The sequence below is a fragment of the Streptomyces sp. WMMC1477 genome, assembly GCF_027460245.1.
Taxonomy (GTDB): Bacteria; Actinomycetota; Actinomycetes; order Streptomycetales; family Streptomycetaceae; genus Streptomyces.
On the sequence record NZ_JAPZBD010000003.1, the window covers coordinates 5,298,660 to 5,354,668 of the forward strand.

The window sequence follows — 56,009 nt, forward strand, 5'->3', positions numbered from 1 at the left end:
CGTGTGCGACGACGTGCCCCGAGTTGCCCTCGTCGTGGTCATGATTCGCAGCGAACTCGACGAGCGCGGCTACCCTCCGCAGGCCGAGGCCTTCCGCAGCTACGTCTCCGAGCGGCTGGTGCGCAACGGCCCCGATGGCAGAGTCGCGGTCACCGAGTCCCACGACTTCACCGCCATCATCCGGCGCCGCCTGTTCGAATCGGCCGATGTGAGCGCCGCGGCCGCGCAGACGGCCCAGCAATACGCCGCAGCGCATCAGGAGGGCTGGCAGGAGAAGGTCCTCGACAGGATCGGCCCGGGGCGCGGGACGGCCGGGTTCGCCGAGCGGGTTGCGGTCAGCTATCCCTTCCACCCTGAGCTGATGCGGTTGGTACGCGAGGAGTGGTCGCGGGTCCAAAACTTTCAGCGAGTGCGCTCCACGGTCGCCATTTTCGCCCGGACCGCGCTGTACTGGGTCACCGAGCACCAGGCCGGACGCTGGGCCCCGGCCCTCATCGGCGTCGGTGATATCCCGCTGACCACCGCCCTGGAGCAGCTGCTGTCCTCTGGCCTCTTCATGAACAACGACCGGGCCGTCCAGGGCTACCGCTCGGTAGCCACCACCGACATCACCAGCAGCGACGGCTCCGCTGGGCGCGCGGTCACCATCGATCGCCGACTGCGCGCCGAAGGCGTCACCGCAGGCCAGCAGCACCCCGCCGTACGTATGGCCACCGCCCTGTTCTGCTACTCCATGGTCGCCCGCCCCCGCACCGGCCGGGGCGCGGTCAAGGCCGAACTTCTCGCCGCCATCCTGGAACCGGCCCCGGCCCTCGGCACCCCTTACACCGAGGCTGAGGAGATCTTCAACGCCCTCACCGGCGAGGATGGCCTCGGTGCACTGGAGATCACCCAACCCGCCAACGCACCCGCCCGCTACTACCTGTCCATCAAACAGACGCTGCGGATGTACTACACCGCCTGCCACGCCCTAGTGGACCAGCAGGCCTGCGAGAAGCTGCTCTGGGACAAGGCGCAGAAACTCGCACACAAGGGGACCTTCGACGAGATCCACTTCATCGATGCCCCGGCCGCCACCGGCACCATCGACCTGGCGCGGACCTTTGAGGGCGTGGACTCGGCCACCACCCGCCTGGTAGTGCTCGACCTGCGCCGTTGGACGCTGCTAAACGGCAAGGACACCCGCAGCCGCGCCGAGATCACCGCGCTGTTCGGCCTTGGTCCTGACGCCCTCCGTGTGGACAACGCCGCCAGCTGCACCGTGGCCTGCGTGAACACTCAGCGGCGGGACGTAGCGCGCAAGCGTGCCAAGGAGGTCCTCGCCTGGCGCAATGTCCTCAAGCAGATCGACCCAGAGGATGTCGACGAGTACCGCGAGGCCACTGCCAAGACCGCCGAGGCAGAAGACAAGCTCAAGAAGGATATAGAGAAGGCCTTCCAGCACTACGCTTACTTGGTGCGCGCCGCCGACGGGCTCCATGTGGAGTTCAAACGGTTCGACGGGGACGGCGCATCTTCGCTGCGCGAGGACCAAGTGTGGTCCGCGCTGGTGGAGGCCGGTCGTGCCACGACCAGTGGCGGTCTCTCGGCCGAGTACCTCGCCACCCTGCTCGACACCTTTGAACGTACCCTGACCCCTCGTGAGGTCGTTCAGTTCTTCTACAAGAACCCCTCCTTCCCCCTGGTCCCGTCTACCGATGACATACGCAGGGCAGTCTTCGCCCTACTCCACGAGGGGTGGGAGCTGGTCGACTCCGACGGAAATCCGCTCGCCATCGCTTCCGATGGCCAGATATCCATCAATTCCATCAGTCAGAGCCTTCGCCGCGCAGTCGAGGCCCCCGAGGCTGTGTCCGCCGCCGCAGCGGCCAGGAGCTTCACGACGGCCACACTGCCCCAGCAGCGAGACGTTCCCGTTGGCTGGCAGGAGGGCGCGCTGCCCGCCGACAGCGATGACCAGCAGTACCGGTCCACGGCGGGACAAACCGGTGGGATCGACGCAGCCGGTGCTGCTAGCGGTGCACCGAGTGCCGCCTCAGAGCCGGTTGCCTTCAAGCGGTACATCATTGAGCTCACCAACCGCAGCATTACTGCATCCGATGCGCGCAGCCAAGCGTGGGAACTCCTCAAAGAGCTGAGCAAGGTCATCGACTCAGACGCCGACCATCAGCTCCTCACTTTGAACGTCACACTGGTCACTGCAGAGGGGGCGCAGGGTTCGATTCAGCAGAAAGCGGAGCAGGCCGGTGCACGCTTCCGGATCGAGGACGACGACTTCTGACCTGGTCGGAAAATGAGATAGCTAGATGCGCGGCCGGTGGACGCTGGAGTGAAGCGAGACGGCAACAGGGGCGCAGGCCCGGCGCGAAGCCGGGCCTGCGCATGGCGAGTAGAGCGAGCAATACTTGAGCCCGTATGAAAAATTTGTTACTCAACATCTCATAAGGTGCTTCATGGTGCTGTGGAGATGACCGGCCGCACTGGTGCGGCCGACCGTAACGTGACTCGTTGGTCGCTTCCCTTTTCTGTTCGTTGACGGCCCAGAAGTCCGGACTCTTCATGCATGTCTGCTCGGCATTTTGATCAGCTTTGAGTCACGCTGTCTGGCACGATCCGGCTTGTGAAGCCCGCGCCTCGCAGCCGCTGGTATGCCGCGGCCACGCCGTCAGGGATGTGCTGTTCGACCATGAATCCCTGCCGAGGGTAGATCATGAGCCGTTGCTGAGCGCCGACCAGCATGTCGATTACCAAGCGTGCGTCCTGGATGGAGTCGACGTACTCGGTCAGAGACATGGGGGCGGATGTGCTCACCCACTCGACTTCGGGCCACAGCTTGCAGGCCGTCGCGTAGGCCCGCCGTTCCTCGTACGGCTTGCTGACCAGCAGGACGGACGAAACGGGGATGCGGTGCTCTTCGAGCAGTGCGCGTGAGAAGTGGATGTTCTCTCCGGTATTCCGGGCGTGCGGCTCAACGAGGATCGCTTCCGCCGGCACGCCCAGCTCTACCGCTCGCTCGCGGTAGTGCTCGGCTTCGCCCCGCGGCATGCGGTCGCGCGTTGTGGGGCTGGTCGCGCCCGTGAAGACGATGAGCGGCGCCATGCCGCGGTGGTAGAGCTCTGCGGTGGTGTCCGCCACGCCGAGATCGTGGCTGCCGAGGCCGATGGCGACAGAGCAGGGGCGCACCTGGTGTCCCATCTGCTGGAAGTCCCAGAGACATTGAGCGTCCGCCCGCTCCTGATCCGAGATCACTTGGACTCTCCTCCGTCGTTTGCCGAGTCGGGCACCTTGAAGTCGTATGTCCACGAGAAGCGCGTTGCTGCGTGGACACCGATCGCGAACTCCACCACGGTCCCGTCTGCGGTGAAGGTGGTGCGGTGGAGCTCCACCACCCACTCGCCCGGTGAGAGCTGGAGGAGCTGCGCTTCCTCCGCCGTGGGGACACGTGCGAACAGCGTTTCCTGCATGTGGTCGATCTCGTATCCGGCGTCGTAGAGGACGCGGAAACCGCCGCCGCGGCCGGCGGGGCCCGGGGTCGGGTCGACGATGCGTGTTCCCTCGACGTGTTCGGGGCGGTAGTAGCTGGTCAGCGTGTGCGTGGGCTGGGAGCCTTCCTTGACCACACGTGCACGGGCGTACACCTCCGCGCCTTCCGGCAAGCCGTGCGCCTCAGCAACGATCACCGGCGCTTTCACCCGGCTGACGGTCTGCGTCTGCTCGTTTCGGCGGTACGCGCGCCCGGAAGCCACTCGGTCCGCGATGAACGCCACCTCGTCGCCGTCGCGCCATTTGGCCTTGTCGTACCGCGCGATGCCGAGCCGCTTGAGCGGTGCCCGCTGGCGCACCACGGTGCCGTGGCCGCGCGACGAGGTGACCAGTCCCTCGGCCTCCAGGGCCTTGTAGGCCGCGTGGACCGTGGACTTCGAGCCTTCGCCCGCTTCGACCAGCTCCCTGATCTGGGGTAGCTGATCTCCCGGGGCGTACTCACCGGCCCTGATCTTTTCGGCCAGTCGGTCAGCGAGTTCTCGCCACTTAGGCGCCATGTAGCACTCCTCTCAACACCGCCAGTGAAACACAGTCCCAGGACTGTTGACAGTCCTGGGACTGTGCGTCATCGTCTTGCTCAGCGGATCGCAGTCCTAGGACAGCGAGCTTCGGGGGGCCTTCTTTGTGCTGCTCCGAAACGCAGGGCGGACACGCTGCAGGACCGCCCGACAAGGCCAGAGGACAGGGCTTCGGCCCGACTGGTGAGGTGGCCCGGTGACCGCGAGCAACGGCCGGAGGGTGGGGACACGGTCCCCCTTGCAGCACATCACCTTCCCTGCGACCGACAGGAGCTCTGATGTTCCGACGAAAGCGATGGACACCGCCGTGACGGACCGGTCGACGGTGTCTGTGCGGTACCCCGGTCCGCCCTCTACCTGGCACCGCAGCGGCTGACGCTGCGGCCGGTTGCCTCCCCCGCCCGTCTGGTCCCGCGCTCTGCGCGGCGCCGTACGGGCGGGGCGTGGGGAGCCGGATGTTCCTGCTCTACGGCCGCGGCCCCGGTGGTGCAACACCGGGGCCGCTCTGCTGGGCCGTTCCACTGTAGATAGGGATCCACGACCCATGAAGCACAGCATGACACTCCAGGCGGTTGCCGCTGACCCGGCCGGCGGAGAGCCGTCGGCTGCCGAGCTGGACGCGATCGACGCCGAGATGCCGCTCATCACGGCCGAGGTCGAGCTGCTGGACGCGCAGATCACGGTGCTGGACCGGGTGCCGTCCGAGCTGGACGCCCGCCGTCTGCGCCGTGCCCGCCGTCGGGTGCTGGCCGCCCGTCGGGTGCTGGCCAACCAGGGCATCGCCGGTTCGCCGGAGGTGGCCTGATGGCCGACACGTTCACCGCGCAGTTGGCCACCCGCGGCGGCCGGTGGCACCTGTACGTCGCCCTGCTCAACACCGGGGAGCCCTGGCCCGACCACGACTTCGGCACCCGGACCACGGCGCCCACCCGGGCGGAGCGTTCACGCGCTTTGAACGCGCTGGGCTACACGCTCACCGACGACGCCGAATGGACGTGGGTGGAAGACAGCGAAATCCACGATGACCCCGCCTCGCCGGTGCTGCTGATCGCCGCGACCAGGGTGCGGGAGGCGGCCGGATGAGCAGCGTTCAGATCCGTTCAGCCGAGCGCGCCCTGTCGGTGGGGACGTGGCTGATCGTGGCCGGAGCGATGCTCTACTCCATCCTCACCGTCACCCCGCTCATGGCCAAGCACACCCCGCCCGGGTGGGGCTGGACCGCGCCGATCCTGCCGCTGGTGGTGGACGCCGCGGTCGTCATCGTGGTCCGCCTGGACGCCGTACTGGCCGGCCTCGGCGGGCACGGCGGGCGGTGGCCGGTGGTGCTGCGGTGGATGACCGGCGCCATGACCCTGGCGCTGAACGTGGCCGACTCCGCGCTGAAGAAGGATCTGGTGGGCGTGGCGGTGCACGCGGTGGCGCCGCTGCTGCTGATCGTCACCGCCGAGACCGGGCTGGCCTACCGCCGCGCCATCGCCGCCGCCCAGGAAGCACAGGAGGCCCGGCAGCGCGCCGAACGGGAGCGGGCCGAGCAGGCGGCCCGCGAGCGTGAGGAGGCGGCCGAGCGGCGGGCCCGGGAGGAGCGCGAGCACGCCGCCCAGTTGGCGCGTGAACAGCGTGAACACGAGGCCCGTCTCGCCCGCGAGCAGGCCGAGCGAGAGGAGCGGGCCCGGCGGGAGGAACGGGAGCGGGCCGAGGCCCGCGAACGGGCAGAGCGGGAGGCTCGTGAACGCGCGCAGCGTGAACGTGAACAGGCCCAGCGGGAGCGTGAACGCCGCGAGCGGGAGGAGGCCGAGCGCCGCGAAGCCGAGCGGCGGGAGCGGGAAGCCGCCGCCCGCCGGGAACAGGCCGAGCGGGCCGAGCGGGAGCGCCGTGAACGCGCCGCGCTGCTGGCCGGCGGGCCCGTGAACGAGAAGCTGCCCGAGGACCGGTCCCGCCGGATCGTGCACGCCGCGTTCGTCGAGGGGCTGCCGGTGCGGGCCGCGGCCGAGCTGTGCGGCTGGTCGATCGGCTGGGTCTCCGCCCGCTACCAGGAGCTGCGCGACCAGGCCGCCCCGGCTGGCGGTGCGCGGCCGGTCAACGGCACCGCGCTGGCCGGTAGGCCCTGATACGGCTCAGCGCCCCCACCCACTCGCGCATGCGTGACCTTAGCGACCCGTTTTCACCTGCTCTATCGCACGGGCCCGGCCGTCCACCTTCCACAGCTTCGGCCGGGCCCGCAACTCCCTGCAAAGGAGCGCACTCAGCATGACCGACACCACTCTCACACCGGTAGCGGGCCCCGAGGCCCCGCCGGACGCACCGCCGCCGCAGCAGGCACCCGAGCAGTCGGCGCCCGCGTCGGCCGCCGAGGTGGAGCACACGCCCGGCGGTTGGCCGGTCGTTCCGCTCGCGGTGACCGGCACGAACACCACTGTCACCCTACTCGGGGCCGCCGCGCTGGTCGGCGGACCGGCGGCGCTGGCCGTTGCCGCCACGGGCGCGGTCGTCGTTGGCACGGCCGCCGCCGCGCGTACCCGGCGCGGGCAGCGCGGTACGGCGCGGACCGCCCGCACTGGCACCGCCCGCACGGCGAGCGGAGCGGCACCGGGGCCGCGCGGTGCCCGCAGGGGCGGGACCGGCCGGGTACCGCTGCAAAAGCAGCCGACCAGCCTGAGCAAGAGGAACGGCGCGGGGCACGGAGCCAGTACGGCGGGCACGACCAGTGCTCGCGGCAAGGCCGTCCACCGGGCTGCCGGTTCGGGCCGGGTCGGATCGCTGCCCAAGGCCCGCACGGCGTCCGCCGGTGCCGGCATCCGGCCGGGCCGCGTCGGCGGACGGATGGCCCAGGCGCGGGCGGCCCGTGGGGCGGCCCCGACATGGGCCGCGCGGCGGGCTGAGACGACCGGGGCGCGCCGTGCGGTGGCCGATGCCCGCCGCGCTGCGAAGCACCGGGCCCGTACCACCTCCCTGGCCGGTAAGGGACCGGTCGGACGGGCCGCGGCCAGGGCGCTGGGCGCAACGAGCGCGGCCCGCCGCAAGGCGGTGGACCGGGCCCGTGCGGCGCGGGACCGCGCGGCGGCCCGGCACCTGGACGGGCAGCGTGAGGCGGTGCGCACGGCACCGGCCCGCAAGCGGGCGCGGAAGGCGCTGTGGCGGTCGGCGGCCCGGTTCCAGGGCCGCCGTCTGCTGGCGGTGCTCCTGGCGGGAGCGCTCGGGTTGATCGGGCTGGTCACCACCCCGCTTGGCCGCCGTCTGGGCTGGGCGTGGCTGATGTACCCGGGCCGCCGCTTGTACGCCCGCCTGACGCGCACCGCCGCCGAGCAGCGCGCCGCCCGCGATGCGGCGATCCGCGAGCGGCAGACGGAGGAGACCGCGGCGGAGGCGGACGACGGCGAGCAGATCGGGGACACCGCCGAGCGCCCGGTCGGCACCGTCCCTGCCGCACCCGGCACGACAACCAGTGAGGGAGAGAGCATGTCCGGTTTCCGGTTCGAGGAGGCCGCAGCCGAGATGGAGGCCGCGGCGCAGAGCTACGAGCCCGAGAACGCCATGGAGATCCTCGCCATGGTCGAAGGGCTTCCCGCCGCGCTGACGAGCGTGGCGAACGTGATGCGGATTCTGGCCGAGCGCGCCGATGGCGAGTTTCCGCTGGAGAAGGAGGTGGCGGACGGCTTCAACGACATGTTCGGCGCGCTGATGAGCGCGGTTGCTGTGGCCGAGGACATGGGCCCGCTGTTCCGCCAGGTCCACGAACAGGACATCGCCCGCCACGAGGACCCGCGCAACGGGCCCCAGGCCGAGAAGGGATGGAACGTCTGACCATGGCTACCAACACCGCCTCAACGGGGCCGGTGTGGGACTGGGCGGCCGGTCACGGACCCGTGACCGGCGCCCTGTCCGCCACCACCGGATGCCTCGCCGTCGCCACCACTGGTACAGCCGCCGGCATGCCGCCTGGCTGGGCGCTCGCCATCGGTGTGGCCGGAGCGATCGGCCACACCGTCACCAGCCTCCGCGACCGCCTGGCGGCCCGCACCATCGGCATGCGGGCTGCCTCCTGGCTTCTCGGCGCCGGATGGACCACCTGGGCCATGGCATCCGGCCCGCTGTCCTGGACGGCGCTGGGCTCGCTGGCCACCCTCGGGGTCGGCGTCGGCGCCGCGGCCCGCGCCACCCTGCTGCACGAGGAGGCCCGGGAGCTGGAGGCCATCGCCGCCGCCGAACGGCAGGTGGCCGCCGACCTGTCCGCCGAACGCCGGGCCATCGCCGCCGAATGGGTGGACCGGATCCAGCGGGTGTGCGGGATCATCGTGCGGGTGCGGGCGGTGGAGATGTGGCCCACCGGCACCGGCTTCACCCTGGACGCCGACCTGCCGCCCGGCGGGGCCACCTACGACCGCATCGCGCGGGAGGCCCCCAAGCTGTCGGCGGACGCCCGGCTGCCGCACGGCTGCACCGCCACCGCCTCCCCCGGCATCGACCAGGGCCGCGTCCTAGTCGACGTGACCACCGTCAACGTGCTCGCCCAGGAGGTCACCTACCCCACCGACTACGGCCCCCTGTCGGTCCTGACCGGCATCCCCTGGGGACTGCGGACCAACGCCGAGGAGATCCGCGCCTATCTGCGCGAGCAGTGCGCGCTGGTCGTCGGCCCCACCGGCTCGGGCAAGACCAACATGGTCCACACGATCCTGGCCGGGTTCGCCCGCGCAGAGGACGTGCTCACCTGGGTCATCGACCTCAACGCCGGATCGGCCGGCCTGCCCTGGGTGCGCCCCGCCCTCGACCGCGACGGGCGACCGGTCGACGGGATGCGGCCCGGAGTGGACTGGCTGGCCGCCTCCCCCGAGGAGGCGGCGCTGATGCTGGACACTGCGGTGCGGGTCGCCAAGCACCGCAAGACCGTCTACCAGGACCTGATGGCCCGCGCGAACACCGACCTGCTGCCCATCAGCCCGCGGATTCCGCAGATCATGCTGGTCATCGATGAGGGTGCGGAGATCCTGGCCGGCACCGACCGCGCCTCGCGCACCCTGGCGGCCAAGATCCTGGAAGTGATCCGGATCGCCCGCGCCATGGGCATCCGCACCGTCCTGACCGCGCTCGGGGCCACCGGCGCGGTGCTGGGCAACCTGATGATCCGCCGGGAGGCCAAGGTCCGGGTCGCGCTCACCGGCGGAGAGACCGAGGGCATGGACCTGTCTAAGCAGTTCCCCGGCTCCCGCGGGCTGCGGGTCGACCAGGCTCCCTACAAGGGCGCCGGGTTCATGGGCACCCCCGAGTCCCCGGCCGCGCTGTTCAAGTCCTGGCGGATCCTGCCCAACCAGATCCGCGACATCACCGCCGCCACCGCCGACCGCCGCCCCACCCTCGACGCCCCGTCCGCCCAGGCCGCCGGAGACGCCTACGCCCGGCGCTGGGACGCGGACCGCACCGCCTGGATGCGCGACCAGCCCAGCACTCCCGCCGCCACCGGCCACGGGCAGCGGACCGACCAGCCGAGCGGGCTGAACCTCTCCGCCCTCCGCGGCGAGCAGCTGCCCACCGCGGAACCGGACGAGGAGGAACTCGCCCGGCGCTTCCGTGAGCAGATCGACGCCCAGTTCGCCACCGCCCCCGAAGCAGGCGCGACCGAACCGGACGAGCCGCAGCTGCCCGCACCGGGCGGGCTGAACCTGTCCGCCCTCAAGGCCGGGGACAACCCGGCCCGCGATGCGGCACTGGCGCTCCTGCTCGCCGCCGGCCCCGAGGGCACCGGAGCCTCCGCCATCGCCCGCGCACTGGCCGACGAGCACGGCACCACCCGGCAAACCGTCGTCGGCTGGCTCAAGAGCTGGACCGAGGACGGCACCGCCGTACGCGTCGGCACCGGCACCAAGGCCCGCTACGTCCACCACCGCCACGCACCCGACAACCCCACCGGGCAGTGACCGCCTGTCGCCTGTCGCCCCACCCGCACGCAGCCTCCCAGACGACTCGGTGAGGGTCGAAAACGGCTTGTGACCTGCGACGCGACAAGCGACAAGACAAGACAAGCGACACCCCGCACGACAAGCCGGATGACAAGACGCACGACAAGCAGAGCCCCGCCCCGCCACCCGCCGGGCGGGGTTCTGCGTTTCCGCACACCCACCACTCAAGGAGGCCGTCATGGACCACCGTGAGCCGCCGGGGCACCTCGCCCCGCACCTGCCCGCCGACCTCTACCACCGCTTAGACGACCGCACCATCGTCATCGTCCACACCCCGCCCCCGCGGCGCCGGGCCACCGCCTACGCGGTGCCGCTCGCCGTCGGGTTGGCCGTCGCGTTCGGGTTCATCGGCCTGGCCGCCGCCGCCCTGGCGCTGTTCGAGTTCGCCGTCCGCACCGCCGCTCTGCTGGGCACCCTGGCGGGCCCGGTCGGCATCGGCACCTTCCTCCAACTCGCCCGCCCCAAGGGCAAGTGACGCCCGGAGCGGGCCGCCCACGTCTCGCCAAAGATCGCGCGGCCCGCTCCGGCACTCCCAGTCCTCAACAGACCTCAGGAGGTCTCCAGCATGACCCATGACGCACGCTCCGCGCTGCTGTCCGCCGCCCTGTCCGCCGCCGAGCGCGGCTGGCACGTCTTCCCCCTCCGCCCCGGCAGCAAGGTCCCCGCCGGGCACGCCGAGGCCCGCTGCCCGCGCACCGACCGCTGCACCGGCGGCCACCGCAAGCCCGAGCAGCGCGCCACCACCGATCCCGACCACATCCGGCAGGCGTGGGCGCAGCGGCCCTACGGCATCGGGGTGGCCACCGGCCCCTCCGGGCTGGTCGTGGTCGACCTCGACCGACCCAAGCCCCAAGAGCCGGACGGAACGCCTGACGGCGTGGCCAACTTTCAGGCGCTCTGCGAGCGCGCCGGGCACGCCGTCCCCGCCACCCTGACGGTGCGGACCGCAAGCGGCGGGGCGCACCTGTATTTCACCGCCCCGGCCGGGGTGCGGCTGCCCAGCAGCAAGGGCAGGCTCGCGCGCAAGATCGACACCCGGGCCTGGGGCGGGTACATCGTCGCCCCCGGCAGCACGGTCGACGGCCACGGCTACACAGTGACCGAGGACCGCCCGGTGGCGCCGCTGCCTACCTGGCTGCTGGCCGCCCTGCGTCCCGCGCCCCGGCCCGCACGAACGGTGGTGCCGGTGGCGGCCACCACCCGGGCGTCCCGGTACGCGGATGCGGCGCTGCGCAACGAGACGACGGCCGTCGCCACGGCGGCCGAGGGCGGGCGGAACGCCGCGCTGCTGCGGGCCGCCCGTGCCCTGGGGCGCTTCGTCGCATCCGGCGACCTTCTCCGGTCCGTGGTGGAGGAGGCTCTTCAGGGAGCGGGGCAGGCGGCCGGTCTGCCGCCGGCCGAGTGCCGCGCCACCCTCCGCTCCGGGCTGGACTGGTCCATCGCCCACAACCCGCAGCGGAGGACCGCATGAGCCGCCCCGCCGCTGCCCGCCTGAAGAGCCTCCCCGCCCCCGACCGGCCGACTGCCGCCACACCGCCCGCACCCCGGCAGGCCGGAGGCGACCGAAAGGGCGTCGCCCGCCAGGGCATCCGCTCTGGTCCTGGCCCGCGCCGTGGCGACGGCCGTTGCATCGTGGCGTGGCTGCACCTCACCGCCCCCGGCCGCGGCGTGGTGCCCACCGCCCACTCGTGGTGCGCGTGCGGCCACGACCGCAGCGCCGTCGGCCACCGCCAGGTCCTCGCCCTGATCGACGCCCACGCCACCCACCGCGAGAACTGCCCCCTGCGCCACCGCACCGAAAGCAGGCCCGCTGCATGACCACACCCCAGACCACCAGCGCACCCGCCCTCGACGGCGCCGAGCTGCTGGACGCCGTCGAGCGCTTCCACCGGCGCTTCAACGTCTTCCCCACCGAGGCCGCCTACGTCGCCGTCACCCTGTGGGACGCCCACGCGCACCTGCTGGACGCCTTCGACTCCACCCCGCGACTGGCCTTCCTCTCCCCGGAGCCAGGGTCGGGGAAGTCCCGGGCGCTGGAGGTAGTGGAAACCCTGGTGCCGCGCTCCATGGCCGCCGTGGACGCCTCCGCCGCCGCGCTGTTCCGGTCGGTGGCCGGACTCGACGGCGGTCGGCCCACCATCCTCTTCGACGAGATCGACACCGTCTTCGGCCCCAAGGCCGGGGACAACGAGCAGCTTCGTGGCTTCCTCAACGCCGGGCACACCCGGGGCCGGGTGATGTACCGGTGCGTGGGGGACGGTGCCAACCAGCAGGTGCAGGGCTTCCCGTCGTTCTGCGCGGTGGCCGTCGCCGGACTCGGCTCGCTGCCGGACACGATCCTGACCCGCTCAGTCATCATCCGCATGCGCCGCCGGGCCCGCAACGAGAAGGTGGAGCCCTTCCGCACCCGCATCCACGTCGCCGAGGGCAACGTGCTGCGCGACCGGCTCGCTGCCTGGGCCGAGACGATCCAGGAGCAGGTGGCCGGCGCTTACCCCGAACTGCCCGAGGGGGTGGCCGACCGGCCCGCCGACGTGTGGGAACCGCTGATCGCAGTGGCGGACGCGGCCGGGAGCGACTGGCCGCGTCGGGCGCGGGAAGCCTGCCTGACGCTGGTCAAGGCATCCCAGGTCAACGACAAGGCCAGCCTCGGCATTCGTCTGCTGACCGATCTGCGTGACCACGTGCTGATCGGAGTGGACAAGCTGCCCACCGTCGCCATCCTGGATCGGCTCAACGCGCTGGACGATGCCCCCTGGGCCGACCTGGACGGCCGCCCGCTGGACTCCCGGCGGCTGTCGCGGATGCTCAGCCAGTACGTCACCGCCGACGGTGACCCGATCGCCTCCCGCAACATCCGCACCGCCGGGGGAGTCCTCAAGGGCTACCACGCCGAGGACCTGCACGACGCCTGGACCCGCTACTGCCCGCCCCCTCCGGAAAGCGCGCTACATCCGCTCCAGCCGCTACACCCCAGCTCACAGCCCGTGTCCGTGTAGCGCACCCCGCCCGATGTAGCGGCTACACCCGGCTGCCCCGAGCCCACCGCCCGGGGCAGCCGGACCGCTTCTAAGAGGGAACGTAGCCGCTACACGCACCCTTCCTGCTACACCGAACCCGCCGCTGAGCTGCGATGTAGCGGCGTGGCGGATGTAGCGGACCTCAGAGGAGAGGGCAACGCCCTGCTCCGTCGTTCGCTGCTGAGGAGAGACGCCCGCATGAGCTCAGCTCTGCCCGACACCTACGAAGTTCTCACCGTCCCCGAGGTCATGGCTGCGCTGCGGATGAGCCGGAGCAAGGTCTACGACCTGATCCGCTCCGGCACCCTGCCCAGCTACACCGAAGGCCGTTCCCGGCGGGTCCCCGCCGACTCGCTCCGTACATACATCCGCTCCAAGCTTCAGGAGGCCGCCTGATGGCCAAGCGCCGCGCCAACGGCGAGGGCACCATCACCAAACGCAAGGACGGCCGCTACCAGGCAGCCGCGTACGTCTACCGCCCGGATGGCACCCGCGTTCGCAAATTCGTCTACGGCAAGACCCGCGCCGAGGTAGCTGAGAAACTCACCGAGATCCAGGAGAAGACCCGGCAGGGAATTCCCGCCGCCACCTCCGCGATGCCGTTCGGGGACTACCTCGCCTACTGGCTTGCAGCCGTGGCTGCCGAGCGACTCAAGCCCTCCACCTTCATGAGCTACGAGGTGATGGCCCGCCTGTACATCGCTCCCTCACTCGGCAGGAAGAAACTCAACCGGCTCGGCCCCGCCGACGTACGACGCTTCCTCGCGGAGTTCCGCGACGGTTGCCTGTGCTGTCTGCGGGGCCTGGACGCGAACCGCGCCGAGGACGAGCGGAGATGCTGCGCCAAGGGGCGGTGCTGCCGCCGCCGGCCGTCCGCGCGCACAGTGCAGTACGTCCACGCCGTGCTGCGGTCGGCTCTGCAACAGGCGGTCCGGGAAGAACTCGTCGGCCGCAACGTGGCGCGCATCGTGGAGACACCTCCGGTCGCTCGGCAGGAAGTGCGGCCGCTGGACCGGACCGAGGTGCGGACGCTGCTCAAGGCGGCCCGGCTCCATCGGCTGTACGCCCTGTGGCTGTTGCTCGTCTCCACCGGCCTGCGTCGTGGGGAAGTGCTCGCTCTCACCTGGGACGATATCGACCTCGACAGGCGACAGCTCCGAGTGCGCCGCAACCTCCAGCGCATCAAGAAAGAGCTGGTCTTCGGCACTCCGAAAACCGCTCGCTCCCAACGCACCATCTCGCTGCCCCGGCGGTGCGTGGACGCCCTCAGGGAGCACCAGGCGGCCCAGCGAACCGAGAGGGCCGCCGCTGGGCTGAAGTGGGACCCGCTGCCGCACCAGCCGAGCGGGCTGGTCTTCACGACGCCCACCGGCCGGCCGACCGATCCGCGGAGCCTGAACCGGATGCTCACCGTGCTCTGCCGTAACGCGAACGTGCGCAGGGTGCGGGTGCACGATCTCCGGCACACCTGCGCCTCGCTCCTGCTGGCTCAGGGGGTGGACGCCCGGACCATCATGGAGACGCTGGGACACAGCACGATCACCATGACGCTGGACACCTACGCGCACGTGATGGACACGACGCTCAGAGCAGCCGCCGAGCGCATGGAGGAAGCGTTGGGTTCGGAGGACGGCAGCGCCCAGCCGCCCGAGTGACCCCGGTTGATGTCAGCCGCTGATGTCAGAAGCCCCCTGGGATGATCCCAGGGGGCTTCTGACCAGTGTCGGGACGACAGGATTTGAACCTGCGACCCCTTGACCCCCAGTCAAGTGCGCTACCAAGCTGCGCCACGTCCCGGTGCCTTCGCGGCCTGGGCTTTTCGGCCCCGGCCGTTCGTGCAGGAAAACTGTACCTCACTCGGTGCGGTGCTCGCGCACCCCTTCTGACGCGCGGGTTTCGGGGGCCGGGGGCCGGGATACCCGTTGCCGTTGATGTCCGTGATCGCGAATGGTGGGAGTGCAATGTGAGGCGACCCCGGATTGTCATTGTGGGGGCTGGTTTCGCCGGGTATCAGGCGGCTCGGGAGTTGTCGCGCAAGGCGCGGGGGGCGGCCGAGGTGGTGCTGGTCAACCCGAACGACTACTTCCTCTACCTCCCGCTGCTGCCCGAGGTGGCCGCGGGGACGCTGGAGCCGCGGCGGGTGACGGTGTCGCTGGCGGGGACGCTGCGCGGGGTGCGGGTGGTGCTGGGTGAGGTCCACGGGGTGGACCTGGCCGGACGGCGGGTGTCCTACGCGGACCCGGAGGGCCGCGCCGGCTGGCTGGGCTACGACCGGTTGCTGATCACCGTGGGCAGCGTGAACAAGCTGCTGCCCATTCCGGGGGTGGCCGAGCACGCGCACGGGTTCCGGGGCATGCCGGAGGCGCTGTTCCTGCGGGATCACGTCAACCGGCAGATCGCGCTCGCGGCGGAGACGGACGATCCGCTGGAGCGGGCGGCCCGGTGCACCTTCGTCGTCGTCGGCGCGGGGTACACGGGGACCGAGGTGGCGGCGCAGGGGGTGCGGTACACGGATGTGCTGGCCCGGCAGTACGGGGTGGCCCGGCCGAGGTGGCTGCTGCTCGACGTCGCGTCGAGGGTGCTGCCGACGCTCGACGAGCGGCTGTCGGCGACCGCCGACCGGGTGCTGCGGGGGCGGGGCGTGGACGTGCGCCCGGGGACGTCGGTGCGTGAGGCGACGGCGGACGGCGTCCTGCTGGACGACGGCTCCTTCGTGGGCACCCGCTCGCTGGTGTGGTGCGTCGGGGTGCGGCCGGACCCGCTGGTGGACGATCTGGGCATGCCCACGGAGCAGGGGAGGGTCCTCGTGGACGAGTACCTGACGGTTCCGGGGCATCCGGAGGTCTTCGCGTGCGGGGACGCGGCAGCCGTCCCGGACCTGACGCGGCCGGGGGAGACGACGCCGATGACGGCCCAGCACGCGGTGCGGCAGGGCCGGGTGGCCGCGCACAACATCGCTGCATCCTGCGGGGTGGGCGCGCGGCGGGAGTACCGGCACCACGACCTGGGTTTCGCGGTGGACCTGGGCGGGCTGCAGGCGGCGGCGAACCCCTTGCGGGTGCCGTTGGCGGGGCCCGCGGCCGGGGTGCTCACGCGGGGTCACCACCTGGCCTCGCTGCCGGGGAACAGGGCGCGGGTCCTGACCGACTGGATGCTGAACGCGGTGCTGCCCCGGCAGTCGGTGCAGCTCGGGCTGGTGCCGGAGTTCGCGGTGCCGCTGGACACGGCGTCCCCGGAGACGGCACGCCTTCCCGGGTGAGGCCCGGAGCACGCCTTTCGGGGCGGGCTCAGCGCCGGGAGAGGGCCGGGGCGTAGGGGCCGACGAGTTCGCGGTGCCACCAGGCCCCCGTGGCGCGACGCTCGCGCGCCGTGGTGAAGCGGTACCGGTAGAGCCGGGCACGCACGTGTGTGGGCGGGGCGTCCGGGAAGGGGTTGTGGCGCAGGAGCCGCAGCGTCGCGGGATCGCCCGCGAGCAGTCGTTCGAGCAGTTTGGTGAACCAGGGGCGGGCGTAGCCGGGGGAGAGGGCGGCGAACCACATGAGCCAGTCCAGCCGCAGGTGCCAGGGCGCGTACTGGCGGGGGAGCCGGCGGGCGTCGCCGGGCTTGCCGCGGAAGCCGTACTCCCGCCACACGGTGGCCTCGGTGAGGCGGTCGGCGTCGGTGCCCTCGATGACGACCTCGTGCCGCAGCCGGGTGACGGTGCCGAACGCGCCGTAGGTGTTGACCAGGTGGTAGGCGTTGAAGGAGCGGTTCATCTCCTGCCGGGAGGAGACGAGGTTGCGCACGGGCCAGTAGCTGAGGACGGCCACCAGCGCTGTCACGGCGAGGGTGGTGGCGGTGAACCATCCGGGGGTCTCCCCGTGGGCGGGCGTGCTGAACAGGCCGGAGGCGTTCACGGCGGTCACGGCGAGCAGGATGGTCAGCCAGTTGAGCCAGGCGAAGTTGCCCGAGACGACCAGCCAGAGCTGGGTGAGGACGATGCCCGCCGCGGCCCAGGTGGCGATCGGCTGCGGCGCGAACAGCAGGACCGGGAGCCCGAGCTGGGCTACGTGGTTGGCCGCGGTCTCCACTCGGTGCACGGGCCTGGGCAGGTGGTGGAAGAACCAGCTCAGCGGGCCGGGCATGGGCTGCGTCTCGTGGTGGTAGTAGAGGCAGGTCAGATCGCGCCAGCACCGGTCTCCGCGCCATTTGATCAGCCCGGCGCCGAACTCGACGCGGAAGAGCAGCCACCGCAGGAGCAGCAGGGTGAGCAGGGGAGGGGCCACCTCGTCGTTCCCGAGGAAGGCCGCCAGGAAACCGGCCTCCAGCAGCAGCGACTCCCACCCGAACGCGTACCAGGTCTGCCCGACGTTGACGATGGACAAGTAGAGAGCCCAGGGCAGGAGCCACAGGGGGATCGTCACCCAGAGCGGGACGAGGTCTCCCAGGCCGGCCAGGAGGGCGGCGGCGAGGGCCGCGCCGGTCCAGGCGACGGCGGCGAAGAGCCGGTCGGAATACCGCCAGTGGAAGAGGCTGGGCGCGGCGCGGAACGGGACCCGGCGCAGGTAGGCCGGGACGGGGGTCATGCCCGAGGTGCCGATGAGGGCACGGAACTGCAGGGCCGCCGAGGCGAAGGCGATGAGGTACACCGCTGCCAGGCCGCGCTGGAAAACGAGCCGGGCCGTCCAGTACTCCGGTGCCGTGAGCCACTCCATGACGGACACGGGTACCACCGTCGGCGCCGGGCGACGCGCACCCCGCCCGGCGCGCCGCCGCCAGCCCCGGCGTACTCCCGCCCGTCACCGGGCCGTCGCCCGCCCGCCCGCCCGTCCCGCTTCCCGTCGCCCGCCCCCGGCGCGACGGGAAGCGGGACCGTACCCGTCAGCGTTCCAGGACCAGCGCCTGCCCCTGCCCGACGCCGATGCACAGTGCGGCGAGGCCGGTACCGGATCCGGCCTGGGCGAGCTGGTGCGCGACGGCCCCGGCGATGCGGGCTCCGGAGGCGCCCAGGGGATGGCCGACGGCGATGGCGCCGCCGCGCGGGTTGACCTTCGCCGGGTCCAGCTCGGGCCACTCGGCGAGGCAGCCGAGAGCCTGCGCGGCGAACGCCTCGTTCAGCTCGACGGTGTGCAGGTCGTCGAAGCGGAGCCGGGCCTTCTCCAGGGCGCGGCGGACGGCCTCGACGGGGCCGAGGCCGAAGAGCTGGGGCTCGATGCCGGTGACCGCCGAGGTCCGCACACGGGCCAGCGGTTCCCGGCCGACGGCGCGCAGGCCGGCCTCGTCGGTCAGCAGCAGGGCGGCGGCGCCGTCGTTGAGCGGTGAGGAGTTGCCGGCGGTCACCGTCCCCCCGTCCTTGCGGAAGACGGGCCTGAGCTTCGCCAGCGCCTCCAGTGACGTGGCCTCGCGGACCGTCTCGTCGCGCAGCAGCCCGCCGTCCCCGTAGGGCACGACCTCGGCCGTGTAGGCGCCGTCCTTCCAGGCCCGCGCGGCCTTCTCGTGGCTGGCCAGGGCGAAGGCGTCCTGCTGTTCCCGGGTGATGCCGTGCCGGTCGGCGACGAGTTCGGCGCCCTCGCCCAGGGAGACGGTCCACTCGGCGGGCATGCGTGGGTTCACCATGCGCCACCCCAGCGTCGTGGAGTGGACGTCCGGCGCCCCGGCCGGGAAGGCGCGCTCCGGCTTGGGCATCACCCACGGCGCGCGGCTCATGGACTCCACACCGCCCGCGACGACGACCGAGGCGTCCCCGGTCGCCACGGCCCGGGCGGCCTGCACGACGGCCTCCAGGCCGGAACCGCAGAGCCGGTTGACCGTGGAGCCCGGCACGGTGACCGGGAGCCCGGCCAGCAGGACGGCCATGCGGGCGACGTCGCGGTTCTCCTCGCCCGCGCCGTTGGCGTTGCCGAGGACGACGTCGTCGACGCGGGCCGGGTCCAGCTCGGGCGAGCGGTCCACGAGGGCGCGCACGACGTGGGCGGCGAGGTCGTCGGGGCGCACGGTGGCGAGGCCGCCGCCGTACTTTCCGACCGGGGTGCGGACGGCGTCGACGACGTAGACATCTCGCAGGCGATCGTTGGTCATGGCAGCGATCGTGTCAGGACCGTGCGCCGCTTGACCAGAGTCCGGGACACCGCCGGCCGCGGGTCCGCGACACCTTGTCGTGCTTCGCCGGAAAGGCGCGGTTCGGCCCGATCGGGCCCCTAGGGTTGCCTGATGCGTGTTCTGGTCACCGGAGGAGCCGGTTTCATCGGCTCGCACATCGTCACCGCCCTGGAAACCGCGGGGCACGAGGCCGTCGTGTTCGATCTCGTTCCCTCCGCCGCGTCGGTGCAGGGCGACGTCCGGGACGCCGAGGCCGTCGCGAAGGCGCTGGCGGGCGTGGACGCCGTCAGCCACCAGGCGGCCATGGTGGGCCTGGGGCGTGGTTTCGGGGACGCCGCGGCGTATGTGGGGGCCAACGACCTCGGTACCGCCGTGCTGCTGGAGCAGATGGCCGAGGCGCGGGTGGGCAGGCTGGTGCTGGCCGGCTCGATGGTCGTCTACGGGGAGGGGTGTTACGCGTGCGCGGTGCACGGTGTCGTGCGGCCGGGTGCGCGGGCCGTCCCGGACCTGGACGCCGGGCGCTTTGAGCCGCCGTGCCCGCAATGCGGAGCCGCGCTCTCGCCCGGCCTCGTCGCCGAGGACGCGGCGGCGGACCCGCGCAACGTCTACGCGACGACGAAGCTCGCCCAGGAGCATCTGGCCGCGGCCTGGGCGCGGGCCACGGGCGGACGGGTCATCAGCCTGCGCTATCACAACGTCTACGGGGACGGCATGCCGCGCGACACGCCCTACGCCGGCGTGGCGTCGTTCTTCCGCTCCGCGCTGGAGCGGGGCGAGCCGCCGCGGGTCTTCGAGGACGGGCGGCAGCGGCGGGACTTCGTGCACGTCGACGACGTCGCCCGGGCGAACGTGGTGGCGCTGGAGGCGGTCGCCGGGCGCCCGGCCGGGGAGCTGCGCGCCTACAACACCGGCAGCGGCGAGCCGCACACGGTGGGGGAGCTGGCCTCGGCGCTCGCCGCAGCCCAGGGCGGACCCGCTCCCGTCGTCACCGGGGAATACCGCCTCGGCGACGTCCGGCACATCACGGCCTCCTCGCGGCGGCTGCGCGACGAGCTGGGCTGGTGCCCGCGGGTGGGGTTCCGGGAGGGCGTCGAGCGTTTCGCCCGGGCGCCGCTCGCGGAACGGTGAGGGGCACGGCTTCCCCGTTCGGGTGAGCGGGCAAGGCGTGCACTCGGGCGCGTGCGTCTTCCTCCGCGTTTCGCGCGGCGTTACGCGATGGTTATACCGCTATGTCCTCTTAGGGTGGGCAAGATGAACGACAGCCCAACGCATCGGGGCAATCTGGTGCTGCCCTGTCTCGACGAGGCCGCCGCGCTCCCCTGGGTCCTGGCCCGCGTGCCGCTCGGCTGGACGCCCATCGTCGTCGACAACGGATCCACGGACGGCTCCGCGGAACTCGCCCGCGAACTGGGGGCCAGAGTCGTGCGCGAACCCCGCCGCGGCTTCGGCGCGGCCTGCGACGCCGGGCTGCGCGCCGCCGACGCCGAGATCGTCGCCTTCTGCGACTGCGACGGCTCCCTGGACCCGGCGGCCGTCGAGACGGTGGCCGGTCCCGTGCGCGGCGGTGAGGCCGACCTCGTCTTGGCGCGCCGCCTTCCCACGGCGCGGAACGCCTGGCCGCTGCACGCGCGGGCGGGCAACGTCGCGCTCGCCCGCATGGTCCGCCACCGCACCGGGGTGTCGCTGCGCGACCTCGGGCCGCTGCGCGCGGCGCGGCGGGAGGCGCTGCTCGGCCTCGCCCTGTCCGACCGGCGCAGCGGCTACCCGCTGGAGATGGTCGTCCGGGCCGCCGACGCGGGCTGGCGCATCCGGGAGACCACGGTGCCCTACCGGCCGAGAACGGGACGCTCCAAGGTGACCGGCACCTGGCTGGGCACGCTGGGCGCCGTGCGCGACATGCGGGCGGTCCTGCGGTGACGGCGGCCGCCCCGAGCCCCCGAGGCTCCGTCCGGCCGGAGGCCCGGCCGGGGACCGTGCCGCGCGCCATGCCGCTCACCGTGCTGGTCATGGCCAAGGAGCCGCTGCCCGGCCGGGTCAAGACGCGGCTGACGCCCCCCTTCAGCCCCGCCCAGGCGGCCTCGCTCGCCGAGGCCGCTCTCGCGGACACCCTGGAGACGGTGTCCGCGCTGCCCGTGGCCCGGCGCGTCCTCGCCCTGGCGGGACGGCCCGGGCCCTGGCTCCCCGGCGGGTTCGACGTGGTGCCCCAGGACGGCGACGGGCTCGACGCGCGCATCGCCCGCGCGCTCGGCGCCTGCGCGGGACCGACGCTGCTCGTCGGCATGGACACCCCGCAGCTGACGGCCCGCCACCTCGGCCCGGTGCTGCGCCCCGGGGCCTGGGACGCGTACGACGCCTGGCTCGGCCCCGCCGTCGACGGCGGCTTCTGGGCCCTGGGGCTCGCCTCCCCCGAGCCCGCGCTCGTTCACGGGGTGCCCATGTCCCGGCCGGACACCGGGGCCCACCAGCGGGACCGGCTGGAGCGCAGCGGGCTGCGGGTGGGTCTGCTGCCGCTTCTGCGGGACGTCGACACCGCCGCCGACGCCGCCGAGGTGGCCGCCTGCCGGCCGGGCCGGTTCGCCGCCGCGCACGCGGCCCTGTCTCCCGCGGGGGCGCGATGACGACGACGTGCCCTACGGCCGACGGCCCGCTGCCCTGGGACGCCGACCCCTACACCGTGGCGCTCAAGGCCGGACGCGGACCGCTGTTCCTTCGCGGCCCCGACGGCCGGCTGCTCCCGCTGGACGTCGAGCGCTGGTGCGCCCGGGCCGACGAGGCCGACCTCGCCGTGCTGCGCCGGTGCTCCGGCGCCGTCCTGGACATCGGCTGCGGGCCGGGGCGGATGGTCGACGCCCTCACCCGGCTCGGCCGGCCGGTGCTCGGCATCGATCCGGCGCCCGAAGCGGTGAACCGCACCCGGAGGCTGGGTGGTCCGGCGCTGTGCCGCTCGGTCTTCGAGCCGCTGCCCGCCGAGGGCCGCTGGGGCAGCGCCCTGCTGCTGGACGGCAACATCGGGATCGGCGGGGATCCGCAGGCGCTGCTGCGGCGGGTGGTCGCATTGCTCGCCCCCGGCGGGCTGCTGCTCGCCGAGGCGGCCGCGGCGGACGTCGAGGAGCGGCTCGAGGTCAGCCTGGACGACGGACGGGGGCGCCGGGGCCCGCCCTTCCCCTGGGCGCGCGCCGGGACGTCGGCCCTGCGGCGGCGAGCGGGCGCGGCGGGCTGGCAGGTGGTCGAGGAGTGGACGGCCGGTGAGCGCCGCTTCCTCGCCCTGCGCGCTCCCTCGCCGCTGCCCGCGGCTGCCCGGACGCCGCCGCGGGCAGCGGGGGCGGCATCCGCCGGTTCACCCCCGGCACGCTAGACGCGTGCGGGTCACCCCCGGCACACTCGACGCGGCCTCACCACCCGGTGAGCAGCAGGTGGTTGACCGCCAGTGCCAGCGCGGCCTGGGCGGCGAGCCATCCCCGCTGCTGCCGCTCGGGCAGCAGCGCGGCGGCCGGGAGCAGCCACAGGGCGAACGGAAGCCAGATGCGCTCCGTCTCCGCCTTGCTCATGCCCGAGAGGTCGGCCGTCACCATCGCCAGCAGGGCGCCGGCGAGCAGGATGACCAGTGGTGAGGGGTGCCGGGCCGCCGCGGCGGCCCGGCGCAGCCCTGCCACGGTGGCCAGACCGACCGAGAACACCTGTGCCGCCAGGTTCCCCCAGACGTAGTAGGCGTAGGGCCGGATGCCGGCGGCGCCCTGGTAGTAGCGCTCGTGGAGCGTCACGTACCCCTCCCACCACCAGAAGCCGCCCAGGGTGAACGCGATGAGCCAGGGCACCGCCCCCAGCAGCACCCAGGGCAGGGGCCGCACGGTGCGGGCGGCCACCAGGACGGCGACGCCGATGACGGCCGTGAGCGTCAGCCCGTAGGAGAGGTACACCGTCCAGCCGAACAGCACTCCGGAGGCGAGCGCGGCCAGTGCGGGCCTGCGGACCGCGCCGGTCGCGGCCAGGGCGAGAAGCGCCACCGCCCAGGCGCTCACACCCGTGAAGTAGCCGTCGGCGGAGGTGCCCAGCCAGACCGCGGCCGGTGCCAGTACCAGGAACGGTGCCGCCCGGCGGGCCGCCTGCGGCCCCGCCAGCGCCCGGACGGCGACCACGGCCGCGGGCGCCGCCGCGGCGGCTGCGACGATGCAGAAGGCGCCCGCCCAGGCGCCGCCCCCGAGCCCGGACCGGTCCAGGCCCACGAAGGTCAGCAGGGCGCCCGGCGGGTGCCCGGCCACGTGTGCGGGCCAGTTGTCCGGGGCGTCCATCAGAATGCGGCTGGTGAACTCCCGGAGGGTGGCACCGACGTCCTCGACCTCGTCCACCGACCGCAGGTACTCGTACTTGGTGGTCAGCCGCTCGGCCACCCCGCGCTCCCAGCCGTCCACCAGGGCGAGGGACCACACCCACGCGAGCGAGCCGCCGAAGACCGCCCACGGCAGCGCCCGGGCACGCAGCCGGCGCGCCAGTGCGGGCCCGTAGAGGACCACGAGGACGGCGACGGCGAGCGCGGCCGACGTGCCCGGCCCGACGTGCGGCTCCCAGTTGGCGTACAGCGGGGGCCAGCCGACGCGGAGCGTGCCGTCCCGCTCCTGGATCCGGTGGCCGACGGCCACGGCGAGCACGACGAGGGCCCCGGCGGCCCCGACGGCGTACAGGTCCCTGCGGAATGACGGGCGGTCTCGCACCGGTTCACCGTAGGTCGGTGCGGGCCCGCGCGGGTCACGGCACGCCCGGAGCCGCCGAGTACGGACGAGCCCGCGCTCCGTGGGAACTGGCGAACTGGCCCGGGCTGCGCGCCGTCAGCCCGCCCCGGTGTGCCGCAGTCGGGCCGTGACGGCCTGTGAGGCCTTCTCGGCTGCCGTCCGGGGATCGGCCCCGGTCAGCACCTCCGTCTGGTATTCCTTGATCGGGTTGTCCGCCTCCAGCCCGGCCCAGGCCGGGGAGTTGGGGGTCGCGCGTCCGGACTCGGCGCCGCGGGCCATGGCCTCGGCCCCCGGGTCGCCCTTCAACGCGTCGGTGAGCGTCGTCCTGTTCGGCACGTAGCTCATGGTGCGGGCGATCTCGCGCTGCCAGGTGTCGCTGGTGAGGGTGCGCAGGAACGCGTAGCCGCCCTCGGGGTCGCCCGCGTTCTCCGGGACGATGAGCACCGAACCGCCGGTGAAGACGGCCCCCGGGGTGCCGGGCTCCTTGCCCGGGATGGGGAAGTAGCCGAGCTTGTCCGCCAGTTCGGGGTTGTGTTCGATGATGATGCGGCTGTGGCCGGGAGGGGCGATGAGCTGGGCGATCTCGTTCTCGGCGAAGACCTCGCCGTGCTCGGGCTCGGCCTCGTCCCGGTCAGCCGGCGCGTCGCCGAGGGCGTGCAGCTCGCGGTAGAACTCCATCCCGCGCAGGGACTCGGACGTGTGCAGGGCGCCCTCCCAGTGGCCGCTGCGTTCGACGGCCAGTTCGCCGCCCTCGTCCCAGATGAACCCGGCCAGGACGTACCAGTTCTGGCCGGGCAGGTAGATCCCCTGCTGGCCCGCCTCCGGCCGGTTCAGCCGTTCGGTCACCTCCAGCCACTCCTCGCGCGTGGCGGGCGGCTCGGTGATGCCGGCGTCCGCGAAGAGGTCCTTGCGGTAGATGACGACGCGGTTGGCGCCGTAGTAGGGAATGCCGTACTGGTAGCCGTCGATCTTGCCCGGTTCCTCCAGCCCGGTGATCCAGTCGTCCCCGCCGAGCTCGGGCACCTGGAGGGTGAGATTGCGCAGGTGGCCGGTGGCGGCGTAGCGGGCCACCTGGGTGTTGCCCACCTCGATGAGGTCCGGTGCCTCGTCGGAGTCGAGCGCCGCGGTCACCTTCTCGCCGATGCCTGCCCACTCCTGGACGGTCACCTCGACCCGGCGGTCCGGGTTGTGGTCCTCGAAGTCCGCGACGATCCGGTGGGTCAGCTCCTCGGTGAGGCTGTTGCTCATCAGCCAGACGCGCAGCGGATCGGGCTCGTCCGCGCCGCCGACCGGGCCACCGCAGGCGGTGAGCACTCCGGCCAGCACGGCGGCGGTGGCGCCGGTGGCCAGGCGTCTCAACAGGTGTCCGGGCATACCTCACCCCTTGGTCCCGGTGCCGGGACGCGTATCGAACGGTTTGCCGTGGGGGGAAGCAGAAGCCAAGGATTGGCATAGACCAACGGGCAGGTCAAGTCGTGGGAACGAACCTTCGAGCCGACGCCGGGGCGGCGCTGCGGCCTTCCGCTCAGGCGACGCCCGGCGGCGGCGGGTTCCCGACGATGCCCTCGGCGATACCGAGCGCGACCAAGTCCTGTGGCCGAACCCGCAGTTCGTTCGCCGTCCGCTGGACCTCGCCGGGGCCGCGCTTGAGGATCGACGCCGCCCACTCCGGACCGATCACCGAGAAATAGCTGTCCGGGGTGAGCCAGGTGCGGCCCGGGGAGGCGAGCGCCAGGGCACCGCCCGAGCCGCCCTGTCCGATCACCAGGGTCGTGACGGGCACCGGGGACTCGGCCACCGCCGCGAAGCACTCGGCGATCGCGGCCCCCGCGCCTTCCCGCTCGGCCGCCGCGTCGTTGGCGGCTCCCGGGGTGTCGACCAGGGTCAGTACGGGCGTACCGAGCCGCCCGGCCAGTCTCAGCAGGCGCGTGACGGTGCGGAAGCCGGCCGGGCGGGTGGGCGTGCCCAGCTGCGCGGCGAAGGCCACGGTGCGGCCCGACCGTTCGCCGAAGCCGCAGCGCACCCCCGGGTCCACGCCCCCGCAGCGGTCCCCGGAGAGTTCGGCCCGCACGGCGAAGTGGGCGTCGAGGTAGGCGTCGGCGCGCGGCCGGTCCTCGGCACGGGCCTGTTGGACGGCCGCCCAGCCGCTGTCCGGGAGGGCGGCCCGGCCGAGCGCGGCGGGCGGCTGGGCCGGCCCGGTGGCCGGGCGGGTGAGCAGCGACAGCCAGCGGCCCAGTGCCGTACGCAGCTCCGGCTCGGGGACGACGGCGTCGATGTGCCCGGCGGCGAGCTGCCCCTCGGCGGTGTAGGCGCGCGGGTCCGCGCCCGGAGGCCGCACCCGGGAGCCCGCGAAGCCGATCTGGGCGCCGGGCAGGGCCAGCAGCACGTCCGCCCCGGCACCGAGGGTGGCCCAGCCGCCACCGGTCGCGGGGTCGCGCAGGACGGCGACCTGGGCGAGCCCCGCGGCCCGGGTGCGGGCCGACTGCCGCGCGACCCGCTGAAGCTGTGACAGCGCGCGCATGCCCTCCTGCATCCGGCTGCCACCGGTGGCGATGAGCGAGACGACCGGCAGTGACAGGTCCCGTGCCCGGGTGTGCGCCTCCTCGAGCAGGTCCCCCGTCCGGCCGCCGAGCGAGCCGCCCAGGTATCCGAACTCGAAGGCGATCAGTGCGGCCTCGCTCTCCCCGACGCGGCCCACCCCGCACACCACGGACTCACGTTCGCCGGTCCGGGCCATGGCGCGCGCCCTGGCCTCGCCGTATCCCTCCCAGCCCAGCGGTCCGTCGTCCGGGGCCCGGACCGCCTCGCCCGCCTCGCCGGGGAACTCGGTGAACGTGTCGGCGACGGCGGCGATCGCGGCCCGCGCCGAACCCGGGCCGCCCGGCCGCGTCACCGCAGCTCCCGCTTCATGACCTTCCCCATGTCGTTGCGCGGCAGCGAGGCCACGAACCGGACCTCGCGCGGGCGCTTGTGCGGGGAGAGCTGGGCCGACACGTGCTCGGCGAGCGCCTGTTCCTCCGGCGGCGCCGACTCCTCGGCCGGTACCACCCAGGCGACGATGCGCTCCCCGAGGTCGGGGTCGGGCTCGCCGGTCACCGCCACCTCGCGGACGCCGGGGTGCTCCAGCAGGACGTTCTCGATCTCTCCGGCCCCGATCTTGTAGCCGCCGCTCTTGATCAGGTCGGTCGACTTCCGGCCGACGATCCGGTAGCAGCCCTCGGCGTCCCGGGTGGCCATGTCGCCGGTGCGGAACCAGCCGCCGTCGAAGGCGTCGGCGGTGGCGTCGGGCCGGTTCAGGTACTCCGTGAACAGGCTCGGGCCCCGGACCTGGAGCTCGCCGACCGTCTCGCCGTCGCCGCCCTCGATGCGCCGGCCGTCCTCGTCCACCAGCCGCACGTCCACACCGCGCAGCGGCACCCCCACCGTGCCGGGCCGCGCCGGCCCGTCCACCCGTGTGCTGGTGTTCATGAGCGTCTCGGTCATGCCACAACGCTCGATGACGCGGGCGCCCGTCGCCACTCGGATCCGCTCGTGGTCGTAGGCGGGCAGGGCCGCCGAGCCGGAGACCAGCAGCCGTGCGCCGCCCAGGGCCGCCGCGAGCGCGGCGTCCTCCCCGGCCGCCTCGGCGAGCCGGTGGTACATCGTCGGGACGCCGAAGAACATGGTGCCGCCCTGCTCGGCCAGGGCCCGCGTGACCCCCTCCGGTGAGAACCGGCCCAGATGGCGCAGGGTGCCGCCGCGCCGCAGCGGCCCGAGGACACCGAGGATCAGCCCGTGCACGTGGAAGAGGGGCAGGGCGTGGACGAGGACGTCGTCACCCGTCCAGCCCCAGGCGTCGGCCACGGCGTCGAGCGTGGCGGCGACCGCCCGCCGTGACAGCACCACGCCCTTGGGTGCTCCGGTCGTCCCCGACGTGTAGACGATCAGCGCCGCCCGGTCCTCCTGTGGGGGCTCCAGGTGCGAGGTGACGGCGGTCATCCCGTTCGGCGGCTCGAAACCGACGGTGAGCCGGTCCAGCCCGGAGGCGGTCTTGGGTAGGACGTCGTCCGGGCCGGTGAGGACGGCGTCGGGCGTGGAGTCCGCCAGGATGTGTGCCAGCTCCCGCTCGCCGCTCTTCGGGTTGAGCGGCACGACGGCGACGCCGGCGAGCAGCGAGGCCACGACGGCGACGGCCGTGGTGGCCGTCGGGGTGGCCCACACGGCCACGCGGCCGCGCCCGGCGAGCTCTCCGGCCAGCGCCCCGGCGACCTCGGCGAGCCGGGGGTAGGGGAGCACCAGATCGCCGAAGCACAGCGCTGGCTTGGACGACTCCTGGCCGAGGGCGGGGAAGAGTGCTGACACTCGGGCTCCTTCGCTGGATCGTCTCGTCGATCACGATCTCATCAGCGAAGCGGCCGCGCGGCAAGGGCGGTCGGGCTCCGCCTCACCGTCCGAAGGCCTGGGGGAGAAGCTGGGTGAACGGCTCGGTGGAGTCGGCGAGGCCGCGCGCGTACGGGGCGTCGAAGTGCCAGATGAGGAAGAGCAGGAACGCGATCAGCGCGCTGAACAGGCCCGCGAGCACGAGCTCTCGGGGAGTGCGGCGGATCTGCAGGACGAAGACCATGCCGATGACCACGAGCGCCCCGGTGATCAGACCGAACCAGACCACGGCGGGCATCGTCGAACCTGTGCTCTGCCCGCGGGCGCTGCGGGCTTCGTCGGCCGCGGACACCTGGTCCACCAGCCCGGGGTAGGCGTGGGACTCGAGCGTCGTCGACGGCTCGAACCGGGTCACACCCGTGCGGACGCGGTCGAACAAGACGTCGCCACGCTCGGTGAGTTGCCGGTGGTCGATCATTTTCGGCCATTCCTCGTCGACCGTGTAGGTGACGTACTCCTCCACGTCCTCGCGTACCTCGGTGCGGACGGGGTCGGGGTAGGCGTCGAGCCGCTCGTGGACCTCGTGCAGCGCCTGAGCCTCCAGCCGGACCCACTCCGTGGCCCCGTTGCGTGCCTCCCACACGCCCGCGATGGCGAGCCCCAGCACGATGGCGTAGACGACCCCGATCATCATGATGAGGTACTCGAGCACATCGGGGGTCTGCGAGGGGTCGTCCTCCAGCTCCTCCCCGGCCCGCCGCTCGCGGGTGCGCTGCCAGACCACGACACCGGCGAGGACGAGGCCGAAGGACGAGGCCATGGCCACGGTGAGCAACAGCCAAGCGGACAACGGGGACCTCCAGGGAGAGCGTGCGGACGCGCTGGGGCTTATGCGGAGCGGGAAGCCGGGGCGGCGGCGCCGCGCGGGCGCAGCGCCGCGGCGGCCAGGACGGCGGGGGTGACGATCAGCAGGACCCGCCGTGTCGTGGAGAGCCCGGGCTCGGACGTGCGGCGACCGGCCTGCGTGTACGGCGGAGCCACGAGCGCGGCCTCGGCCTCCGGCTCGGGGCCGGGCTCCGGCGGGGGGCTGGTCTCCGGCTCCGCCTTCGGCTCGGGCGAGGGCTCCGGAGGAAGCGGTGGCGGAGGAGCCGCCGGTGGCGGCGGTGGCGGTGGGGGCTCTGGCGGAGGTGGCGGCGGCGCTGGCTGCGGCGGCGGGGCCACGGAGCGGCACAGGCTCTCGATGGACTCACCGGCGCGGGCCCGCTCCATCAGTTCGTGGACGGACCGGTCACCGCCGGCGAACGCGCAGGAGCCCTGCGGCGGTGCGGCGTGTGCGGCGGCTCCGAGCGGGAGCGCAAGCACCGCTAACGGCGCCGCCACCCCTGCGGCGCGCCTGAGACTTCGCATGGGGCGATCGTGCGCCGAGGGAGCCGGGGATATTACTCCAGACGAGGCTGTTCGCCGGTTCTGATGAATATCAGGAGAAGAGGATGACGGCAGCTCGCAGCCCTCACCCGCGGCTTGGCTGGCCTGCCGTCGGCGTCGAGCGTGCGAGGTGTGACGCCTACTCGTCGCGCCGCTTGCGCCGCTTCCGGCCCGGCCTGCCGCGGCTGAACAGCCATCCGGCCGGAGGCTCGTCCGCTCGCCACGGCTCGGGCTCGGGCGGACTGCCGCGCCAGCGTTCCCGCAGCATCCGTGTCCTCGCGGCCGGTTCCTTCACGTCGGCGCTGCGGATGAAGTCCTCGTCGAGTTCCTGGGCGTCCCAGTCGTCTCCGCGCTCTTCGCCCCGCTCCTGCGGCTCGGGCTCCACGGTCGCCTCCCGTCCAGCGGTTGCGGCTTCACCTGTCCTATCAACGCCCGTAGGGGCCGGAACATTCCCGATTGGCCGATATTATCCCCGGGCTCGGAGGAGGGTCGGGGTCCGGATACGTTCAGTGACACAAGCATGACACAGTGACCGTATGTCGATGCCGCAGCCCCCATCTCAGCCACCGCACAACCCCTATTCGGGCGGTGGGTTCGGTCCGCCGACCGGTTTCGGGCCCCCGACGGCGCCGGGCGGGTGGCCGCCTCTGCCTCCGCCGCCGGGTGGTGGTGGCCGGCGGACCCGGGTGCTCGTCGTGACGGTCGTGGTCGCGGTCGTGGTCGTGGGCGCGCTCGTCGCCGGGGGCGTCCTCCTGCTGACCGGGGACGACGGGGAGAACGAGGCCCGGCCGGGCCCCTCCTTCTCCGAGTCCGTCACCACGGGGCCGTCCGAGTCCGACGATCCGCGGCCGGATCCGTCCGAGGGTCCCACCGAGACGCCGTACGAGACGCCGAGCGACGATCCGTACGAGACGCCTTCCGAGGATCCGGACGCATCGCCGTCCGGGCTGGACTGGGAGTCGATCATGCCCAGTCCGACCGACAACATGTACATGCCCTTCCAACTCGATCCCGGCGACTGCTTCGACCAGGCGGACAAGAAGGGCTTCAACGAGAAGGCGTCCTGCGCCGCGCCGCATGACGGTGAGGTCATCCACCAGGCGAAGCTCCCCGAAGAGGGCATGGACACCGACGAGGAGATCGAGACCGAGGCGCAGGACCTGTGCGACGCGAAGTGGCGCGAGGTCGGCCGGCGGCAACCCTCGACCGCAGGGCTGAAGACCTATGCGCAGTTCCCGAGCAGGAGCGGGTTCTCGCTGGGTATGCGGACGGTTACCTGCAGCCTGCTGGCGGGGGACGGCGACAAGCTCGACGGCCCCCTGAAATGAGCGCAGTCCGCAGGGTTTGTCACGCCAATAGCTGACAGAGCGTCAATTTTTCTACCAAACCCGGTACGAGAAGCAACATCTGTCGTTCATGCGGGGGAAGACCTCGTCATTTTTTGGCATGGACACTTCTCGAACGGGTTGTGCGCTGCTACGACAGTTGTCACAGGCGTTCCTCCATGTCCCACCCCCACACGGGAGGTTCTGTGAGACTGTCCAGATTCGCGTCCGTCGCCACCGCGGTGGCCGCCCTCGCCGCACTCACCGGTCTGACGGGCGCCACCGCGGCGGCGCAGGAAGCCGCGGCCGTCAACTACGTCGCTCTCGGCGACTCCTACTCGTCCGGCGTGGGAGCCGGCAACTACGAGGGCGGCGACTGCAAGCGCAGTACGCGCGCCTACCCCCAGCTCTGGCGCAGCGCCAACGCCCCCTCCTCCTTCGACTTCACCGCCTGCTCAGGCGCCCGGACCCACGACGTCATCAACAACCAGCTCGGCCCGCTCGACGCCGCCACCACCCTGGTGAGCATCTCCGTCGGCGGCAACGACGCGGGCTTCGCCGACGCCATGAGCACCTGCGTGCTGCAGGGCGAGAGCGCCTGCCTCGCACGCGTCGAAGAGGCCCGCGCCTACATCAGCCAGACCCTGCCCGGCCGTCTCGACGCCGCTTACGACGCGATCCGGGCCCAGGCGCCCAACGCCCATGTCGTCGTCCTCGGCTACCCGCGCATGTACGAGCTCAACGGGAGCTGCTGGTTCGGTATCAGCGAGCGCTCCCGGGCGGCCATCAACGCGGCCGCGGACGACCTGCACAACGTGACGAGCAAGCGCGCGGCCGACCACGGATTCACCTACGGTGACGTCCGCGGTGCCTTCACCGGACACGAGATCTGCTCCGGCGACGAGTGGCTGCACAGTACGACCTGGCCCATCAGCGACTCCTACCACCCCACGGCCGAAGGCCAGTCCGGCGGTTACTACCCCGTGATGGAAAGCCTGGCCTGATCCGCACCCCGCCCGACCGCGACGCGGTACGGCCGCCCCCGGCAGCCGGCGGCCGTACCGCGTTCGCGCGCTGACGTACCTTCACGCTGAGGCCCCCTCACGCTGACGCCCGATCAGGCGAGGCGCCGTCGGCGTCGCGCAGCACGGGGGCCAGCCGGCGCAGGATCCGCTCCCCGGGACGGGCGGCGGCCAGGCGTCGGGCGTCTTGCCCCAGCGTCGGCTCCGGGGGCGGCGGCACGTCGGCGTGCCGCGGGTCCAGGGCCTCCGCAAAGGCCAGCCGGGCCCGCCCCGCCGCCTGGACGGCCAGGAACTCCAGCGCCTGCGGGTCGATGTCCTCACCCGGTGACCTACCCCCGCCCCAACGGATCGGCGGCCCCGCCTCGCCCGCCGGCGGCTCCGGCGGCGTCCCCGGCAGCGGTGGGACGGCGGCGGCGTAGACCCGAGCGGCCGGGGTCCCCCTCACGTCTTCGGCGGTGGAGCCCGCGGCGGCGCGGACGGCCGCGCGGTGCTGGAGGCCCGCCACCAGCTCCCGCTCCGCGCGCCCGCGCAGCAGGAGCAGTAGGAACGGTTCCCCGTCGAGCAGCCGCGCCCAGTGGTAGCCGAGCGCCGCGGAGTGCGGGCAGTGGTCCCAGGCGCCGCACTCACACGTCGGTTCCAGCTCGCCGATTCCCGGCAGCAGTTCGACGCCGGCCGCCTCGGCGTCCTGGGCCAGCGCGGTGGGCAGATCCCGGTCCAGCAGCGCGGCGACGTGGCCGGCCTCGGCACTGACCACGTCCACCAGCCGGTCCCAGGTGTGCCCGTCGAACGCCGGGAGCTGGATGTCGCAGCGGTGACCGGTCCCGTCCCGGTCCTGGACGACGGCCGTGATGCGCCCCGGGCGCGCCGAGACCGCGCCGACGGCTCCGGCCCGCGCCAGCCGCCGGCCCGCCCTGAGATGCTCCGGCTCCAGCGCCCCGTCCTCGAGCGCCCCCAGCCAGCGCTCACCCCACCAGGTGGCGGCGAACCGCCGGCCCCGGGCCGGCGGCAGGGCACTCAGCACGCGTTCGAATCCCTCGGCCGGTGTGCTCATGCGCCACTCCCGCGCAGTTCGATCAGCTCGGCCAGCTCGATGTCACTCAGCTCGGTGAGAGCGGCCTCGCCGACGCTCAGCACGGAGTCGGCCAGCGCCTGCTTCCGGGCGAGGAGTTCGGCGATGCGGTCCTCGATCGTGCCCTCGGCGATGAGCCGGTGCACCTGGACGGGGCGGGTCTGCCCGATGCGGTGGGCCCGGTCGGTGGCCTGCGCCTCGACGGCCGGATTCCACCAGCGGTCGAAGTGCACGACGTGCTCGGCCCGGGTCAGGTTCAGTCCCGTGCCGGCTGCCTTGAGCGACAGCAGGAAGACCGGCACCTCCCCGGCCTGGAAACGGCGGACCATCTCCTCGCGCCGACCCACCGGCGTGCCGCCGTGCAGCAGCATCACCGGCACGCCTCGGGCCGTCAGATGAACCTCCAGCAGGCGGGCGAGCCGCACGTACTGCGTGAAGACGAGTGTCGCCGCGTCCTCCGCGAGGAGGGTGTCGAGGAGTTCGTCGAAGAGCTCCAGCTTGCCCGAACGCCCGGCGAGCCGCGGCCGGCCTCGGCCCGACGACTCCGGGTCCTCCTTGAGGTACTGAGCGGGGTGGTTGCAGATCTGCTTCAACGAGGTCAGCAGCTTCACCACCAGCCCGCGCCGGGCCATGCCCTCGCTGCCCGAGACGGCGGCCAGCCCCTCCCGGACCACCGCCTCGTACAGCCCCGCCTGCTCGGCGCTGAGCGACACCGGGCGGTCCGTCTCCGTCTTGCGGGGCAGCTCGGGTGCGATACCGGGGTCCGTCTTCCTTCGGCGCAGCAGGAAGGGGCGGATCAGCCGGCCCAGGGCCTCGGCCGCCGCCGGGTCACGGCCCGCCTCGACGGCGTCGGCGAACCGGCGGCGGAAGGACGGGAGGGTCCCGAGGACGCCCGGGGTCGTCCAGTCCACAAGGGCCCACAGCTCGGAGAGGTTGTTCTCCACCGGCGTGCCGGACAGCGCCACCCGCGCGGCCGACGGCAGGGTGCGCAGCGCCCGCGCCGTCGCGGAGGACGCGTTCTTCACGTGCTGGGCCTCGTCGGCGACGACGAGGCCCCAGGCGGTCGCGGCCAGCTCACTCGCGTCCCGCCGCATGGTGGCGTAGGTGGTCAGCACGAATTCCCCGTCGGCCAACGCCTCCAGCTCCCGTCCACTGCCGTGGTGGCGGCGCACCGGACTGCCCGGAGCGAACCGCTCGATCTCCCGCTGCCAGTTCCCGAGCAGCGAGGCCGGGCAGACGACCAGCGTCGGTCCCGCCGCGCCCGGCACGGACCGGCGGTGCAGATGCAGGGCGATGACCGTCACCGTCTTGCCGAGGCCCATGTCGTCGGCCAGGCAGGCACCGAGCCCGAGCGAGGTCATGCGGTGCAGCCAGTTGAAGCCGCGGAGCTGGTAGTCGCGCAGCGTGGCCGCGAGCGCGGCGGGCTGCGGCACCGGTTCCGGCACGGGGCCGTGCTCCGGAGCACCGGCCTCCGGCTCGGCCAGCCGGGCGCGCAGCTCCTCCAGCGCGCCCTCGGCCCGCACCTCCACCCGTTCCCCGGCCTCCTCCACCGAGCCCGCCAGCACGCTGCCCAGCGCCTCCCCGCCGGTCATCGTGCGCCCCTTGCGGTCCCGGGCGCGCCGCAGCTCGTCGACGTCCAGCAGCACCCACTGGTCGCGCAGCCGCACCAGGGGCCGCCGCGACTCCGCCAGAGCGTCCAGCTCGGCCGCCGTGAGCTCCTGGCCGCCCACGGCGACACGCCAGGTGAAGTCGAACAGCGCCCCCGGTGAGAGGGGCGACACGCCGCCGACCGGGGTTCCACGCTCCGGCGGCGCGCCGATCACCGCCCGGGCGGAGAGCGACCGCACGAGCTCCCGGGGCCAGTGCACCTCCAGGCCGGCGGCCGCCAGCGCCCGCCCGGTGACGGGGGAAAGCAGCGAGGTGACGTCCTCGTCTGCCAGCTCGACGCAGTCCGGCACCGCCGCGTTGAGGAGCGGGCGGAGCGGCTCCCATGCGGCAGCGGCCTTGCGCAGCGTCACCAGCGCGTCGGTACGCGCCCGTGGGCCGAAACCGGTCGCGGCGGGAGCGTCCGTCCACAGCTCGGCCGCGTCGGCGACGGCGGTGGGGCCCTCCACGCTGTGGACCTGCAACACCGCGCGGAACCGGGCGTCTTGTGCGGCGTTCCCGCAGAGGCCCGGCACCTCCACGCGCAGCGACAGCCGCACTCCCGCGTCCTGTCCCGCGGCGATCTCCTCGGCCCAGGCCCGGCGGCCGGGCAGCCGTTGCGGCTCGCGGGCGGCGAACGCCCGGCCGCCGGCCGCCAGCGCGGCGGCGGGGGAACGCGGGAGCCCGTCCGCCACCGCGTTCACGAAGGTGCGCAGCAGTGGCTCCGGGTCCGGGAGCTGGGCCGTCCCGCTGCCGGGCAGCGGGACGGCGCGGGCGTGCGGCGGCATGGCCTCGGCAAGCTCCCGCAGGCGGTCGACGTCGGCCGGGTCCAGCGGGCCCAGCCGCCAGGCGTCGTGGTCGGTCGCGGTCAGGCCGGGCAGGAGCCGTCCGCGGGCCGCCAGCTGCAGGGCCAGCAGCGCCGCGGCGCCCCAGAAGGCTGCGGACGGTTCGGTGCCGGGCGCCGAGGCGGCGGCTCGGGCTCGGGTGAGGACGGGCAGGGCCTCGGCCACGGAGAGCCGGAGCACCGGGACCGTCCGCAGGCCGGCGGCACCGTCCTCACCGGGCAGTGCGACGGTCAGCTCCGCGGGCTCACCCGGAGGCGCGGCCGCGGTGCCGTCCGGCGGCGTCCCGTCCGGACGCCAGAAGGCGACGGTGGAGAGTCTGGGCGGGTCGGCGGGCTCGACGACGGCGGCGCACCCGCTCAGTGTGGAGATCCGGGACCGCGCGGTGACGGAGTGGGCGGAGCTCACATGATTCCTCAAATTTGACTACCAGGGGAGCGGTTGAGGGTACAGCAAGCACGCGATGAGCGGAAGGCGCAGCCGGATGGGCACGGTCGCATCAGGGTGAAGGGAACGTCGGGAGGCCGGATGGCGTTCTAGTAGACGGGCGGACTGGCCGTACGGGCCGCCCGCGCTGAGGAGGCGAAGAGAATGAGCACACCAGCGAAGATCGCCGTGGGCGGCGTGGCGGTCGGCCTGCTGCTGTTGATCTGGCTCCCCCTGTGGGCTGTGGTGCTGATCGTGTTCGGGGTGCCCGCGGTCGCCTACCTGGCGCTCGACCCCTCGCAGCGGCGCCGCCTGCGCCGCGTCACACGCCGGGAGCTGGGCCGGTAGCCCTGCCCGGCCCCGGCCCGGCCCGGGGAGGCTCGGCGCTGCCGCGGGCGAGTGCGCACCGGGTGGGCGCGGAGCGTGCCAGCACGGAGCGTGCGGGCGCGCGGGTGCGGTTCAGCGCCGGACGCGGACGGCGAGCGCGAGGAAGCGGTGCTCCTCGTCCACGTAGGACGTCAGGTCCCACCCCGCGCCCGCCAGCAACGGGCGCAGTGCAGGCTCCGCCCGCAGGTCGTCAGGGCTGAGCGTCCTCCCGTGGCGGGCTGCCAGAGCGGCGCGGCCGAGCGGATGGAACAGCGCCAGCAGGCCCCCCGGCTCCGTGACCCGCGCCAGCTCGGACATCCCCGCCCCGGGATCGGGGAGGTGGGTGAGCAGACCGGCGGCGAACACGGCGCGCACGGCCGCGTTCCGCAACGGCAGCCGCACGGCGTCGGCCATGACCAGCGCGGCGCCCCGGCCGCGGCCCGCCCGCTCCGCTGCGTGCAGCATCGCCCAGGTGAGGTCGGCGCCGAGCACGACGCCCCGCGCCCCGACCGCGTCCCGCAGCAGCGGTAGCGCCCGGCCCGTGCCGCAGCCGGCGTCGAGCACCCGGTCGCCCGGGCGGAGCGCCATCGCCTCCACCGCGCCCGCGTACGCGGGTCCGTCGTCCGGGAAGCGCGCGTCCCATGCCGCCGCACGCTCGGTGAAGAACGCCTGAACCGAAGAACGATCGTGCTGCGTCATGCCTTCATGATCCCCCATTCCGCCGGGGGCATACGGTGTTGGGCCCACATCCGGGGTGGGTAGGGGTGCCAGGACGAAGGGGGTAGGGGAATGGCGCTGAGCACGCAGCTCGACTGGCTGCTGGAAGACCTCACCCAGCGGATGCCGACGGTTCGGCACGCGCTGGTGTTGTCCACGGACGGTCTGGTGACGGGGGCCAGCCGGGCGATCCCGCGGGGGGATGCGGACCGCCTCGCGGCACTGGCGTCCGGCCTGCACAGCCTGGCCAAGGGCGCGGGGCGGCACTTCACCGCGGGCCAGGCCCGGCAGACGGTGGTCGAGTTCGACGACGGCGTCCTCTTCGTGACCGCCGCGGGGCACGGAAGCTGCCTGTGCGTGCTCGCCACCGCACAGGCCGACGTCGGTCATGTGGCCTACGAGATGACGTTGCTCGTGCGACGGGTCGGGGAGCACCTGGCGGTGGCCGAGCGCGACCGCCGCTGAGTCGGCACACGGTGCTCCGCGTGGTCGGCCGAGTCCGGGCTGACCCAGGCTGAGCAGGGCTTTCGCCAGGTTGTCCACAGGGCACAACGGGGGGCGACGCCAGGGTCTACGGTCGTGACACACAGTGATCGACCCGAGTTGCGGGGAGGACCCATGTCCGTGTGTCTGGAGCGCGTCGGATGGCTCGACCAGCGTCGGCGCGAGGCGGGGTGTCGCGGTGTCGGATACTCCGGAGTCGTGGTCCCACGTGTTCCACGCGAGGGGCGCGTGGGTGACGGGCGTCCGCTGCGCGCGGTCTCCGGCGGCAGCGTGGCGCGCGAGCGGGCCCGCCGCACGTTGGGTCTCGCGCCACGGGAGTTCGCGCTCGCTCTGGAGCTGGGAGAGGTCGCCACCGCGCCACCGGTACGGCCCGGGGGCCGGCGCCGGGTTCCCGTGAGCGAGCTGGCCAGGCTGCGTGCGGAGCCGGGCTCTCCCGCACCGCTGCGTGCCAGGCTGCGGCTCGTCGGCGCGAGCGAGGGGGCCGCCGAGCTGGGCATCAGCTCGGCGCGGTTCACTCGCCTCGCCCGAGCAGGCTGCTTCGGCCCGGCCGCCTTCACGGTCAACCGCTATCGGCGCCTGGTGTGGCGGTACCTCGCCGTCGAGTTGGAGCAGTTCGGCGCCGGGCGGCCCGGGCTGCTCCATGGGGCGCTGCCGCGGACCGTGCGCGAGCTGCTGGCCGAGGGGGCGGACTGCCGGGCGCGGCTCTGGCGCGCCCGGCGGGTCGCCCAGCTGCTCCGCCAGGCAGGCGGGCCGTGGTCGGCGGCGGCCGTGTTCACCGCCGTGCTGCCGGTCGAGGTCGTGGACGAGGTGGTGCCGGAGGGCCGGGAACGTCTCGTGCTGGACGCCTTGCGTCCCGCACTGCTGACCGCTCGGCCCGCTTCACCGGCGCTGAGCTCGGCCGCCGCGGCCGTGCTCGCCGCGCAGTCGCCGGACGAGGTCCACGGGCACCGGCTGAACCTGACGCTGGCTCTCACCGAGGCCCGCAGGCAGGGTCGGGCCGTAGCTTCCTCAGCCGCCGCGCGGGCGGAAGAGCCCCTCCTGCACGACGGATACCAGCAACCGCCCGGCCCGGTCGTAGATCCGGCCGCGGGCCAGCCCCCGCCCACCGGTCGCGATGGGTGACTCCTGGTCGTAGAGGAACCACTCGTCGGTGCGGAACGGGCGGTGGAACCACATCGCGTGGTCCAGCGAGGCCATGTCGAAACCCCGTGGGCCCCACAGCGGTTCGACGGGTACCCGCACCGCGTCCAGCAGCATCATGTCGCTGGCGTAGGTGAGCGCACACGTGTGGACCAGCGGGTCGTCGCCCAACGGCCCGACGGCCCGCATCCACACGGCACTGCGCGGCTCCGCGCCGCGCACCTCGTCCTCGCTCCAGCGCAGCCGGTCCACGTAGCGGATGTCGAAAGGCTGCCGACGGGCCATCCGCTCCAGGGCCTCGGGCAGGGTGCCCAGATGCTCCCTGATCTCGTCGGCCAGTCTCGGCAGCCCCTCCGGCCGCGGGAGGTCCCGCAGCGGGAGCTGGTGCTCGATGCCCTCCTCGGGCGCGTGAAAGGAAGCCGTCAGATGGAAGATCGTCCTGCCCTGCTGCACCGCCACCACCCGCCGAGTGGTGAAGGAGCGTCCGTCCCGCACCCGCTCGACCTGGTAGACGATCGGTACTCCGGGCACGCCGGGGCGCAGGAAGTAGGCGTGCAGCGAGTGCACCGGCCGCCGGCCGTCCGTCGTCCGGCCGGCGGCCACGAGTGCCTGCCCGGCTACCTGGCCGCCGAAGACGCGCTGGAGGTGCTCCTCGGGGCTGTCACCGCGGTAGATGTCATCCTCGAGGCGCTCCAGGTCGAGCAGATCGACCAGGCGCTCGGCGGGGCTGCCGGGCGGATCCTCCCTCATGGGCCTCCTCGCCTCGTCACCGGGCGGCCCTCACAGCGGGCCGACTCCGGTGACCTTGATCACCGCACGTCCTTCCGTGTCGGAGGCCGTCAGGTCCACCTCCGCGGAGATGCCCCAGTCATGGTCGCCCTTGGGGTCGGCGAATGTCTGGCGGACACGCCACAGTCCGTCCTCGGGCACCTCCTCGATGCTCAGCAGGTGCGGCCCACGCGCGTCCGGGCCGCTCCCCAGCTCCTCGTACTCCTCGAAGTAGTCGTCCAGCGCCGCGGCCCACGCGTCCGCGTCCCAGCCCGCCTCGCCGTCCAGCCGGCCCAGCTCCTCCACGTCGTCGAGGGAAGCCAGTTCCACCCGCCGGAAGAGGGCGTTGCGCACCAGCACCCTGAAGGCCCGGGCGTTCGCGGTGACCGGGCGCACGTGGTCGGCCCGGTCCCGCGCCTCCTCCGCAGTCTCCTCGGCCGGGTTCGCCAGCTGCTCCCACTCGTCCAGCAGGCTGGAGTCCACCTGCCGCACCAGCTCGCCGAGCCATTCCACGATGTCCTGGAAGTCCTCCGACTTCAGGTCGTCGGGGACGGTGTGCTGGAGCGCGCGGTAGGCGCCGGCCAGGTAGCGCAGCACGATGCCCTCGGTGCGAGCGAGCTCGTAGAAGGAGACGAACTCGCTGAAGGACATGGCGCGTTCGTACATGTCGCGCACGACCGACTTCGGCGCGAGTGGATGGTCGCCCACCCACGGGTGCGAGGACCGGTAGAGCCCGTAGGCGTGCAGGAGCAGTTCCTCCAGCGGGCGCGGGTAGCTGATGTCCATCAGCCGTTCCATCCGCTCCTCGTACTCCACCCCCTCCGCCTTCATCGCGGCGACGGCCTCGCCCTTGGCCTTGTTCTGCTGGGCGGCCAGGATCTGGCGGGGGTCGTCCAGCGTGGACTCGACGACGGAGACGACGTCCAGCGCGTACGAGGGAGACTCCGGCTCCAGCAGGTCGAGCGCGGCCAGCGCGAACGTGGAGAGAGGCTGGTTGAGCGCGAAGTTCTCCTGGAGGTCCACGGTCAGCCGGATGGAGCGGCCCTGCGCGTCGGGCTCGGGAAGCCGCTCGACGACCCCGGCGTCCAGGAGCGAGCGGTAGATCGCGATGGCCCGCCTGATGTGTCGGAGCTGGGCCCTGCGGTCCTCGTGGTTGTCCTCCAGCAGCCGCCGCATCGCCGTGAACGCGTCGCCGGGGCGCGCGATGAGGGAGAGCAGCATCGCGTGCGTCACCCGGAACCGGGAGGTGAGCGGCTCCGGCTCGGAGGCGATGAGCTTCTCGAACGTGTTCTGGTTCCAGCTCACGAACCCCTCGGGGGGCTTCTTGCGGACCACCTTGCGCCGCTTCTTCGGATCGTCCCCGGCCTTGGCGAGCGCCTTCTCGTTCTCGATGACGTGCTCGGGCGCCTGCGCCACCACGAACCCCGAGGTGTCGAATCCGGCCCGCCCGGCCCGGCCCGCGATCTGGTGGAACTCCCGGGCCCGCAGCGTGCGTACCCGGCTGCCGTCGTACTTCGTGAGCGCGGTGAACAGCACCGTGCGAATGGGGACGTTGACGCCGACCCCGAGCGTGTCGGTTCCGCAGATGACCTTCAGCAGCCCGGCCTGGGCGAGCCGCTCCACCAGTCTGCGGTACTTCGGCAGCATTCCGGCGTGGTGGACGCCGATCCCGTGCCGCACGTACCGGGAGAGATTGCGGCCGAACTTGGTGGTGAAGCGGAAGTTGCCGATGAGGGCGGCGATCTCGTCCTTCTCCGCCCTGGTGCACATGTTGATGCTCATCAGGGCCTGGGCCCGCTCCACCGCCTGCGCCTGCGTGAAGTGCACGATGTACACCGGCGCCTGGCGGGTCTCCAGGAGCTCGGTGAGCGTCTCGGTGAGCCCCGTCGTGCGGTACTCGTAGCTGAGCGGCACCGGCCGGGTGGCCGAACGGACCACTGCGGTGGACCGCCCGGTGCGGCGCTCCAGGTCCTCCTCGAACCGGCAGACGTCGCCCAGCGTCGCCGACATCAGGACGAACTGTGCCTGCGGCAGCTCCAGCAGGGGGATCTGCCACGCCCAGCCGCGGTCCGGCTCGGCGTAGAAGTGGAACTCGTCCATCACCACCTGCCCGATGTCGGCGTCCTTGCCGTCGCGCAGCGCGATCGAGGCCAGCACCTCCGCCGTGCAGCAGATGACCGGAGCGTCGGCGTTGACCGAGGCGTCACCCGTCAGCATGCCGACGTTCTCGGTGCCGAACAGCTTGCACAGGTCGAAGAACTTCTCCGAGACGAGGGCCTTGATCGGGGCGGTGTAGAAGGTGACCTCGTCCCGCGCCAGCGCTGCGAAGTGCGCACCGGCCGCCACGAGCGACTTCCCCGAACCGGTCGGTGTCGACAGGATGACGTTCGACCCCGAGACGACTTCGATCAGTGCCTCCTCCTGGGCGGGGTAGAGGGAGATGCCCCGTTCCTCCGTCCACGAGGAGAAGGCCTCGAAGAGGGCGTCGGGGTCGGGGTCGGTGGGGAGCTGATCGATGAGGGTCACACCCCCATACTGCCTGCCCCCACCCACGGCGGGGGAACCGGCGGGGGCCGCAAGATCACCGGGCACTACGCTGTCCCGGACCGCGGGTGGCCGGTTGTCTGCCTGCCCGCCGGGGCGGAGCACGCAACAGCGATGGGGTGGGACAGACATGATGGGACCGGCGCACTCACTGTCGGGGGCAACGGCCTGGCTCGGCGCGGGCGCCGTCGCTCACGCGTTCGGCCGCCCGATGCCCTGGCCGGTGCTCGTCGCCGGTGCGCTGATCTGCGCCGGCGCGGCCCTGGCCCCCGACCTGGACCAGAAGTCGGCCACCATCTCCCGTGCCTTCGGCCCCATCTCCCGTTGGCTGGCGATCCTCATCGACCAGCTGTCGACTGTCGTGTTCAACGCGACACGGGGGCGGGGCGAGCGGCGGCGCTCCGGCGGGCACCGCACCCTGACCCACACCTGGGTGTGGGCCGTGGCCCTCGGCGCCGGATTCTCCGCGGCCGCCGCCTTCGGTGGACGCTGGGCAGTGCTCGGCATCCTCTTCGTGCACATGGTCCTGGCCGTGGAGGGGCTCCTGTGGCGTGCGGCCCGGGTCTCCAGCGACGTGCTCGTGTGGCTGCTGGGCGCGGCGACCGCCTGGATACTCGCGGGTGTGCTGGACCGGCCGGGCAACGGCTCGGACTGGCTCTTCGTCGGCGGGCCGGACTATCTGTGGCTGGGGCTCCCGATCGTGCTGGGCGCCGTCGTGCACACCATCGGCGACGCGCTCACCATCTCCGGGTGCCCGGTGCTGTGGCCGCTGCCGATAGAGGGCAAGCGCTGGTACCCCGTCGGCACGCCGCGGTTCATGCGCTTCCGGGCCGGTCACTGGGTGGAGAACAAGGTGTTGATGCCCGCGTTCGGAGTCGTCGGTGCCGGCGGCGCGGTCTACGCCCTGGGGCTGTTCGGCTGAGGGCCGCCGCCCGCGGCGGACGGTGTCCGAGGTCTTCCCGTTCCCCGCCGGCGTTCCCGTGAGGGGGCGGAGGCCGCGTGGGAGTCCGGTGCGGCGGCCTCACGCGTGGCCGGGCGGCTCCGCGCCGGGGTCCAGCGCTCCGAGGAGGGCGCTCAGCTGCTCCCGCTGTTCCAGGCCGAGCGGTGCCAGCAGCTCCTCCGCCGCCTCCCTGCGGGCTTGGCGCAGGGTGTCCAGCAGGGCCCGCCCTGGTGCCGTCAGCTCGATACGGGTGACGCGGCGGTTGGCCGGGTCGGCGACGCGCCGTACCGCCTGTTGCCTCTCCAGCCCGTCCACCAGTGTGGTGACGGCCCGCGGCACGACGTCGAGCCGCTGTGCGAGATCGGCCATCCGCGGCGGCGCCGGGCAGTGGGCGACGACGCCCAGCAGCCGTGCCTGGGCCGGGGTGACGCCCAGCGGGTCCAAGCGCCGCCGCTGCGCCCGGTGCAACCGCCGGGTGAAGCGGATGAGCTGGTCGGCCAGCGGGCTGTCGGCGGCGGTGGAGGAGTCGGGACGGGCCATGGCGCCAGGCTAGCAGGACCTCGTTCACTGTGAGCCTTGGTAACTGTTCTGTTAGGGTCGGCCGAGTACGGCCTGCGACCCGCGTCCTTCCCCCTCAGCCGACCGTCAGGAGCTCATGCACCACGACGCCCCCGGGTGGACACCACCACCCAAGGACCCAGCTCAGCCCGTCCAGCTCCGTCGCATCGTGCGGTTGTTCCGGCCCTACCGCGGCAGACTGGCCCTCGTCGGGCTGCTCGTCTGCGCGGCCTCGCTGGTCACCGTCGCCTCGCCGTTCCTCCTCCGCGAGATCCTTGACGTGGCCATTCCCGAGGGACGCACCGGCCTGCTCTCCCTGCTCGCCCTCGGGATGATCGCCACCGCCGTGCTCACCAGCGTGTTCGGTGTGCTGCAGACGTTGATCTCCACCACGGTCGGGCAGCGCGTCATGCACGATCTGCGCACCGGGGTCTACGGCAGGCTCCAGCAGATGCCGCTGGCCTTCTTCACCACCACCCGCACCGGTGAGGTGCAGTCGAGGATCGCCAACGACATCGGGGGCATGCAGGCCACCGTCACCTCGACCGCGACCTCGCTCGTCTCCAACCTCACCGCCGTCGTGGCCACCATCGCGGCCATGCTGGCGCTGGACTGGCGGCTCACCCTCGTCTCGCTGGCCCTGCTCCCTCTCTTCGTGTGGATCAGCCGCCGCGTCGGCCGGGAGCGCAAGCGGATCACCACCGCGCGACAGCAGCAGATGGCCGCCATGGCCGCGATGGTCACGGAGTCCCTCTCCGTGAGCGGAATCCTCCTCGGCCGCACCATGGGCCGGGCCGACTCCCTCGTCGACGGCTTCGCCACGGAGTCGGAGCGCCTCGCCGGTCTGGAGATCCGCTCCAGCATGGCCGGACGCTGGCGCATGGCCACGATCGGCATCATCATGGCCGCGATCCCGGCCCTGCTGTACTGGTCGGCCGGAGTGATGCTCCGGTTCGGCGGCCCCGAGCTCTCCATCGGCACGCTCGTCGCCTTCGTCACCCTGCAGCAGGGGCTGCTGCGGCCGGCGGTCTCGCTGCTGAACACCGGCGTCGACATCCAGGCGTCGCTCGCCCTCTTCCAGCGCATCTTCGAGTACCTCGACCTGCCGCTGGAGCTTACCGAGCGGCGCGACCCGGTCCGGCTCACCGCCCCTCGGGGCGAGGTCCGCTTCGAGAAGGTCACCTTCGGGTACGCCGACTCGGCGCCCACGCTCGACGGGATCGACCTCACCGTTCCGCAGGGCGGCAGTCTGGCCCTGGTCGGGTCCACGGGCTCGGGCAAGACGACGCTGGGCTATCTGGTGGCCCGGCTCTACGACGTCACCGGCGGCCGAGTCACCCTGGACGGCGTCGACGTGCGCGACCTGGAATTCGACTCGCTGGCCCGGACGGTGGGCGTGGTGTCCCAGGAGACATACCTCTTCCATGCCTCCGTCGCCGAGAACCTGCGCTTCGCCAAGCCCGAGGCGTCGGACGAGGAACTGCGCGCGGCGGCCCGGGCGGCGCAGATCCACGATCACATCGCCGCCCTGCCGGAGGGGTACGACACGCTGGTCGGCGAGCGCGGCTACCGCTTCTCCGGCGGTGAGAAGCAGCGGCTGGCCATCGCCCGCACCATCCTGCGCAATCCCCCGGTCCTCATCCTCGACGAGGCCACGTCCGCGCTCGACGCCCGCACCGAGCGGGCGGTCCAGTCCGCGCTGGACGAGCTGTCCGCCGACCGGACGACGATCACCATCGCGCACCGCCTGTCGACCGTCCGCGCAGCCGACCAGATCGTCGTCCTGGACGGTGGCCGCATCGCCGAGCGCGGCACGCACGAGGAGCTCATGGCCCGTGACGGCCGCTACGCGGCGCTGGTGCGCCGGGACACCCACGGGGCCCCGCCGTCCGCGGACGTCGTCGGCTGAGGTGGCGGGCGCCGGGGTGCGGGCGGCGGGCGCGGCTCAGTCCAGCAGCCCGGCGGCGCGCAGGTCGTCGAAGACGAGCCGGTCGACCGGCGGTGTGCGGAGCCGGTCGGCGTAGGAGAGCCAGGCCACCTCCTCGATCTCGCCCGAGGCCCGGGGCTTGCCACGGTGGTCCGCCGTGTAGCAGGCCATCGTCACCCGGACGGCGCTGCCCTCGTCCGCCGCGGCCTCGTAAGTCCCCACGTGCCGTGCGGTGGCGGGGAGCAGCGTGACTGTCAGCTCCTCCTCGGCCTCCCGTACCAGCGTCTCCACGTCGCTCTCCCCGGCGTGGCGCTTGCCCCCGGGAATGTAGAACCACCGGTTGCCCCGCGTGCGGGCGCCCAGGATGCGCCCCGCGCGCAGTTCGATCCAGGCCACCGTGTCGATCACCGTCGTCACAGGCCGTCCCCTCCCCGTCTCGGCGGCTCAGGCTACCGGTGGGCCGTGGTCAGCGCCGGGTCAGACGGGAGGCGGGGATGCCGTGGAGGGTGGGGGCGAAGACGCAGAACTCGTTGCCCTCCGGGTCGGCCAGGACGTCCCAGTCCCGCTCGCCCTCCCGGGCCCGCAGCAGGGTGGCCCCCAGGGCGAGGAGTTCGTCGGCGTTCCCCCACACGTCCAGGTGCATGCGGTTCTTCACGGCCTTGGACTCCGGGACGGGACTGACCCAGATGAGGGGCCCGTTGCCGTGCGGGTCGTGGATCGGGACGGGCCACTCCGGCGGCGGGTCCGCTTCTCCCGGAGGAGGCAGACGCCTGGTGTACCCGAGCGCGGCGCACCACCAGTCGGCCAGCGCCTGGTGGTCGTTGGCGTCCAGGACCAGATCCTTGAAGCGTGCGGCCATGTCCGGATGCTACGTCGACACGGGCGGCCGGGCCCGTCGCCCGCGGCAGGTCGACGACACGGGCGGTCGCGCGTCCGGGTGGCGCGGCTCCCCGTCGGCCGGCGGAGCGCCGCCGGGCCGGGGGCCCGCCGGCGGTGGCCCGGCGGTCAGAAGTTCTTGACCTCGAACGGGTCGTGCTCGCTGATCAGCTTCTCCATCCGGGCCTGGTCGACCCGGCTGGTCACCGACTGCATCTCCTGCCGGTCGCGCACACACTTGGCCAGCGTGAAGGTCGAGGAGACGAGGAAGAGCAGCCCGAGGGCGAGGAAGGCCCGCTCCCAGGGCCCGAGCGGCAGGTAGGCGACACCGATCGCCACGGCGGCCAGGGCGAGCCCGAAGGCGACGATGGACTGGACGTAGAACGCTGCGGTGGTCGGTCGCTGGACAGGCGTCGTCATGCGTCCAGGATCCCGCGGCACGTCCGCGCGGACATGAGTACGGGTACTCAGAACAGCGCGACAGACTGCGGGTCCGGGGCGCGGGGCGGCTCAGTCCTCCGGGACGGGCCTCACCTCACGCTCCACCGCCGCCGTGATCGCCTTGCCGGCGCCGCGGAGCACGGGGTTGCCATGGCCGAAGCACGCGATCTCCGGAGCGAGCCGGCCGAACCCGCGCATGGACTCCAGCGTGCGCGCGCGGTCCTGGTTGAAGACGCCGGGCATGGCGCCGCCGTCCCCCGTGCCGGCCACGGTGTCACCGGTGAACAGCACGCCGTGCGCGGGCAGGTGGATGCCGATGCTGCCCCGGGTGTGCCCGGGGCCGTGCACGATGCGGGCGCCGCCACCGAAGGGGAGGGTGTCCCCGTCGTCGACCTCCCAGTGCACGGGTGTGGGCGGTGCGGGGGTGAGTGGAGGCAGGCTCGCCCACAGGTCCCGCTCCCACGGGGGTGCCTCGTCCATGTCGGGCGGGTCCCCGGCCACCTCCGCGCGGATGACGGGTGCCTCCAGGTGGTGTGCGCAGACGGTGACGGCCCCCCAGCCCGCGATCTCCGCGGCGGCTCCGGTGTGGTCCTCGTGGAAGTGGGTGAGGACCAGATGGCGTACGTCCCCGGGGTCCCGGCCGAGGCCCCTGACCGCCCCGGCGATCGCGTCGGCGGAGCCGACAGGGCCGCTGTCGATGAGCGTCAGTGCGTCGTCCTCGGCCCACAGATAGGCCTGCCCCACCTCGAACCTCAGCAGGTGCAGCCGCGGCAGCAGTGTGATGGTCTCCATGGCGCAAGCCTCCGGCCGACGCCCCGTCAGGGCAAAGGTTTACGCCAGGGGCTGAGCGGGTCGCCGGGCGCCCGGGGCGTCAGGCGAAACTCACCCTCTCCAGCCAGAAGTCCAGGAGTTCCGCGTCGCCGAGCACCTCGACGCGCTCGTCCGTGGCCGGCATCCGGCGGTAGAACGCGAGCAGCACGTCGGTGAGTTCACCCCGCAGCGCCACCGTGGCCTTCGCGTGGTCGCGACGCCAGGCGATGCCCTCGCCGCTCAGTTCGATGAGCCACTCGGCCCCGAGGCCGGCAGGCGTGTCGGTGGCGTGCAGATGGAGGCTTGACCCGGCCCGGGAGCGCAGGGCCCGCAGCTCCTCGTCCTCCTCCTGCACCGCCGGGCTGCTCACGAGGTCGAGCCACTCGTCGATCGTGTCGACGGCGACCTCCGGCGTGACGGTGAACGGCACGCCGGCGGCCAGGCAGGCGTCCGCCCGGTGGACCACCGTCTCGTGGACCATGCGCCGTGCCCAGAAGTCCGTTCGCCGGTCCGTCCACCAGGTCCACACCCGCGTGCCGGCCCCGGCCTCGCGCAGTGCGGCGGCGGCGCGGTCGGCGCCTGCTACGAGCCAGGTGCTGAGGGCCGCCGCGTCGCCCTTCGGCGCCTGGGCGTCAGGAACGTCCTCGGGCCTCAGCGCGTCCGTGGCGCGGGTGCGCACGATCTCGGTCACCCAGCGGTGCGCCCGGCCGACGTGCTCGACGAGCTCCTCCAACGTCCAGTCGGGGCAGGTGGGTACCCGACGGCCGAGGTCGGCGGAGCCGAGGAGCGCGGTCAGGGCCCGGGCCTGGACCAGGACCTCGTCGCAACAGCGTTCATAGGTCAGCGTCATGCGCGAGAGGCTATGCAGCCCGAAGCGCTCCGGCCAACGGGTTATCGATGCGGCGGACGCGGCTCGCGCCCGGCGGCGCCGCCCTTCCCTGGGACGGGGAAGGGCGGCGCCGGGTGTCGGGGTCTGTCAGATCAGCCAGCCCACGAAGTGGATGACACCGGCGAGCAGGTTGGTGAGCAGATCCATGGTCGTACGTTCTCCTTGCATGGTCAGTGGGACTGCCCCGCCACGTCATGGGACACCGGGCGGGGGTGCAGTCGCGGTCTGCAGCCCGTCGCTTGCACACCGTCAGCATCGTGTGTCACACAGCCAGGCGACAGCGAGTTGGGGAACCCTCATCCGCACGGATGAAGAACCGTGAGGGTGTTCGACCTCTCTTGCGTCCTTCCGGTCGCGGCCGAGGAGGGCGGACACGTCCGCGACGGCCGTTCGCCCGGCGCGGTTGGCGCCGATGGTGCTCGCCGACGGCCCGTAGCCGACCAGGTGCACCCGGGGGTCGCCGACGACACGGGTACCCTCCAGCCGCACTCCGCCGCCGGGTTCGCGCAGGCGCAGGGGTGCCAGGTGGTCCAGCACGGGACGGAAGCCGGTGGCCCACACCACGGCGTCGGCGGCCAGGAAACGGCCGTCGTCCCACGCGACGCCGTCCGGGGTCATCCGGTCGAACAGCGGCAGGCGCTCCAACAGGCCATGCTCCCGGGCCTGCCGCAGGGCGTCGGTCAGCGGCAGCCCGGTCGCGGAGACGACCGAACGCGGCGGCAGCCCCCGCCGCACCCGGTCGGCCACCAGGGCGACGGCACGGCGGCCGGCCTCGGCGTCGAAGGGTCCCTCACGGAAGAGCGGCGGACGGCGCGTCACCCACGTCGTCTCCGCGGCCGTCCCGGCGATCTCCAGCAGATGCTGGACCGCGGACGTACCGCCGCCGACGACCACGACGCGCTGCCCCGCGAAGGCTTCCGGCCCCGGGTAGTCACGCGTGTGCGTCTGCCGCCCGCGGAATCGCTCCTGTCCGGGTAGCCGGGGCCAGAACGGACGCTCCCACGTTCCCGTGGCGTTGATCAGCGCGCGGGTGTGCCACGCTCCCGCCGACGTCCGCACCAGCAGCCCGCCGTCGTCCGCCGGGTGCACGGAGCGGACGTCGACCGGCCGCCGCACCGGCAGGTCGAAGGCCTCCTCGTAGCGCGCGAAGTAGTCCCCGATCACCTCCGCCGACGGACGGTCCGGATCGGCCTCGCCCAGCCCCAGACCGGGAAGCGCGTGCATCCCGTGCACCGCTCCGTAGGTAAGCGTCGGCCAGCGGAACTGCCAGGCGCCTCCGGCCCGTGGCGCATGGTCCAGGACGACGAACTCCTCGCCCGGGGCGAACCCCCGCCTGCGCAGGTGGTAAGCGCTCGACAGCCCCGCCTGCCCCGCCCCGACGACGACGACCTCCACGTACTCCATGCCCGTGCCAACCATCCCCGGGCCGGGGAACTTCCCCGCAGGCCGGGGGCGGAGGAGAGGATGGGGGGATGAGCGAACTCTTCCGGACCCGCGTGCTCGACATCGCCACCGGCTCGACGGAGACCGTCCACGACCTCACCGCGGAGTGCGAGCGCCACCTCGACGAGGTCGCCTCGGGCCGTGACGGCCTGCTCAACGTCTTCGTGCCGCACGCCACGGCCGGGGTGGCGGTGCTCGAGACGGGCGCGGGCAGCGACGACGACCTGCTGGCCGCCCTGCACGACCTGCTGCCCGCCGACGATCGCTGGCGGCACCGCCACGGCAGCCCCGGCCACGGCCGCGACCACGTCCTGCCCGCCCTCGTGCCCCCGCACGCCACCCTCCCCGTCCTCGCCGGCCGCCTCGCGCTCGGCACCTGGCAGTCCGTCTGCCTCGTGGACACCAACCGCGACAACCCCCACCGCCAGGTGCGCCTGAGCTTCCTGGGCTGACCGCGGCGTACCGGCTCCCGCCGTCCCGCCCCGGCTCCCTCGCCGGCCGTGCCGGTCCCCGTCCGGGACGCCGGGCCCGCTGGCGGCCGGGGTGTCTGTGGCTCCTGCGAGAGCGGCCCGCAGCCTCGTCGGAGAAGAGAGACGGCAGGGCATGGTCGAAGACGCCGCCCGTCGCATGGCCGAACATGTCGCCCGGCACGCGCCGTCGGGCTGGACCGGGGCCCGTATCGCGGGGCAGGTGGGCGGTGGCGGGACGGGGATGACCGGTGGCTATACCGGTGCCGGCGCGTTCTCGGGGTTCGCGGCCTCCGGCGGGCTGCACGACCCGCTGCGGGAGCTCGCGGAGAAGCTGGCCGTCGATCCTGGCTGGACCCGGAGCTGGCCGCGACGCGGTTCCGCGCCTACCGCGAGCGGCGGGCCGCCATCCTGGGCCACCCGGAGGAGCTTCCCCCGCCGGTCACCGAGGCCGCACTCGACGAGGCCGAGCGAAGCCTCGGCCGCTCCCTGCCCGCGGACCTGCGGGCGCTGTACCTGATCGCCGACGGCGACGGTTTCCGCCCGGCTGGCTGGCGACGACGCCACCTTCGCCGACGCTCTCGACCTGGCGGCCCGGCTTGGCGTGGCCGCCGACGGCGCACTCCGCGTCGTCGGCACGCTGTGAGCGTGAACGCCGCGTGAGCCGCGAGCGCGTGGGGCTTGTCACCCCACCGGGATTTGGCCGGGCGTGGCGCGGCGTGCTTCCATCGACTTCGGGTGTCGCATACATGCACATGGGCGCCGCGTAGCACCGGACGGCAACGAGGCCGGTACCGGACCGCGGCGCCCTCGTCGTGCCCCGGCCGTCCACCACCCCCGGACCGGCCACGGACGGCGTGAAGCAGGACAAGGGGGCGGCCGACCGCCGTGAAGACGATGTTCACCGCTCCGGACCCGGGGCGACTGAGGCTCAGGACCGCGAGCCGCGCCGTGCTCGGCGTGGGGCTCGCCGTGACCGTGGCCGCCGCCGCGGGTCTCGGCACGTCGGCGGCCATCACCGCGGGCCTGGCCGCTCTGCTCGCCCTCTTCACCGTCACCGACCCCAGCGTGGCCGCGCAGGCGCGCACCACGGCACTGCTCCCGCTGGTCGGGCTCCCCGTCCTCGGTACGGCGGCCGTGCTGCACGACGCCCCCTTCGCGCGGGACGCCGCGTTCCTCGCCATCGTCTTCGCCGGTGTGTACGCCCGGCGCTACGGGCCGCGCGGCAACGCGCTCGGCATCTTCGCCTTCATGACGTTCTTCGTGGCGCAGTTCCTGGAGCCGCTGCCGCGGGACCTGCCCGCCCTGACCGCCGCCCTGCTCCTGGCCCTCGCCGCTGCGGCGGCCGTCCGCTTCGCCGCGTGGCCGATCGAGCGGCGCGACCCACCGCCGCCCGTGCCGCCGCAGGGCGGGGAGCGGGGGCTGCGCCGCCCCACCACGCGCCAGGCGGTCCAGGCGACTGTCGCCTGCGGGATCGCGCTCCTCGCCGGACAGGCCCTGTCGGACGCGCGCTGGTACTGGGCGGTGGGCGCGGCCTGGTGGATCTTCGTCAACACCGCCTCGCGCGGTGAGACGCTCGTCCGCGGCTTCCGCCGGGTGCTGGGCACGGTGCTCGGCATCCTGGCCGGGCTGCCCATCGCGCTGCCCGCCGACGGGGCGCTCGTGCCGACGGCCCTGCTCGTCGCCGTCTGCGTCTTCGGGATCTTCTACACCGCCCCGGTCTCGTACTCGTGGATGATGTTCTTCGTGACCGTGATGGTCGGCCTGCTGTACGGACTCCTGGGCGTGCTGGACCCGGGCCTGCTGGCGCTGCGGGTGGGCGAGACGCTCGTCGGGGCGCTGGGCGCGGTCGTCGCCGTCGCGCTCGTGCTGCCGGTGACCACGCACGCGGCGACGAACGCCTGGATCCAGCGCGCCCTGGTGTGCCTGCACCGTTGCACCGAGGAGTCCGCACGTCGCATCGCCGGTGACGCGAGCGCCGATCCCGCGGCCCGCGTGGCGGAGCTGGAGCTGCTGCTCGGCCGCGCCCGGCTGGCCCTCGCCCCGCTCCTCCACCCGCTCCATCCGCACCGGGCGCGCAAGGTCCGCGCTCGGCGGGTCCTGGAGCTGCTGGACACCTGCGCCGCGCGGGCGCACGCCTTGGCGGGCGTCGCCGCGGACCCGGGCGCCTCACAGGACGAGCGGCTCACGGCGGCCTGCCGCCGGGTCGAGGAGGCCGTCGAGCGGCTGCTCCGGCAACAGGACCCGGACGTCCGGCGGCGCGGGCGGACACCGCAGACCGTGCCCGTCCGCGTGCCCGCCGCGGCGCAGCGACCGGCCGCCGACGGGGCGCTGGCCCATCTGTACGGGCTGGAGTCGGCCCTCGCGGGTCTGGTGGTCCCGCTGCACAGCGAGCCCCGGAGCCCACTCCAGCTGACGTGACCGCGGGTGGGGCCGGCGTCGGTGGTGCACTGTGGTCCAGACCAACTGCTACCGTGCCTGCCCGGGAATCCTCCAACCGGGGCTTCCCGGCCGAAGACGCGGGTGAAAGGTGTGGTGGGGTGGCCGACTCTGGAGGCGGACGGCGGGCGTACATCGGTTCGTTCACCTCCGAGGGCGGTGCCGGGCTCACGGCTGCCGCCGTGGACCCGGTCAGTGGTGCGCTCACCGTCCTCGGGCGGACCGGCGCCGTCCCCGACCCCTCGTTCCTCGCCCTCGCGCCGGGCTCCGGCATCCTCTACGCCGTCAGCGAGACGCCGGACGGCGCCGTGGCCGCTTTCTCCGTGGCCGAGGGGGGAACACCCCGCCTCCTCGCCGAACCCGTCCCCGTCGGCGGGGACGCGCCCACCCACCTCGCCGTCGCCGCCGGGTACGTCTTCACGGCGAACTACGGCTCCGGCAGCGTGAGCGTCCTGCCACTCGGCCCGGACGCGGTTCCCGACGCGGGCGGACGCGGCGTACGCGGGCACCGGGGGAGCGGCCCCGATCCCGAGCGGCAGGCCGGTCCGCACGCGCACTGCGTGGTCGCCGACGCCGGATGGCGCTGGCTGCTCACCGTGGACCTGGGCACGGAGTCGGTCCGGGTGTGCCGGCTCGACCACTCCGGCGCCGTGCCCCGGCACGAGGTGCCCATGCCGGCCGGCACGGGGCCGCGGCACCTGGCCTTCCACCCCGGCGGGGACTGGGCCTACGTCGTCAACGAGCTGGAGTCGAGCGTCACCGCCTGCCACTGGGACGACGACACCGGAGCCCTGGAACCGGTCGGCCGGACGCCCACGCGCCCGCCCGGTGCCCGCGGGGACAACTTCCCCTCGGCCCTCGCCGTCTCGGCCGACGGACGGCACGCCTGGGTGGCCAACCGGGGAGACGACACGATCGCCGTGCTGTCCCTGGCCGGTGACGGCGGGAAGCCGGAACTGCTCACCACCGTGTCCTGCGGCGGCCACTGGCCCCGGGACCTCGCGGTGGACACGGCCGGGCGCCACCTCCACGTGGCCAACCAGCGCTCGGGCGACGTGGCCCGCTTCGACCTCGACCCCGCCACGGGCGTGCCGCACCAGGGCGGAAGCCTCTCGGTCGCCGCGCCGAGCTGCGTCGTCTTCGACTGATCCCAGCGTTCCGGCGCACCAGTGCGGTGGGGGCGGGCCCCGAGCTCCCGCCCCCACCGCACGTCATCCCGGCCGCACGTGGCGACCGGACGTCCGGGCCCTCAGCGGGCCATCGTGCCCTGCGGCGCGTTCGCCGGGCTGATGCCCGCCTTGGCGCCGTACGCCGAGGCCACCAGCTTGCCGACGGCCGGGTAGGCGCCCAGCGGCTCCGCCGCGTGGCAGCCCGCCTCCTGCGCCGCGGCCTCCACCAGGCCCTCCGGTGCCTCCGGGCCGATGAGGCACGGGGCGAGGGCGAGCTGCTGGGAGCCCGCGGACTTCAGTTCCCCGGCGGCCCGGGCGATGGCGCCCGGCTCGTCCAGCGGCGCCGCGAGGACCGGCACGGCCAGCCGGGCGGCCAGAAGCATGCCGGTGATGCCGGCGACCTGCACCGCCTCCGCCCCGCCCGAGGTGGCCAGCACGATGCCGTCGGCGGCGGTGGCCACGGTGAACAGGCGCGCCCGGTCGGCGCGGGCCAGGCCCGCCTCGGACAGGCGGACGTGGACGGCCTCGGCGAGCAGCGGGTGCGGGCCGAGCACATCGGTCAGCTCCGCGCCCGCCTCGCCGTTCTGCACCGCCTCGCGTATGCGGCCCAGCACCGAGGCGTCCGGGCCGGCCAGCAGCGGCACGACGACGGCCGACGGCGCGGGACCCTCCGGCCCCGGCTCCTCGACGGCCTCCTCCGCCGCGGACGGGTCCTGGGCGCGGCGGGCGGAGCGGGCCGCTCGCTCGGCGGCGACCTGGGCCAGCACGGCCTCGACGCCGGGGAACGCGTCCTCCGTCCCGTCGACGAAGGCGATGCGGGCGTCCAGGCCGGGGAGCTCGGAGCGCGCGATGCTGATGATCTCCTCGGCCAGTCCACGTGCCGCGTCGGACGGGACCCCGGGGACCGCCAGCACCAGCGCGGGGGCACCCTCGGGGGCGACGACGGGCTCCGGCCGGCGATGCCTGCCGGGCTTGCGGGGACGCGGCATTCGTACGGGCAGGCCGCCTTCGGGCCCAGTGGAGGAGCTCATGGCGCCGCATGCTAATGCCTTGGCGGTCACGACAGTTCCGCCGGGGGTGAATTATCCGCCGGTGGGCGATTCATCCCGCGCGCCGCGGTGCGCGCACGCCGGGTGTTTCGTGGAACCACCACAGCCGTCCGGCTCCCTCCGCGCCGGCCCTCCTCCCGGTGGCCGTCAGAGGGTCCGCAGCAGCGCGTCGTCGGTCGGCAGCCGCATCCCCGTTCCGGCCTGCCGGACGGCGATGAGCAGCGCGCCGGAGAGCGGGTCGCCCGCCGGGGCGAGGACGGGGACGTCCGGCAGCCGGGCGGCGAGCTGGGCCCGCAGAGGCCCGAGCAGGGGCTCGCCCAGCCGCAGCAGCCCGCCGGTGAGCGCCACGACCGCGCCCTCGCGCTCCGGGCACGTGGTGGCCAGCGCGTCGGCGACGTGCCCGGCGGCAGCCCGCAGGATGTCGGCCGCGACCGGATCGTCGGCGGAGCAGGACGCCACCTCGGGGGCGAAGGAGGCCAGCACGGCGGGCCGGTCGGTGCGCGGGTAGAGCTTCCGCGGCAGCTCGTCGACGGCTCCGAAGACGGCGCGTGCCCGGGCGAGCAGCGCGGCCGAGCCGCTGTCCCGGCCGTCGTGGGCCCGCAGCGCGGCCTCCAGCCCCGCCCGGCCGATCCAGGCGCCGCCGCCGCAGTCGCCCAGCAGGTGCCCCCAGCCGTCGGCGCGTCGCCAGCCGCGCAGGTCCGTGCCGACGGCGACCATGCCGGTGCCCATCGCGGCCACCGCCCCCACCCGCTGGCCCAGCGCTCCGGCGTAGGCCGTCACGGCGTCGGCGGCCAGGGCGAGGTGGCGGGTGCCGAGCGCTTCCGAGAGGGCCTCCGGCAGGAGGCCCCGCAGGTCCGTCCCCAGCGACGCCAGGCCGGCCGCCCCGACGCACACGGCCTCGATCCGGTCGCCGGCCCGCCCCGCGTCGCTTCGCAGGGCCCGGGCCGCGGTCAGCACCTGGCGCAGCAGCACCTCGGCATCCAGCCCCTCCGGGCCGGTGGGGACAGGCG

Annotated in this window: 53 protein-coding genes and 1 tRNA gene (2 of these 54 cut by a window edge); 28 read left to right on the plus strand and 26 right to left on the minus strand. The window is 73.4% G+C overall.

The window, feature by feature from the left end; translation table 11 throughout:
* Positions 1 to 2,281 carry the 3' portion of a DUF499 domain-containing protein gene (locus O7609_RS23155; protein ID WP_269744170.1) on the plus strand. 701 nt of this gene lie to the left of the window's left edge, so the window shows 2,281 of its 2,982 coding nt (coding positions 702-2,982); its start codon lies off the left edge, out of view; its stop codon occupies positions 2,279 to 2,281.
* Positions 2,282 to 2,583: 302 nt separating this feature from the next.
* Here the strand turns inward: O7609_RS23155 and O7609_RS23160 are convergent, their stop codons facing one another.
* Together O7609_RS23160 and O7609_RS23165 are read right to left on the minus strand one after the other, a co-directional pair.
* Complete coding sequence (locus O7609_RS23160; protein ID WP_269744171.1) at positions 2,584 to 3,249, minus strand: YdcF family protein; 666 nt, start codon at positions 3,247 to 3,249, stop codon at positions 2,584 to 2,586.
* Entirely contained in the window at positions 3,246 to 4,040 is a 795-nt protein-coding gene (locus tag O7609_RS23165; protein WP_269744172.1) for a GntR family transcriptional regulator, read from the minus strand. Before O7609_RS23165 ends, O7609_RS23160 begins: the two co-directional genes overlap by 4 nt.
* Positions 4,041 to 4,605: 565 nt before the next feature.
* On the opposite strand from O7609_RS23165, the gene O7609_RS23170 reads away from it, so the two are divergent.
* From O7609_RS23170 to O7609_RS23220, 11 genes are all read left to right on the plus strand, one after another.
* Entirely contained in the window at positions 4,606 to 4,866 is a 261-nt protein-coding gene (locus O7609_RS23170) for a DUF6284 family protein (protein WP_269744173.1), read from the plus strand.
* A complete protein-coding gene (locus O7609_RS23175; RefSeq protein WP_269744174.1) occupies positions 4,866 to 5,144 on the plus strand; it encodes a DUF6303 family protein in 279 nt (92 codons plus the stop codon). Before O7609_RS23170 ends, O7609_RS23175 begins: the two co-directional genes overlap by 1 nt.
* A complete protein-coding gene (locus O7609_RS23180; protein WP_269744175.1) occupies positions 5,141 to 6,169 on the plus strand; it encodes a DUF2637 domain-containing protein in 1,029 nt (342 codons plus the stop codon). Before O7609_RS23175 ends, O7609_RS23180 begins: the two co-directional genes overlap by 4 nt.
* Positions 6,170 to 6,308: 139 nt before the next feature.
* A complete protein-coding gene (locus tag O7609_RS23185) occupies positions 6,309 to 7,862 on the plus strand; it encodes a hypothetical protein (RefSeq protein WP_269744176.1) in 1,554 nt (517 codons plus the stop codon).
* Between the two features lie 2 nt (positions 7,863 to 7,864).
* Entirely contained in the window at positions 7,865 to 9,973 is a 2,109-nt protein-coding gene (locus O7609_RS23190) for a hypothetical protein (RefSeq protein WP_269744177.1), read from the plus strand.
* A gap of 220 nt (positions 9,974 to 10,193) precedes the next feature.
* Complete coding sequence (locus O7609_RS23195) at positions 10,194 to 10,490, plus strand: hypothetical protein (protein ID WP_269744178.1); 297 nt, start codon at positions 10,194 to 10,196, stop codon at positions 10,488 to 10,490.
* A 90-nt stretch (positions 10,491 to 10,580) separates the two neighbouring features.
* Entirely contained in the window at positions 10,581 to 11,486 is a 906-nt protein-coding gene (locus tag O7609_RS23200) for a bifunctional DNA primase/polymerase (protein ID WP_269744179.1), read from the plus strand.
* Positions 11,483 to 11,833, plus strand: a complete 351-nt coding sequence (locus O7609_RS23205; protein ID WP_269744180.1) for a hypothetical protein — start codon at positions 11,483 to 11,485, stop codon at positions 11,831 to 11,833. The genes O7609_RS23200 and O7609_RS23205 overlap by 4 nt, the downstream gene beginning before the upstream one ends.
* Positions 11,830 to 13,014, plus strand: coding sequence for a DUF3631 domain-containing protein (locus tag O7609_RS23210; RefSeq protein ID WP_269744181.1), 1,185 nt, complete (start codon positions 11,830 to 11,832; stop codon positions 13,012 to 13,014). The genes O7609_RS23205 and O7609_RS23210 overlap by 4 nt, the downstream gene beginning before the upstream one ends.
* A 219-nt stretch (positions 13,015 to 13,233) precedes the next feature.
* Positions 13,234 to 13,431 (plus strand): helix-turn-helix domain-containing protein, encoded by a 198-nt coding sequence (locus O7609_RS23215; protein WP_269744182.1) that lies wholly within the window; start codon positions 13,234 to 13,236, stop codon positions 13,429 to 13,431.
* Complete coding sequence (locus tag O7609_RS23220) at positions 13,431 to 14,690, plus strand: tyrosine-type recombinase/integrase (RefSeq protein WP_269744183.1); 1,260 nt, start codon at positions 13,431 to 13,433, stop codon at positions 14,688 to 14,690. The genes O7609_RS23215 and O7609_RS23220 overlap by 1 nt, the downstream gene beginning before the upstream one ends.
* A 68-nt stretch (positions 14,691 to 14,758) precedes the next feature.
* Here the strand turns inward: O7609_RS23220 and O7609_RS23225 are convergent.
* A tRNA-Pro gene (locus O7609_RS23225) sits at positions 14,759 to 14,832 on the minus strand.
* A gap of 190 nt (positions 14,833 to 15,022) precedes the next feature.
* Here O7609_RS23225 and O7609_RS23230 point away from each other — a divergent pair.
* Positions 15,023 to 16,294, plus strand: a complete 1,272-nt coding sequence (locus O7609_RS23230) for an NAD(P)/FAD-dependent oxidoreductase (RefSeq protein WP_269744184.1) — start codon at positions 15,023 to 15,025, stop codon at positions 16,292 to 16,294.
* 28 nt (positions 16,295 to 16,322) lie between these two features.
* Here O7609_RS23230 and O7609_RS23235 read toward each other — a convergent pair whose 3' ends face one another.
* Together O7609_RS23235 and O7609_RS23240 are read right to left on the minus strand one after the other, a co-directional pair.
* On the minus strand, positions 16,323 to 17,729 hold the full coding sequence (locus O7609_RS23235; protein ID WP_269737146.1) for a lipase maturation factor family protein: 1,407 nt from the start codon (positions 17,727 to 17,729) through the stop codon (positions 16,323 to 16,325).
* A gap of 166 nt (positions 17,730 to 17,895) precedes the next feature.
* Entirely contained in the window at positions 17,896 to 19,092 is a 1,197-nt protein-coding gene (locus O7609_RS23240) for a thiolase family protein (protein WP_269744185.1), read from the minus strand.
* 132 nt (positions 19,093 to 19,224) lie between these two features.
* On the opposite strand from O7609_RS23240, the gene O7609_RS23245 reads away from it, so the two are divergent.
* The 4 genes from O7609_RS23245 (at position 19,225) to O7609_RS23260 (ending at position 22,468) form a co-directional block, all read left to right on the plus strand.
* The gene (locus tag O7609_RS23245; protein ID WP_269744186.1) at positions 19,225 to 20,241 is read left to right on the plus strand and encodes an NAD-dependent epimerase/dehydratase family protein; all 1,017 of its coding nucleotides are present in this window, start codon (positions 19,225 to 19,227) and stop codon (positions 20,239 to 20,241) included.
* A 123-nt stretch (positions 20,242 to 20,364) separates the two neighbouring features.
* Positions 20,365 to 21,030 carry a glycosyltransferase family 2 protein gene (locus O7609_RS23250; RefSeq protein ID WP_269735043.1) on the plus strand — a complete coding sequence of 222 codons (666 nt, stop codon included), beginning with the start codon at positions 20,365 to 20,367 and terminating at the stop codon, positions 21,028 to 21,030.
* A 68-nt stretch (positions 21,031 to 21,098) separates the two neighbouring features.
* Complete coding sequence (locus tag O7609_RS23255) at positions 21,099 to 21,731, plus strand: TIGR04282 family arsenosugar biosynthesis glycosyltransferase (protein ID WP_269735042.1); 633 nt, start codon at positions 21,099 to 21,101, stop codon at positions 21,729 to 21,731.
* Positions 21,728 to 22,468: a class I SAM-dependent methyltransferase gene (locus O7609_RS23260; RefSeq protein ID WP_269744187.1), complete on the plus strand. Its 741-nt coding sequence runs from the start codon at positions 21,728 to 21,730 to the stop codon at positions 22,466 to 22,468. Before O7609_RS23255 ends, O7609_RS23260 begins: the two co-directional genes overlap by 4 nt.
* 37 nt (positions 22,469 to 22,505) lie before the next feature.
* Here the strand turns inward: O7609_RS23260 and O7609_RS23265 are convergent, their stop codons facing one another.
* From O7609_RS23265 to O7609_RS23295, 7 genes are all read right to left on the minus strand, one after another.
* Complete coding sequence (locus tag O7609_RS23265; RefSeq protein ID WP_269735040.1) at positions 22,506 to 23,822, minus strand: hypothetical protein; 1,317 nt, start codon at positions 23,820 to 23,822, stop codon at positions 22,506 to 22,508.
* Between the two features lie 114 nt (positions 23,823 to 23,936).
* Positions 23,937 to 25,214 carry an extracellular solute-binding protein gene (locus O7609_RS23270; protein WP_269744188.1) on the minus strand — a complete coding sequence of 426 codons (1,278 nt, stop codon included), beginning with the start codon at positions 25,212 to 25,214 and terminating at the stop codon, positions 23,937 to 23,939.
* Positions 25,215 to 25,365: 151 nt separating this feature from the next.
* Positions 25,366 to 26,733, minus strand: coding sequence for a carboxyl transferase domain-containing protein (locus tag O7609_RS23275; protein ID WP_269735038.1), 1,368 nt, complete (start codon positions 26,731 to 26,733; stop codon positions 25,366 to 25,368).
* Entirely contained in the window at positions 26,730 to 28,181 is a 1,452-nt protein-coding gene (locus tag O7609_RS23280; RefSeq protein WP_269744189.1) for an acyl-CoA synthetase, read from the minus strand. Before O7609_RS23280 ends, O7609_RS23275 begins: the two co-directional genes overlap by 4 nt.
* An 82-nt stretch (positions 28,182 to 28,263) precedes the next feature.
* On the minus strand, positions 28,264 to 29,049 hold the full coding sequence (locus O7609_RS23285; protein WP_269735036.1) for a bestrophin-like domain: 786 nt from the start codon (positions 29,047 to 29,049) through the stop codon (positions 28,264 to 28,266).
* A 38-nt stretch (positions 29,050 to 29,087) separates the two neighbouring features.
* On the minus strand, positions 29,088 to 29,561 hold the full coding sequence (locus O7609_RS23290; protein WP_269735035.1) for a hypothetical protein: 474 nt from the start codon (positions 29,559 to 29,561) through the stop codon (positions 29,088 to 29,090).
* A 202-nt stretch (positions 29,562 to 29,763) separates the two neighbouring features.
* Positions 29,764 to 30,009 (minus strand): SGM_3592 family protein, encoded by a 246-nt coding sequence (locus O7609_RS23295; protein ID WP_269735034.1) that lies wholly within the window; start codon positions 30,007 to 30,009, stop codon positions 29,764 to 29,766.
* 310 nt (positions 30,010 to 30,319) lie between these two features.
* On the opposite strand from O7609_RS23295, the gene O7609_RS23300 reads away from it, so the two are divergent.
* Both O7609_RS23300 and O7609_RS23305 read left to right on the plus strand, forming a co-directional pair.
* Positions 30,320 to 30,952 carry a septum formation family protein gene (locus O7609_RS23300; RefSeq protein WP_269744190.1) on the plus strand — a complete coding sequence of 211 codons (633 nt, stop codon included), beginning with the start codon at positions 30,320 to 30,322 and terminating at the stop codon, positions 30,950 to 30,952.
* A gap of 176 nt (positions 30,953 to 31,128) precedes the next feature.
* Positions 31,129 to 31,953, plus strand: coding sequence for an SGNH/GDSL hydrolase family protein (locus O7609_RS23305; protein WP_443072199.1), 825 nt, complete (start codon positions 31,129 to 31,131; stop codon positions 31,951 to 31,953).
* 97 nt (positions 31,954 to 32,050) lie between these two features.
* Here O7609_RS23305 and O7609_RS23310 read toward each other — a convergent pair whose 3' ends face one another.
* Positions 32,051 to 33,022 (minus strand): SWIM zinc finger family protein, encoded by a 972-nt coding sequence (locus O7609_RS23310; RefSeq protein WP_269744191.1) that lies wholly within the window; start codon positions 33,020 to 33,022, stop codon positions 32,051 to 32,053.
* Positions 33,019 to 35,934: a DEAD/DEAH box helicase gene (locus O7609_RS23315; protein ID WP_269744192.1), complete on the minus strand. Its 2,916-nt coding sequence runs from the start codon at positions 35,932 to 35,934 to the stop codon at positions 33,019 to 33,021. The genes O7609_RS23310 and O7609_RS23315 overlap by 4 nt, the downstream gene beginning before the upstream one ends.
* 183 nt (positions 35,935 to 36,117) lie before the next feature.
* Between O7609_RS23315 and O7609_RS23320 the strand changes: the two genes are divergently transcribed.
* Positions 36,118 to 36,300, plus strand: coding sequence for a hypothetical protein (locus O7609_RS23320; RefSeq protein WP_219089226.1), 183 nt, complete (start codon positions 36,118 to 36,120; stop codon positions 36,298 to 36,300).
* Positions 36,301 to 36,411: 111 nt separating this feature from the next.
* Here the strand turns inward: O7609_RS23320 and O7609_RS23325 are convergent, their stop codons facing one another.
* Positions 36,412 to 37,017 (minus strand): class I SAM-dependent methyltransferase, encoded by a 606-nt coding sequence (locus O7609_RS23325; RefSeq protein WP_269744193.1) that lies wholly within the window; start codon positions 37,015 to 37,017, stop codon positions 36,412 to 36,414.
* Between the two features lie 90 nt (positions 37,018 to 37,107).
* Between O7609_RS23325 and O7609_RS23330 the strand changes: the two genes are divergently transcribed.
* Together O7609_RS23330 and O7609_RS23335 are read left to right on the plus strand one after the other, a co-directional pair.
* A complete protein-coding gene (locus O7609_RS23330) occupies positions 37,108 to 37,500 on the plus strand; it encodes a roadblock/LC7 domain-containing protein (RefSeq protein WP_269735029.1) in 393 nt (130 codons plus the stop codon).
* Positions 37,501 to 37,767: 267 nt separating this feature from the next.
* Positions 37,768 to 38,661 carry a DUF6397 family protein gene (locus O7609_RS23335; protein WP_269735028.1) on the plus strand — a complete coding sequence of 298 codons (894 nt, stop codon included), beginning with the start codon at positions 37,768 to 37,770 and terminating at the stop codon, positions 38,659 to 38,661.
* Here the strand turns inward: O7609_RS23335 and O7609_RS23340 are convergent.
* On the minus strand, positions 38,548 to 39,429 hold the full coding sequence (locus O7609_RS23340) for an acyl-CoA thioesterase (RefSeq protein WP_269735027.1): 882 nt from the start codon (positions 39,427 to 39,429) through the stop codon (positions 38,548 to 38,550). The two genes, O7609_RS23335 and O7609_RS23340, sit on opposite strands and share 114 nt — an antisense overlap.
* A 30-nt stretch (positions 39,430 to 39,459) precedes the next feature.
* A complete protein-coding gene (locus O7609_RS23345) occupies positions 39,460 to 41,973 on the minus strand; it encodes a DEAD/DEAH box helicase (protein ID WP_269744194.1) in 2,514 nt (837 codons plus the stop codon).
* Between the two features lie 148 nt (positions 41,974 to 42,121).
* On the opposite strand from O7609_RS23345, the gene O7609_RS23350 reads away from it, so the two are divergent.
* Positions 42,122 to 42,913: a metal-dependent hydrolase gene (locus tag O7609_RS23350; protein WP_269735025.1), complete on the plus strand. Its 792-nt coding sequence runs from the start codon at positions 42,122 to 42,124 to the stop codon at positions 42,911 to 42,913.
* Between the two features lie 99 nt (positions 42,914 to 43,012).
* Here O7609_RS23350 and O7609_RS23355 read toward each other — a convergent pair whose 3' ends face one another.
* Positions 43,013 to 43,471: a MarR family winged helix-turn-helix transcriptional regulator gene (locus O7609_RS23355; protein ID WP_269735024.1), complete on the minus strand. Its 459-nt coding sequence runs from the start codon at positions 43,469 to 43,471 to the stop codon at positions 43,013 to 43,015.
* 115 nt (positions 43,472 to 43,586) lie between these two features.
* Between O7609_RS23355 and O7609_RS23360 the strand changes: the two genes are divergently transcribed.
* Positions 43,587 to 45,398: an ABC transporter ATP-binding protein gene (locus O7609_RS23360; RefSeq protein ID WP_269735023.1), complete on the plus strand. Its 1,812-nt coding sequence runs from the start codon at positions 43,587 to 43,589 to the stop codon at positions 45,396 to 45,398.
* A 36-nt stretch (positions 45,399 to 45,434) separates the two neighbouring features.
* On the opposite strand, the gene O7609_RS23365 is transcribed toward O7609_RS23360, so the two are convergent.
* The 6 genes from O7609_RS23365 to O7609_RS23390 form a co-directional block, all read right to left on the minus strand.
* Complete coding sequence (locus O7609_RS23365) at positions 45,435 to 45,833, minus strand: NUDIX hydrolase (RefSeq protein WP_269735022.1); 399 nt, start codon at positions 45,831 to 45,833, stop codon at positions 45,435 to 45,437.
* 49 nt (positions 45,834 to 45,882) lie between these two features.
* A complete protein-coding gene (locus O7609_RS23370) occupies positions 45,883 to 46,275 on the minus strand; it encodes a VOC family protein (protein WP_269735021.1) in 393 nt (130 codons plus the stop codon).
* Positions 46,276 to 46,421: 146 nt separating this feature from the next.
* Complete coding sequence (locus O7609_RS23375) at positions 46,422 to 46,712, minus strand: YiaA/YiaB family inner membrane protein (protein WP_269735020.1); 291 nt, start codon at positions 46,710 to 46,712, stop codon at positions 46,422 to 46,424.
* 90 nt (positions 46,713 to 46,802) lie between these two features.
* Positions 46,803 to 47,525, minus strand: a complete 723-nt coding sequence (locus O7609_RS23380; protein WP_269744195.1) for an MBL fold metallo-hydrolase — start codon at positions 47,523 to 47,525, stop codon at positions 46,803 to 46,805.
* Positions 47,526 to 47,604: 79 nt separating this feature from the next.
* Positions 47,605 to 48,393, minus strand: coding sequence for a maleylpyruvate isomerase family mycothiol-dependent enzyme (locus O7609_RS23385; RefSeq protein WP_269735018.1), 789 nt, complete (start codon positions 48,391 to 48,393; stop codon positions 47,605 to 47,607).
* Positions 48,394 to 48,681: 288 nt separating this feature from the next.
* Entirely contained in the window at positions 48,682 to 49,836 is a 1,155-nt protein-coding gene (locus tag O7609_RS23390; RefSeq protein WP_269744196.1) for an NAD(P)-binding domain-containing protein, read from the minus strand.
* Positions 49,837 to 49,904: 68 nt separating this feature from the next.
* Here O7609_RS23390 and O7609_RS23395 point away from each other — a divergent pair, with 68 nt between their 5' ends.
* The 4 genes from O7609_RS23395 (at position 49,905) to O7609_RS23405 (ending at position 53,929) form a co-directional block, all read left to right on the plus strand.
* On the plus strand, positions 49,905 to 50,327 hold the full coding sequence (locus O7609_RS23395; RefSeq protein ID WP_269735016.1) for a secondary thiamine-phosphate synthase enzyme YjbQ: 423 nt from the start codon (positions 49,905 to 49,907) through the stop codon (positions 50,325 to 50,327).
* Between the two features lie 48 nt (positions 50,328 to 50,375).
* A complete protein-coding gene (locus tag O7609_RS24635; RefSeq protein ID WP_332328065.1) occupies positions 50,376 to 51,005 on the plus strand; it encodes an SMI1/KNR4 family protein in 630 nt (209 codons plus the stop codon).
* A 234-nt stretch (positions 51,006 to 51,239) separates the two neighbouring features.
* Positions 51,240 to 52,763 carry an FUSC family protein gene (locus tag O7609_RS23400; RefSeq protein ID WP_269744397.1) on the plus strand — a complete coding sequence of 508 codons (1,524 nt, stop codon included), beginning with the start codon at positions 51,240 to 51,242 and terminating at the stop codon, positions 52,761 to 52,763.
* Positions 52,764 to 52,882: 119 nt separating this feature from the next.
* Positions 52,883 to 53,929, plus strand: coding sequence for a lactonase family protein (locus O7609_RS23405; RefSeq protein ID WP_269744197.1), 1,047 nt, complete (start codon positions 52,883 to 52,885; stop codon positions 53,927 to 53,929).
* Between the two features lie 101 nt (positions 53,930 to 54,030).
* Here the strand turns inward: O7609_RS23405 and O7609_RS23410 are convergent, their stop codons facing one another.
* Positions 54,031 to 54,981, minus strand: a complete 951-nt coding sequence (locus tag O7609_RS23410) for a sirohydrochlorin chelatase (RefSeq protein WP_269744198.1) — start codon at positions 54,979 to 54,981, stop codon at positions 54,031 to 54,033.
* 165 nt (positions 54,982 to 55,146) lie between these two features.
* Positions 55,147 to 56,009 carry the 3' portion of an N-acetylglucosamine kinase gene (locus tag O7609_RS23415; RefSeq protein WP_443072201.1) on the minus strand. 160 nt of this gene lie beyond the right edge of the window, so 863 of the gene's 1,023 nt are visible here — the last part of the coding sequence; the start codon falls outside the window, past its right edge; its stop codon occupies positions 55,147 to 55,149.

What these genes read in the sequence shown, in the direction of transcription:
- O7609_RS23270 (WP_269744188.1), bottom strand. Translation starts at nt 25,214, where the DNA reads ATGCCCGGACACCTGTTGAGACGCCTGGCCACCGGCGCCACCGCCGCC.
- O7609_RS23350 (WP_269735025.1), top strand. Translation starts at nt 42,122, where the DNA reads ATGATGGGACCGGCGCACTCACTGTCGGGGGCAACGGCCTGGCTCGGC.
- O7609_RS23175 (WP_269744174.1), top strand. Translation starts at nt 4,866, where the DNA reads ATGGCCGACACGTTCACCGCGCAGTTGGCCACCCGCGGCGGCCGGTGG.
- O7609_RS23395 (WP_269735016.1), top strand. Translation starts at nt 49,905, where the DNA reads ATGAGCGAACTCTTCCGGACCCGCGTGCTCGACATCGCCACCGGCTCG.
- O7609_RS23245 (WP_269744186.1), top strand. Translation starts at nt 19,225, where the DNA reads ATGCGTGTTCTGGTCACCGGAGGAGCCGGTTTCATCGGCTCGCACATC.
- O7609_RS23325 (WP_269744193.1), bottom strand. Translation starts at nt 37,017, where the DNA reads ATGACGCAGCACGATCGTTCTTCGGTTCAGGCGTTCTTCACCGAGCGT.
- O7609_RS23400 (WP_269744397.1), top strand. Translation starts at nt 51,240, where the DNA reads ATGTTCACCGCTCCGGACCCGGGGCGACTGAGGCTCAGGACCGCGAGC.
- O7609_RS23220 (WP_269744183.1), top strand. Translation starts at nt 13,431, where the DNA reads ATGGCCAAGCGCCGCGCCAACGGCGAGGGCACCATCACCAAACGCAAG.
- O7609_RS23375 (WP_269735020.1), bottom strand. Translation starts at nt 46,712, where the DNA reads ATGACGACGCCTGTCCAGCGACCGACCACCGCAGCGTTCTACGTCCAG.
- O7609_RS23340 (WP_269735027.1), bottom strand. Translation starts at nt 39,429, where the DNA reads ATGAGGGAGGATCCGCCCGGCAGCCCCGCCGAGCGCCTGGTCGATCTG.
- O7609_RS23250 (WP_269735043.1), top strand. Translation starts at nt 20,365, where the DNA reads ATGAACGACAGCCCAACGCATCGGGGCAATCTGGTGCTGCCCTGTCTC.
- O7609_RS23240 (WP_269744185.1), bottom strand. Translation starts at nt 19,092, where the DNA reads ATGACCAACGATCGCCTGCGAGATGTCTACGTCGTCGACGCCGTCCGC.
- O7609_RS23205 (WP_269744180.1), top strand. Translation starts at nt 11,483, where the DNA reads ATGAGCCGCCCCGCCGCTGCCCGCCTGAAGAGCCTCCCCGCCCCCGAC.
- O7609_RS23305 (WP_443072199.1), top strand. Translation starts at nt 31,129, where the DNA reads ATGTCCCACCCCCACACGGGAGGTTCTGTGAGACTGTCCAGATTCGCG.
- O7609_RS23185 (WP_269744176.1), top strand. Translation starts at nt 6,309, where the DNA reads ATGACCGACACCACTCTCACACCGGTAGCGGGCCCCGAGGCCCCGCCG.
- O7609_RS23195 (WP_269744178.1), top strand. Translation starts at nt 10,194, where the DNA reads ATGGACCACCGTGAGCCGCCGGGGCACCTCGCCCCGCACCTGCCCGCC.
- O7609_RS23215 (WP_269744182.1), top strand. Translation starts at nt 13,234, where the DNA reads ATGAGCTCAGCTCTGCCCGACACCTACGAAGTTCTCACCGTCCCCGAG.
- O7609_RS23165 (WP_269744172.1), bottom strand. Translation starts at nt 4,040, where the DNA reads ATGGCGCCTAAGTGGCGAGAACTCGCTGACCGACTGGCCGAAAAGATC.
- O7609_RS23385 (WP_269735018.1), bottom strand. Translation starts at nt 48,393, where the DNA reads ATGACGCTGACCTATGAACGCTGTTGCGACGAGGTCCTGGTCCAGGCC.
- O7609_RS23260 (WP_269744187.1), top strand. Translation starts at nt 21,728, where the DNA reads ATGACGACGACGTGCCCTACGGCCGACGGCCCGCTGCCCTGGGACGCC.
- O7609_RS23390 (WP_269744196.1), bottom strand. Translation starts at nt 49,836, where the DNA reads ATGGAGTACGTGGAGGTCGTCGTCGTCGGGGCGGGGCAGGCGGGGCTG.
- O7609_RS23360 (WP_269735023.1), top strand. Translation starts at nt 43,587, where the DNA reads ATGCACCACGACGCCCCCGGGTGGACACCACCACCCAAGGACCCAGCT.
- O7609_RS23320 (WP_219089226.1), top strand. Translation starts at nt 36,118, where the DNA reads ATGAGCACACCAGCGAAGATCGCCGTGGGCGGCGTGGCGGTCGGCCTG.
- O7609_RS23180 (WP_269744175.1), top strand. Translation starts at nt 5,141, where the DNA reads ATGAGCAGCGTTCAGATCCGTTCAGCCGAGCGCGCCCTGTCGGTGGGG.
- O7609_RS23310 (WP_269744191.1), bottom strand. Translation starts at nt 33,022, where the DNA reads ATGAGCACACCGGCCGAGGGATTCGAACGCGTGCTGAGTGCCCTGCCG.
- O7609_RS23380 (WP_269744195.1), bottom strand. Translation starts at nt 47,525, where the DNA reads ATGGAGACCATCACACTGCTGCCGCGGCTGCACCTGCTGAGGTTCGAG.
- O7609_RS23190 (WP_269744177.1), top strand. Translation starts at nt 7,865, where the DNA reads ATGGCTACCAACACCGCCTCAACGGGGCCGGTGTGGGACTGGGCGGCC.
- O7609_RS23200 (WP_269744179.1), top strand. Translation starts at nt 10,581, where the DNA reads ATGACCCATGACGCACGCTCCGCGCTGCTGTCCGCCGCCCTGTCCGCC.
- O7609_RS23255 (WP_269735042.1), top strand. Translation starts at nt 21,099, where the DNA reads ATGCCGCTCACCGTGCTGGTCATGGCCAAGGAGCCGCTGCCCGGCCGG.
- O7609_RS23410 (WP_269744198.1), bottom strand. Translation starts at nt 54,981, where the DNA reads ATGAGCTCCTCCACTGGGCCCGAAGGCGGCCTGCCCGTACGAATGCCG.
- O7609_RS23210 (WP_269744181.1), top strand. Translation starts at nt 11,830, where the DNA reads ATGACCACACCCCAGACCACCAGCGCACCCGCCCTCGACGGCGCCGAG.
- O7609_RS23170 (WP_269744173.1), top strand. Translation starts at nt 4,606, where the DNA reads ATGAAGCACAGCATGACACTCCAGGCGGTTGCCGCTGACCCGGCCGGC.
- O7609_RS23235 (WP_269737146.1), bottom strand. Translation starts at nt 17,729, where the DNA reads ATGGAGTGGCTCACGGCACCGGAGTACTGGACGGCCCGGCTCGTTTTC.
- O7609_RS23330 (WP_269735029.1), top strand. Translation starts at nt 37,108, where the DNA reads ATGGCGCTGAGCACGCAGCTCGACTGGCTGCTGGAAGACCTCACCCAG.
- O7609_RS23370 (WP_269735021.1), bottom strand. Translation starts at nt 46,275, where the DNA reads ATGGCCGCACGCTTCAAGGATCTGGTCCTGGACGCCAACGACCACCAG.
- O7609_RS23355 (WP_269735024.1), bottom strand. Translation starts at nt 43,471, where the DNA reads ATGGCCCGTCCCGACTCCTCCACCGCCGCCGACAGCCCGCTGGCCGAC.